57 protein-coding genes and 2 tRNA genes (1 of these 59 running past the window's edge) are annotated in these 54771 nt (G+C 71.1%); 24 read left to right on the top strand and 35 right to left on the bottom strand.

All coding sequences use genetic code 11. The features are described from left to right. Nucleotides 1-42 precede the first annotated feature (42 nt). From AB0G52_RS05480 to AB0G52_RS05465, 4 genes are all read left to right on the top strand, one after another. On the top strand, nucleotides 43-585 hold the full coding sequence (locus AB0G52_RS05480) for an MOSC domain-containing protein (protein ID WP_207921809.1): 543 nt from the start codon (nucleotides 43-45) through the stop codon (nucleotides 583-585). 104 nt (nucleotides 586-689) lie between these two features. Further along, on the top strand, nucleotides 690-1199 hold the full coding sequence (locus AB0G52_RS05475; RefSeq protein WP_132890590.1) for a SigE family RNA polymerase sigma factor: 510 nt from the start codon (nucleotides 690-692) through the stop codon (nucleotides 1197-1199). A gap of 30 nt (nucleotides 1200-1229) precedes the next feature. Further along, nucleotides 1230-2507, top strand: a complete 1278-nt coding sequence (locus AB0G52_RS05470) for a hypothetical protein (RefSeq protein ID WP_361333950.1) — start codon at nucleotides 1230-1232, stop codon at nucleotides 2505-2507. Between the two features lie 43 nt (nucleotides 2508-2550). Further along, the gene (locus tag AB0G52_RS05465; protein WP_132890588.1) at nucleotides 2551-2853 is read left to right on the top strand and encodes a hypothetical protein; all 303 of its coding nucleotides are present in this window, start codon (nucleotides 2551-2553) and stop codon (nucleotides 2851-2853) included. Between the two features lie 132 nt (nucleotides 2854-2985). Here AB0G52_RS05465 and AB0G52_RS05460 read toward each other — a convergent pair whose 3' ends face one another. Continuing rightward, nucleotides 2986-3936 (bottom strand): helix-turn-helix domain-containing protein, encoded by a 951-nt coding sequence (locus AB0G52_RS05460; protein WP_361333946.1) that lies wholly within the window; start codon nucleotides 3934-3936, stop codon nucleotides 2986-2988. A 144-nt stretch (nucleotides 3937-4080) separates the two neighbouring features. Here AB0G52_RS05460 and AB0G52_RS05455 point away from each other — a divergent pair, with 144 nt between their 5' ends. Continuing rightward, a complete protein-coding gene (locus tag AB0G52_RS05455) occupies nucleotides 4081-4557 on the top strand; it encodes a hypothetical protein (protein WP_361333943.1) in 477 nt (158 codons plus the stop codon). 21 nt (nucleotides 4558-4578) lie between these two features. Here the strand turns inward: AB0G52_RS05455 and AB0G52_RS05450 are convergent, their stop codons facing one another. From AB0G52_RS05450 to AB0G52_RS05425, 6 genes are all read right to left on the bottom strand, one after another. Next, nucleotides 4579-6054, bottom strand: coding sequence for an MFS transporter (locus tag AB0G52_RS05450; protein ID WP_361334443.1), 1476 nt, complete (start codon nucleotides 6052-6054; stop codon nucleotides 4579-4581). An 84-nt stretch (nucleotides 6055-6138) separates the two neighbouring features. Continuing rightward, on the bottom strand, nucleotides 6139-7461 hold the full coding sequence (locus AB0G52_RS05445; RefSeq protein ID WP_132890585.1) for a DUF445 domain-containing protein: 1323 nt from the start codon (nucleotides 7459-7461) through the stop codon (nucleotides 6139-6141). Between the two features lie 157 nt (nucleotides 7462-7618). Then, nucleotides 7619-8314 (bottom strand): DUF1707 domain-containing protein, encoded by a 696-nt coding sequence (locus AB0G52_RS05440; RefSeq protein WP_361333940.1) that lies wholly within the window; start codon nucleotides 8312-8314, stop codon nucleotides 7619-7621. Nucleotides 8315-8346: 32 nt separating this feature from the next. Further along, the gene (locus AB0G52_RS05435; RefSeq protein ID WP_361333938.1) at nucleotides 8347-9306 is read right to left on the bottom strand and encodes an ATP-binding cassette domain-containing protein; all 960 of its coding nucleotides are present in this window, start codon (nucleotides 9304-9306) and stop codon (nucleotides 8347-8349) included. Nucleotides 9307-9308: 2 nt separating this feature from the next. After that, nucleotides 9309-10073: an ABC transporter permease gene (locus tag AB0G52_RS05430; RefSeq protein WP_361334440.1), complete on the bottom strand. Its 765-nt coding sequence runs from the start codon at nucleotides 10071-10073 to the stop codon at nucleotides 9309-9311. Nucleotides 10074-10116: 43 nt separating this feature from the next. Next, nucleotides 10117-10917 carry an ABC-2 family transporter protein gene (locus AB0G52_RS05425; protein ID WP_132890581.1) on the bottom strand — a complete coding sequence of 267 codons (801 nt, stop codon included), beginning with the start codon at nucleotides 10915-10917 and terminating at the stop codon, nucleotides 10117-10119. 1073 nt (nucleotides 10918-11990) lie between these two features. Here AB0G52_RS05425 and AB0G52_RS05420 point away from each other — a divergent pair. After that, entirely contained in the window at nucleotides 11991-14426 is a 2436-nt protein-coding gene (locus AB0G52_RS05420; protein WP_361334437.1) for a transglycosylase domain-containing protein, read from the top strand. Nucleotides 14427-14442: 16 nt separating this feature from the next. Here AB0G52_RS05420 and AB0G52_RS05415 read toward each other — a convergent pair whose 3' ends face one another. The 3 genes from AB0G52_RS05415 to AB0G52_RS05405 form a co-directional block, all read right to left on the bottom strand. Next, on the bottom strand, nucleotides 14443-14781 hold the full coding sequence (locus tag AB0G52_RS05415; RefSeq protein ID WP_361334434.1) for an SMR family transporter: 339 nt from the start codon (nucleotides 14779-14781) through the stop codon (nucleotides 14443-14445). 96 nt (nucleotides 14782-14877) lie between these two features. Then, nucleotides 14878-15234 carry a co-chaperone GroES gene (locus tag AB0G52_RS05410; RefSeq protein ID WP_132890579.1) on the bottom strand — a complete coding sequence of 119 codons (357 nt, stop codon included), beginning with the start codon at nucleotides 15232-15234 and terminating at the stop codon, nucleotides 14878-14880. Between the two features lie 24 nt (nucleotides 15235-15258). Next, nucleotides 15259-15591, bottom strand: coding sequence for a DUF3618 domain-containing protein (locus AB0G52_RS05405; RefSeq protein WP_132890578.1), 333 nt, complete (start codon nucleotides 15589-15591; stop codon nucleotides 15259-15261). Between the two features lie 96 nt (nucleotides 15592-15687). On the opposite strand from AB0G52_RS05405, the gene bcp reads away from it, so the two are divergent. The 4 genes from bcp to AB0G52_RS05385 all read left to right on the top strand — a co-directional run bounded on the left by bcp (nucleotide 15688) and on the right by AB0G52_RS05385 (nucleotide 17707). Then, on the top strand, nucleotides 15688-16155 hold the full coding sequence (gene bcp / locus AB0G52_RS05400) for a thioredoxin-dependent thiol peroxidase (protein ID WP_132890577.1): 468 nt from the start codon (nucleotides 15688-15690) through the stop codon (nucleotides 16153-16155). A gap of 143 nt (nucleotides 16156-16298) precedes the next feature. Continuing rightward, nucleotides 16299-16961: an HNH endonuclease signature motif containing protein gene (locus AB0G52_RS05395; protein ID WP_361333933.1), complete on the top strand. Its 663-nt coding sequence runs from the start codon at nucleotides 16299-16301 to the stop codon at nucleotides 16959-16961. Further along, nucleotides 16958-17617: an HNH endonuclease gene (locus AB0G52_RS05390; RefSeq protein ID WP_361333930.1), complete on the top strand. Its 660-nt coding sequence runs from the start codon at nucleotides 16958-16960 to the stop codon at nucleotides 17615-17617. Before AB0G52_RS05395 ends, AB0G52_RS05390 begins: the two co-directional genes overlap by 4 nt. A 15-nt stretch (nucleotides 17618-17632) precedes the next feature. Next, a tRNA-Leu gene (locus AB0G52_RS05385) sits at nucleotides 17633-17707 on the top strand. A 55-nt stretch (nucleotides 17708-17762) separates the two neighbouring features. On the opposite strand, the gene rdgB is transcribed toward AB0G52_RS05385, so the two are convergent. The 4 genes from rdgB to AB0G52_RS05365 all read right to left on the bottom strand — a co-directional run bounded on the left by rdgB (nucleotide 17763) and on the right by AB0G52_RS05365 (nucleotide 19985). Continuing rightward, entirely contained in the window at nucleotides 17763-18374 is a 612-nt protein-coding gene (gene rdgB, locus AB0G52_RS05380; protein ID WP_132890574.1) for an RdgB/HAM1 family non-canonical purine NTP pyrophosphatase, read from the bottom strand. Nucleotides 18375-18407: 33 nt separating this feature from the next. Beyond that, on the bottom strand, nucleotides 18408-18809 hold the full coding sequence (locus tag AB0G52_RS05375; protein ID WP_361333928.1) for a hypothetical protein: 402 nt from the start codon (nucleotides 18807-18809) through the stop codon (nucleotides 18408-18410). Between the two features lie 129 nt (nucleotides 18810-18938). After that, the gene (rph, locus tag AB0G52_RS05370) at nucleotides 18939-19676 is read right to left on the bottom strand and encodes a ribonuclease PH (RefSeq protein ID WP_361333925.1); all 738 of its coding nucleotides are present in this window, start codon (nucleotides 19674-19676) and stop codon (nucleotides 18939-18941) included. 75 nt (nucleotides 19677-19751) lie between these two features. Further along, nucleotides 19752-19985, bottom strand: coding sequence for a PTS glucose/sucrose transporter subunit IIB (locus tag AB0G52_RS05365; protein ID WP_071383815.1), 234 nt, complete (start codon nucleotides 19983-19985; stop codon nucleotides 19752-19754). Nucleotides 19986-20174: 189 nt separating this feature from the next. Here AB0G52_RS05365 and AB0G52_RS05360 point away from each other — a divergent pair, with 189 nt between their 5' ends. Together AB0G52_RS05360 and AB0G52_RS05355 are read left to right on the top strand one after the other, a co-directional pair. Further along, nucleotides 20175-21473, top strand: coding sequence for a PTS transporter subunit EIIC (locus tag AB0G52_RS05360; protein ID WP_361333922.1), 1299 nt, complete (start codon nucleotides 20175-20177; stop codon nucleotides 21471-21473). 90 nt (nucleotides 21474-21563) lie between these two features. Next, nucleotides 21564-22814 carry a PTS transporter subunit EIIC gene (locus AB0G52_RS05355; protein ID WP_132890570.1) on the top strand — a complete coding sequence of 417 codons (1251 nt, stop codon included), beginning with the start codon at nucleotides 21564-21566 and terminating at the stop codon, nucleotides 22812-22814. Nucleotides 22815-22905: 91 nt separating this feature from the next. Here AB0G52_RS05355 and AB0G52_RS05350 read toward each other — a convergent pair whose 3' ends face one another. Then, nucleotides 22906-23658 carry an MBL fold metallo-hydrolase gene (locus AB0G52_RS05350; protein ID WP_132890569.1) on the bottom strand — a complete coding sequence of 251 codons (753 nt, stop codon included), beginning with the start codon at nucleotides 23656-23658 and terminating at the stop codon, nucleotides 22906-22908. A 238-nt stretch (nucleotides 23659-23896) separates the two neighbouring features. Between AB0G52_RS05350 and AB0G52_RS05345 the strand changes: the two genes are divergently transcribed. Next, a complete protein-coding gene (locus AB0G52_RS05345) occupies nucleotides 23897-24355 on the top strand; it encodes a type II toxin-antitoxin system PemK/MazF family toxin (protein WP_361333914.1) in 459 nt (152 codons plus the stop codon). A 3-nt stretch (nucleotides 24356-24358) separates the two neighbouring features. On the opposite strand, the gene AB0G52_RS05340 is transcribed toward AB0G52_RS05345, so the two are convergent. The 9 genes from AB0G52_RS05340 to clpS all read right to left on the bottom strand — a co-directional run bounded on the left by AB0G52_RS05340 (nucleotide 24359) and on the right by clpS (nucleotide 32256). Further along, nucleotides 24359-24913: a hypothetical protein gene (locus tag AB0G52_RS05340; protein WP_361333911.1), complete on the bottom strand. Its 555-nt coding sequence runs from the start codon at nucleotides 24911-24913 to the stop codon at nucleotides 24359-24361. Nucleotides 24914-25035: 122 nt separating this feature from the next. Then, the gene (locus tag AB0G52_RS05335) at nucleotides 25036-27102 is read right to left on the bottom strand and encodes a putative Ig domain-containing protein (protein WP_361333908.1); all 2067 of its coding nucleotides are present in this window, start codon (nucleotides 27100-27102) and stop codon (nucleotides 25036-25038) included. Nucleotides 27103-27347: 245 nt separating this feature from the next. After that, a complete protein-coding gene (locus AB0G52_RS05330; RefSeq protein ID WP_132890565.1) occupies nucleotides 27348-28298 on the bottom strand; it encodes a cysteine synthase in 951 nt (316 codons plus the stop codon). A gap of 7 nt (nucleotides 28299-28305) precedes the next feature. Further along, a complete protein-coding gene (locus AB0G52_RS05325) occupies nucleotides 28306-28584 on the bottom strand; it encodes a MoaD/ThiS family protein (protein ID WP_132890564.1) in 279 nt (92 codons plus the stop codon). An 85-nt stretch (nucleotides 28585-28669) separates the two neighbouring features. Beyond that, on the bottom strand, nucleotides 28670-28765 hold the full coding sequence (locus tag AB0G52_RS05320) for a putative leader peptide (RefSeq protein WP_360513238.1): 96 nt from the start codon (nucleotides 28763-28765) through the stop codon (nucleotides 28670-28672). A 107-nt stretch (nucleotides 28766-28872) separates the two neighbouring features. After that, nucleotides 28873-29295 (bottom strand): M67 family metallopeptidase, encoded by a 423-nt coding sequence (locus tag AB0G52_RS05315; protein ID WP_132890562.1) that lies wholly within the window; start codon nucleotides 29293-29295, stop codon nucleotides 28873-28875. Between the two features lie 133 nt (nucleotides 29296-29428). Continuing rightward, nucleotides 29429-30886 carry an amino acid permease gene (locus tag AB0G52_RS05310; RefSeq protein ID WP_361333904.1) on the bottom strand — a complete coding sequence of 486 codons (1458 nt, stop codon included), beginning with the start codon at nucleotides 30884-30886 and terminating at the stop codon, nucleotides 29429-29431. Between the two features lie 351 nt (nucleotides 30887-31237). Continuing rightward, nucleotides 31238-31843 (bottom strand): DUF2017 domain-containing protein, encoded by a 606-nt coding sequence (locus tag AB0G52_RS05305; RefSeq protein ID WP_132890560.1) that lies wholly within the window; start codon nucleotides 31841-31843, stop codon nucleotides 31238-31240. Between the two features lie 95 nt (nucleotides 31844-31938). After that, entirely contained in the window at nucleotides 31939-32256 is a 318-nt protein-coding gene (gene clpS / locus AB0G52_RS05300; protein WP_351501662.1) for an ATP-dependent Clp protease adapter ClpS, read from the bottom strand. Nucleotides 32257-32312: 56 nt separating this feature from the next. Between clpS and AB0G52_RS05295 the strand changes: the two genes are divergently transcribed. Continuing rightward, the gene (locus AB0G52_RS05295) at nucleotides 32313-33659 is read left to right on the top strand and encodes a nicotinate phosphoribosyltransferase (RefSeq protein ID WP_361333899.1); all 1347 of its coding nucleotides are present in this window, start codon (nucleotides 32313-32315) and stop codon (nucleotides 33657-33659) included. 149 nt (nucleotides 33660-33808) lie between these two features. Further along, the gene (locus AB0G52_RS05290) at nucleotides 33809-34393 is read left to right on the top strand and encodes an isochorismatase family protein (protein ID WP_132890557.1); all 585 of its coding nucleotides are present in this window, start codon (nucleotides 33809-33811) and stop codon (nucleotides 34391-34393) included. Nucleotides 34394-34532: 139 nt separating this feature from the next. Here the strand turns inward: AB0G52_RS05290 and AB0G52_RS05285 are convergent, their stop codons facing one another. Continuing rightward, nucleotides 34533-34862 carry a hypothetical protein gene (locus tag AB0G52_RS05285; protein ID WP_361333895.1) on the bottom strand — a complete coding sequence of 110 codons (330 nt, stop codon included), beginning with the start codon at nucleotides 34860-34862 and terminating at the stop codon, nucleotides 34533-34535. A 121-nt stretch (nucleotides 34863-34983) separates the two neighbouring features. Continuing rightward, nucleotides 34984-37344, bottom strand: coding sequence for an immune inhibitor A domain-containing protein (locus AB0G52_RS05280; RefSeq protein ID WP_132890555.1), 2361 nt, complete (start codon nucleotides 37342-37344; stop codon nucleotides 34984-34986). 412 nt (nucleotides 37345-37756) lie between these two features. Here AB0G52_RS05280 and AB0G52_RS05275 point away from each other — a divergent pair, with 412 nt between their 5' ends. Further along, nucleotides 37757-38050, top strand: a complete 294-nt coding sequence (locus tag AB0G52_RS05275) for a hypothetical protein (protein WP_132890554.1) — start codon at nucleotides 37757-37759, stop codon at nucleotides 38048-38050. Nucleotides 38051-38052: 2 nt separating this feature from the next. On the opposite strand, the gene AB0G52_RS05270 is transcribed toward AB0G52_RS05275, so the two are convergent. Then, on the bottom strand, nucleotides 38053-38730 hold the full coding sequence (locus AB0G52_RS05270) for an RDD family protein (RefSeq protein ID WP_361333891.1): 678 nt from the start codon (nucleotides 38728-38730) through the stop codon (nucleotides 38053-38055). A 55-nt stretch (nucleotides 38731-38785) separates the two neighbouring features. Then, nucleotides 38786-40306, bottom strand: a complete 1521-nt coding sequence (locus AB0G52_RS05265) for an RDD family protein (RefSeq protein ID WP_361333888.1) — start codon at nucleotides 40304-40306, stop codon at nucleotides 38786-38788. Between the two features lie 241 nt (nucleotides 40307-40547). Between AB0G52_RS05265 and AB0G52_RS05260 the strand changes: the two genes are divergently transcribed. Further along, entirely contained in the window at nucleotides 40548-40961 is a 414-nt protein-coding gene (locus AB0G52_RS05260; RefSeq protein ID WP_132890551.1) for an SsgA family sporulation/cell division regulator, read from the top strand. 18 nt (nucleotides 40962-40979) lie between these two features. Here the strand turns inward: AB0G52_RS05260 and AB0G52_RS05255 are convergent, their stop codons facing one another. Further along, nucleotides 40980-42386 carry an FAD-linked oxidase C-terminal domain-containing protein gene (locus AB0G52_RS05255; protein WP_132890550.1) on the bottom strand — a complete coding sequence of 469 codons (1407 nt, stop codon included), beginning with the start codon at nucleotides 42384-42386 and terminating at the stop codon, nucleotides 40980-40982. A gap of 92 nt (nucleotides 42387-42478) precedes the next feature. Between AB0G52_RS05255 and AB0G52_RS05250 the strand changes: the two genes are divergently transcribed. Then, nucleotides 42479-43972 (top strand): hypothetical protein, encoded by a 1494-nt coding sequence (locus tag AB0G52_RS05250; RefSeq protein ID WP_361333883.1) that lies wholly within the window; start codon nucleotides 42479-42481, stop codon nucleotides 43970-43972. 24 nt (nucleotides 43973-43996) lie between these two features. Here AB0G52_RS05250 and hppD read toward each other — a convergent pair whose 3' ends face one another. Continuing rightward, a complete protein-coding gene (gene hppD, locus AB0G52_RS05245) occupies nucleotides 43997-45145 on the bottom strand; it encodes a 4-hydroxyphenylpyruvate dioxygenase (RefSeq protein ID WP_132890548.1) in 1149 nt (382 codons plus the stop codon). A gap of 121 nt (nucleotides 45146-45266) precedes the next feature. On the opposite strand from hppD, the gene AB0G52_RS05240 reads away from it, so the two are divergent. The 3 genes from AB0G52_RS05240 to AB0G52_RS05230 all read left to right on the top strand — a co-directional run bounded on the left by AB0G52_RS05240 (nucleotide 45267) and on the right by AB0G52_RS05230 (nucleotide 46622). Then, nucleotides 45267-45746: an Lrp/AsnC family transcriptional regulator gene (locus AB0G52_RS05240; RefSeq protein ID WP_132890547.1), complete on the top strand. Its 480-nt coding sequence runs from the start codon at nucleotides 45267-45269 to the stop codon at nucleotides 45744-45746. Nucleotides 45747-45838: 92 nt separating this feature from the next. Further along, nucleotides 45839-46423, top strand: coding sequence for a helix-turn-helix domain-containing protein (locus AB0G52_RS05235; RefSeq protein WP_361333879.1), 585 nt, complete (start codon nucleotides 45839-45841; stop codon nucleotides 46421-46423). A 13-nt stretch (nucleotides 46424-46436) separates the two neighbouring features. Next, on the top strand, nucleotides 46437-46622 hold the full coding sequence (locus tag AB0G52_RS05230; protein ID WP_132890688.1) for a hypothetical protein: 186 nt from the start codon (nucleotides 46437-46439) through the stop codon (nucleotides 46620-46622). Nucleotides 46623-46628: 6 nt separating this feature from the next. Here AB0G52_RS05230 and AB0G52_RS05225 read toward each other — a convergent pair whose 3' ends face one another. From AB0G52_RS05225 to AB0G52_RS05210, 4 genes are all read right to left on the bottom strand, one after another. Beyond that, a complete protein-coding gene (locus AB0G52_RS05225) occupies nucleotides 46629-47417 on the bottom strand; it encodes a S16 family serine protease (RefSeq protein ID WP_361333876.1) in 789 nt (262 codons plus the stop codon). 44 nt (nucleotides 47418-47461) lie between these two features. Beyond that, nucleotides 47462-48103, bottom strand: a complete 642-nt coding sequence (locus AB0G52_RS05220) for a helix-turn-helix domain-containing protein (protein ID WP_132890544.1) — start codon at nucleotides 48101-48103, stop codon at nucleotides 47462-47464. Between the two features lie 288 nt (nucleotides 48104-48391). Further along, nucleotides 48392-50197 carry a DEAD/DEAH box helicase gene (locus AB0G52_RS05215; RefSeq protein WP_361333873.1) on the bottom strand — a complete coding sequence of 602 codons (1806 nt, stop codon included), beginning with the start codon at nucleotides 50195-50197 and terminating at the stop codon, nucleotides 48392-48394. A gap of 130 nt (nucleotides 50198-50327) precedes the next feature. Beyond that, on the bottom strand, nucleotides 50328-51755 hold the full coding sequence (locus AB0G52_RS05210) for an MFS transporter (RefSeq protein ID WP_132890542.1): 1428 nt from the start codon (nucleotides 51753-51755) through the stop codon (nucleotides 50328-50330). 182 nt (nucleotides 51756-51937) lie between these two features. Between AB0G52_RS05210 and AB0G52_RS05205 the strand changes: the two genes are divergently transcribed. After that, nucleotides 51938-52009, top strand: a tRNA-Cys gene (locus AB0G52_RS05205). A gap of 98 nt (nucleotides 52010-52107) precedes the next feature. On the opposite strand, the gene AB0G52_RS05200 is transcribed toward AB0G52_RS05205, so the two are convergent. Beyond that, nucleotides 52108-52626 (bottom strand): hypothetical protein, encoded by a 519-nt coding sequence (locus tag AB0G52_RS05200; RefSeq protein ID WP_361333870.1) that lies wholly within the window; start codon nucleotides 52624-52626, stop codon nucleotides 52108-52110. 349 nt (nucleotides 52627-52975) lie between these two features. Between AB0G52_RS05200 and AB0G52_RS05195 the strand changes: the two genes are divergently transcribed. Together AB0G52_RS05195 and AB0G52_RS05190 are read left to right on the top strand one after the other, a co-directional pair. After that, nucleotides 52976-53812: a CPBP family intramembrane glutamic endopeptidase gene (locus AB0G52_RS05195; protein ID WP_361333867.1), complete on the top strand. Its 837-nt coding sequence runs from the start codon at nucleotides 52976-52978 to the stop codon at nucleotides 53810-53812. Continuing rightward, nucleotides 53809-54771, top strand: the 5' portion of a protein-coding gene (locus tag AB0G52_RS05190; RefSeq protein ID WP_132890540.1) for a histidine kinase. Its footprint extends 207 nt past the window's final position; 963 of the gene's 1170 nt are visible here — the first part of the coding sequence; it begins with the start codon at nucleotides 53809-53811; its stop codon lies off the right edge, out of view. Before AB0G52_RS05195 ends, AB0G52_RS05190 begins: the two co-directional genes overlap by 4 nt.

The raw sequence follows: 54771 nt of genomic DNA, 5'->3' as shown, positions 1-54771 counted from the left end.
GCGATCTTCCGCCCGGCCGGGGACGTGGTTAGAGTCGGCTCCATGAACGGGGTCGTGGTCGCTGTCAGTCGTAACGAGGTCTACTCCTTCACCAAGCCGAACCGGGAGAGCATCACGCTGCTCGCCGGGCTCGGGGTGGAGGGGGACGTCCATGCCGGGGTCACGGTGAAGCACCGCTCGCGGGTGGCGCAGGACCCGGACCAGCCGAACCTGCGTCAGGTGCACCTGATCCACGAGGAGTTGTTCGCGGAGGTGGCGGGCGCCGGGTTCCGGGTGGGGGCCGGGGAGCTCGGGGAGAACATCACCACCCGGGGGCTGGATCTGCTGGGGCTGCCGACCGGGACGCTGCTGCGGATCGGGGAGCAGGCCGTGGTGGAGGTGACCGGGCTGCGCAATCCGTGCGCGCAGATCGACGGCTTCCAGCACGGGCTGCTGAAGCAGGTCGTCGGGCGGGACGGGAGCGGGCGGACCGTCCGTAAGGCCGGGGTGATGAGCGTGGTGACGGTGGGGGGTGTGGTGCGGCCCGGGGACACGATCCGGGTGGAGCTGCCGCAGGGGGCCCACCGGCCGCTGGAACGGGTCTGACACCGCTCTGAGTTTTCTGGGCGTCTCCTGAAACATTCTCCCCGGCCCACCGCATCAATGGGGTGGAGCGGTCGGCACGGCGCCGGGGACGGGGGAGCTTGCGGATGAGTCAGGGCAGCGGTGTGGAGGACTACGCCGAGTTCGCCGCGGCGCGGGCCGGGCACCTGTACCGGTCCGCCTGCCTGCTCACCGCCGGGGACACGCACCTCGCGGAGGACCTGGTCCAGGAGGCCCTCGGACGGATCTACGTCCGCTGGGGGCGCGTCTCGCGCGTCGGCAACCCCGCCGGGTACGCGCAGACGGTCCTCACCCGGACGTTCCTGGCCCACCGGCGGCGGTTCAGCAGCCGGGAGCGGGCGCGGGACGCCCTCCCGGAGCAGGCGGACGCCGGTTCCGACCCGTCCCTGCGGCTGACCCTCCTCGACGCGCTCGCCCGGCTGCCCGCCAAGGACCGGGCCGTGGTCGTCCTGCGGTACTGGGAGGACCGGTCGATACACGAGACCGCGGACGCACTCAACGTGAGTTCGGCCGCCGTCCGTACGCGGTGCGTGCGGGCCCTGGCCCGGCTGCGCGAGCTGCTCGGCGAGGACCTCGCCGAATACGCCCGCTCCTGACCTCAGACCTTGTGGAAACGGTGGTTCGTCATGCCCGTCGAACAGCGGCACAGCGCCAGCGACAGCGATCCCTTCGAGCGTGAGCTCTCCGCCGCCCTGCACCACGCCGGGGCCGGCTTCGAGACCGACCGGGCCGCGCTGGCCGCCGCCGGGACGGTCCGGGGGCGGCGGCTGCGGCAGCGGCGGCGGGCCGCCGTCCTGGGGGGCGCGGCGGGGGTCGCGCTGGTCGGGGTGGGCGGCGCGCTGGCGGTGTCCTGGGGCGGCGGGCCGTCGTCGCCCGCGCGGCCGCCCGCCGCCGCGAGCCGCACCCCCGAGGTCGCCTCTTCCGCCGCCGGTCGGGACATCACCTCGGACGACATGATCCGCACGCTGGAGAAGCTGCTCCCGAAGGGGACGTTCGCCCAGGCGCAGGGACGCGGCGTCGACAAGGACGAGCCGCTCGTGGATCCGTACGCGCAGGTCGTGTACGACGACGGGCACGGGGCCGCCGCCGTCAGCGTCGCCGTGAACCGGGTGCTGCCCGGCGGGTACGACGCCCGGCAGGCCACCCGGTGCCCCGACAAGGTCTCCATCCCCTACGACAGTTGCGTCACCAGCCATCTGCCCGACGCCTCGGTCGTCACCGTGATGAAGGGGTACGAGTATCCCGACCGGCGTGTGGACACCAAGCTGTGGACCGCGAACCTGGTCACCCCGGACGGTCACCACGTCTCCGTCAGCGAGTGGAACGCCGCCGCGGAGAAGGACGCGCCGATCAGCCGGGCGCAACCTCCGCTGTCCGTGGCCCAGTTGAAGGCGCTCGCGGCCGCCGAGGAGTGGCGGGGGGTGGTCGACGCCATCCCGCAGGACCCCCGGGGGACCCGGGAACCGCCCGCCTCCGTGGAGGGGGACGGCAAGGGGATCGCGGAGACCCTAGTCTCGCTGATGCCGAAGTCGGTGAAGGTGGTGGGGCGCGCCAAGGGGGACGACGACGGTCAGTTCACCTACGTCGTCGTCGACGACGGGCACGGCCGGAGCCTCGTCCAGATCAACGTGCAGCCGGACATGTCCGACGTCGCGAACCAGCTGTTCGGCGCCGGGTCCGAGACCCTGCCCGACGGGACCCGGGTCGCCGAGCACAAGGCGCCCGGGGAGAAGGGGGTCGCCGGGGTCGTGATGTGGACCGTCGACACCCTGCGCGAGGACGGTTTCCGGGTGGTGATCAGCGCGTTCAACGCCGACACCCAGCACAGCTCCCCGACCCGCACGACGCCGGCGCTGACCATGAAGCAGCTCCGCGCCACAGCGCTCAACCCGCGCTGGCGGTAGTCGCCGGGTTAGCCTCGGGGAATCCAGACAGAGGGAGAGAGCAATGGCCAGGGTTCCCAGTTCGGTGATCGCCGCGAGCGGGCTCGTCGGAGGGTACGGCGTCGCGCGCTGGACGAAGCAGCGGCCGCTGGGCGGGGCCGTGCTGGCCGTCGCCGGGGCCGCGGCCGCGCAGCAGTGGCGGCAGCGGGCGGGTGGGAAGGCGGCCGGGGCGCTGTCCGCCGCGTACGTCGCCGCGTTCGCCGGGTCGCACCCCCTGGCGAAGAAGGTCGGCGCCTGGCCGTCCGTCCTCGGCGTGGCGGGGGCGGTGGCCCTGGCGTCCTGGGCCGTCGCCGACCGCAGGGGCTGAGCTCCGCAGGGGCGGCCTGACGACAAGCCCGACGCCGGGGTGCCTGGCCGCCTGGCCAGAGGGGGCGGGGCGGGTCCGTCGTGCGCGGGTGCGGGTCCGTCGTGGCCGGTCGCGCAGTTCCTCGCGCCCCTTTCAGGGGCGTCGGAAGGCGCGGCGGTAGGCCTGGGGGCTGGTTCCGACGACTCTGCGGAAGCGTTCACGGAAGGCCGTCGGGGAGCCGAAGCCCGACTGGGCCGCGATGCGTTCGACGGGGTGGCCGGTGGTCTCCAGGAGGTGCTGCGCCCGGCGCACCCTGGCCCGGTGCAGCCACTGCAACGGAGTCGTGCCGGTCTGTTCGCGGAAGCGGCGGTTGAGGGTACGGGTGCTCATACCGGCCCGCGCCGCCACCTCCTCCAGGGTCAGGTCCCGGTCGCAGTTGTCCGCCAGCCAGTCCAGCAGTGGCTCCAGGGTGGCCCCCGCCGGGGCCGGCGGCTGGTCGTGGACGATGAACTGGGCCTGGCCGCCCTCCCGTTCCAGCGGCATCACCGACATCCGGGCCGCGTGCGCCGCGACCGCCGAGCCGTGGTCCCTGCGGATCAGGTGCAGGCACATGTCCATGGCCGCCGCCGCGCCCGCCGAGGTCAGGAACTGGCCGTTGTCGACGTAGAGGACGTTCGGGTCCACCTCGATCGCCGGGTGCCTCGCGGCCAGCGCGTCGGCCGCCGCCCAGTGCGTGGTCGCGCGCAGGCCGTCCAGCAGCCCGGTGGCGGCGAGGACGAACGCCCCGACGCAGACGGACGCGATCCGGGTGCCCTTGGCCGCCGCCGCGCGCAGGGCCTCGACGACCTCGGCCGGCGGGGCGGCGGCGGGGTCCGCGAGGCCCGGCACGACGACGGTGTCCGCCTCGGCCAGCGCGTCCAGCCCGTACGGCGCCCGCACCGTGAACGCGCCGCCCGCCGCGGTCACCTCGGCGGCGGGACCGCACACCCGCACCCGGTAGGCGTCCCGGCCGTCGGGCAGCCGGGCCCAGCCGAAGGTGTCGATCGGCACGGTGAAGTCGGAGGGGATGACCTGGTCCAGGACCAGCACGGCGATGGTGTGCATGGCAGGAACGTAGCCGTTCGCCGGGTTGTGGCCGCGGGAGGGGCCGCTCTCCCGGCACCGGCGTCCGTCTCCTGGCGAGAATCCGTTGAACGGTGGCAGTATCGCCGCTTCTGCGCGATCTTCCGGGCGCCTACGGTCGACGCCGTGACCAAGTTCCTCCTCGCCGTCCACGTCCTCGCGGCGATCGTCGCCATCGGTCCCGTCACCGTGGCCGCCAGCATGTTCCCGCCGGCCGCCCGGCGCGCCCTCGAGGCGCCGGACGACGTCCGGGCCGCCGAGACCCTGCTCCTGCTGCACCGGATATGCCGCGTCTACGCGCTCGTCGGCGTCGTCGTCCCCGTGTTCGGGTTCGCCACGGCGAGCAACATGCACGTGCTGGGCAGCGCCTGGCTGATCGCGTCGATCGCGCTCACGGCACTCGCGGCCCTCGTCCTCGTCGCGCTGGTGCTGCCCCGGCAGACCGCCCTGGTGGAGGGCGGGGCCGCCGAGCGGGCCGCAGCAGGGGGCGGGACCCGGCAGGCGACCGTGCGGCTCGCCATGGTCACCGGGCTGTTCAACCTCCTCTGGGCCGTGGTGACCGTACTGATGATCGTCCGGCCGGGCTCCACCACCGGCGCCTGAGAGGAGGTGAAGGCGGGCGCCTCACGCCTGTGCCTTCGCCGTCTCGCCCCCCGCGGCCGACAGTGGCGTGGCCACGTCCTCCAGGGACCTGCGCTCCGCGTTCACCGCCAGCAGTGCCGCCACCAGTCCCGCCGCGCACATCAGGCCCGCGCCGATCTGGAAGGCGAGGACCGTGTCCGACACCTTGCCCGTGCCCGTCAGGTCGGCGAACAGCAGCGGCCCGCTGATGCCGCCGGCCGCCGTGCCCAGCGCGTAGAAGAACGCGATGGACATGGCGCGGGTCTCCATCGGGAAGATCTCGGACACCGTCAGGTACGCGCTGGACGCCCCCGCCGACGCGAAGAACAGCACCACGCACCAGCAGGCCGTGAGGGTCGTCGCGGTCAGGGAGCCGCGGTCGAACAGCCAGGCGGTGCCGAACAGCAGAAGCCCGGAGAGCAGGTACGTCCCGGAGATCATCACGCGTCGGCCGAGCGTGTCGAACAGCTTGCCCAGCAGCAGCGGGCCCAGGAAGTTGCCCACCGCGATGACGACGAAGTAGTACCCCGTGTCGCCCGTCGGCACGTCGAAGAACGTCGTGAGGATCGCGCCGAACCCGAAGGTGATCGCGTTGTAGAGGAACGCCTGCCCTATGAAGAGGGAGAAACCGAGGGCGGCCCGCCGCCGGTAGTCGCGGAAGACCGTACGGGCGATCTCGCCGAAGCCGACGCTGCCGCGCTGGTGGATCTTCAGCTCGCCCTCGGGCTCGGGCAGCGGCTCGCCCTTCTCCGCCTCCACCCGGCTCTCGATGGACGAGACGATCTCCTCGGCCTCCCGTTCCCTGCCGTGGATCAGCAGCCAGCGCGGACTCTCCGGGACGTTGCGCCGTACCAGGAGGATGACCAGGCCGAGGACGACCCCGAGGGCGAACGTCAGCCGCCAGCCCACGTCCTTCGCCAGGAAGTCCGTGTTCAGCGCGACGATCGAGAGCAGCGAGCCGCCGACCGCGCCGATCCAGAAGCTGCCGTTGATGACGAGGTCCACGCGGCCGCGGTAGTAGGCGGGGATCAGTTCGTCGATCGCGGAGTTGATCGCCGCGTACTCGCCGCCGATGCCGAACCCGGTCAGGAACCGGAAGAGGAAGAACCACCACGGGGCGAAGGAGAGCGCGGTCAGCGCGGTGGCGGCCAGGTAGACCGCCAGGGTGATCATGAAGAGTTTCTTGCGGCCGAAGCGGTCGGTCATACGGCCCCAGAACAGGGCGCCGACGCAGGCGCCCGCCACGTACAGGGCCGCGGCCGTGCCCGTGACCTGGCCGGAGGAGATCGCGAGGCCGCTGCCCGGTTCGGACAGCCGGCTGGCGATGTTGCCGACGACCGTGACCTCCAGGCCGTCCAGGATCCAGACCGTGCCGAGGCCGAGGACGATCGTCCAGTGCCAGCGGGACCACGGCAGCCGGTCCAGCCGGGCCGGGATACGGGAGGTGATCGTACGTCTGCCGTGTTCGTCCACGCCCATGTCCGTAGCCGTACCCACACACGCCTCCTCGACCGGAACGGCAATACCGAAAGCCGCCCGATCGAGTGCCCCGCGGAACGCTCCCTACGCCCCGAGCGCCCGCGACACCGTGAAGATCAGCACGCCCGCCAGCGAGCCGACGACCGTGCCGTTGATGCGGATGAACTGGAGGTCGCGCCCGATGTGCGCCTCGATCTTCCGGGTGGTGTGCTCCGCGTCCCAGCCCGCCACCGTGTCGGTGATCAGGGAGGTGATCTCCTTGCGGTAGGTGGTCACCACGTGCACGGCCGCACCCTCGACCCAGCTGTCGACCTTCCCCTGGACCTTGGTCTCGGTGGCCATGCGGGCGCCCAGCGAGATCAGGGAGGCGCGCACCCGCAGCCGCAGCTCGCTGCGTTCGTCCTCGGCCGCCGAGACGATCATGGACCGTACGGCCGTCCAGGCGGACGCGATCAGGTCCTGCACCTCGCCGCGGCCCAGCACGTCGCCCTTGAGGCGTTCGATCCGGGCACGGGTGTCGGTGTCGGACTGGAGGTCGTTCGCGAAGTCCGTGAGGAAGCGGTCGAGGGCGCCGCGCGCCGGGTGGGAGGGCATGTCCCGCATCTCGGCGCAGAAGCGCAGCAGCTCCTTGTAGACGCGCTCGCCGACCCGCCGGTCCACGAACCGGGGCGTCCAGCCGGGCGCGCCGCCCTGCACGGCGTCCATCACCGAGTCGCCGTGCAGCACCAGCCAGTCGTGGGCGCGGCTGACGACCAGGTCCACGACCCGCTTGTGGCCCTGGTCCGCGACGATCCGCTCCAGCATCTTGCCGATGCCCGGGGCGATCTCCTGGGCGTCGGCACGGCGGGTGATGGCCTCGCCGACCACGGCCTGGACGTCGGAGTCCCGCATCACGGTCAGGGCGCCGCGCAGCGCCGTCGCCAGCTCGGCCGTCACCCGGTCGGCGTTCTTCGGTTCGGCCAGCCACGCGCCGAGCCGGCTGCCGATGCCGACGGAGTGCAGCCGCTGCCGTACGACGTCCTGGGAGAGGAAGTTCTCGCCGACGAACTCACCCAGCGAGACGCCGAGCTGGTCCTTCTTGTGAGGGATGATCGCGGTGTGCGGGATGGGCAGGCCGAGCGGGTGCCGGAAGATGGCGGTCACCGCGAACCAGTCGGCCAGCGCGCCGACCATGCCCGCCTCGGCCGCCGCGGCCACGTAGTCCGCCCACGGTCCGGCGCCGGCGCCCGACGCCCACTTGGCCAGCGCGTACACCAGGGCGACGAACAGCAGCAGGCCGGTCGCCGTGGTCTTCATCCGTCGTACGCCCCGCTGACGCTCCTCGTCGGCCGGCGTGAAGGCGTTCATCGACTTGTACGACGGTACGGCGGCCGTCCGGCCGTCCGTCGTCTCCGTAGGTTCCGCCATCTGCTCCACCCGTTCGCAGCCGGTCCACCCTCACGGTGATCCCGCACATATTGTCCCTTGCTGACCTACTCCCGGAACGGAACAGGAGTTCCCACCGTCTGTCCGCGAGGCTGCGGGCCGGTGGGGCCGGGCGCGCGGTTCCTCCTCCAGCCTTCGGTCAGTAGTCGTCGTCTCTGCGGTGGTGGCGGTTCGCCCGGCGTATCTCTCGTTGTTCTCGGCGTTCTTCCCTCAGGCGGCGCCGCTCCGCCTTCGTCACCTTGTGTTCCACCTCGACGCCACCCCAGAACGCCAGGCCCGTCACGATCACCCTGGGGGCGCCCGGGTCCGGCAGCGTCTCCTCCTCGTGGTGGTCGAAGCCGCCCATGATGCCGATGCCCCGCATCACCACCTCGACGCCCGGCGGCACGATCACGCTCACCCCGCCCATCACCGCGAAGCAGCTGATCTCGACCTCGCGGTCCGCGAAGTTCGCCTCGCGCAGGTCGATCTCGCCACCGCCCATGAACGCCAGGCAGGTGAAGCGCCTCGGCACCGTCCAGCGGCCCTTGCGCTGGAAGCCGGACATGACGGCCACCGCCCCCGTGGAGGTGCCCTCGCCGCCGACGAACCGGCCCGCCCAACGCCCGTCGTCCGCCGGAGGCTTGGCCAGCGACACCGCGGGAGCGCCGGTCGCCGGCAGATCCCTGGTGAGCGGTGTCAGCTCACCGTACGTACGGGCCTCATACGTCGCCTCCAGCCGCTCCTCGAACTCCGCCATGTCGAGCCGCCCCTCCGCGAGGGCGTCCCTGAGGATCTCGGCGACCCGCTCACGATCGGCGTCGGAGGCGCGCAGCTCCGGGGCTTCGTCGGTCATAGGAGCAGACTACGAGTTGACGGCGGCCGGGACTACGCGGTCGTACGCTCCGCGTAGATCGTCGCGATCACCGTCTCGATGTCCGGCTCCCGGACGGACAGGTCCACCAGCGGGTACTCCGCGGCGATCCGCGCCACCAGCGGCGCCGCCGACTCCGAGGAGGGGAACGCCAGCCACTGCCGCGGCCCCTCCACCTTCACCACCCGCGCCGAGGCGCCCGCCTCGATCGGCGGGAGCTCCCGCTCCAGGTCGACCACCAGGGTCCGTTCGCTCTCGCCCACCTCGTGCAGTCCGGCGAGCGGGCCGTCGTACATCAGCCGCCCGTGGTCGATGACCATCACGCGGGAGCACAGCTGCTCGATGTCCTGGAGGTCGTGGGTGGTGAGCAGGACCGTGGTGCCGCGTTCCGCGTTCAGCTCCCGCAGGAAGTCGCGGACCCTGGCCTTGGAGACGACGTCCAGGCCGATCGTCGGCTCGTCCAGGTAGAGGACGTCCGGGTCGTGCAGGAGCGCGGCCACGATGTCGCCGCGCATCCGCTGGCCGAGGGAGAGTTGGCGTACCGGGACGTCCAGCAGGGACTCCAGGGACAGGAGTTCGACCAGGCGGCCCAGGTTCTCGCGGTAACGGGCGTCCGGGATGCGGTACATGCGGTGCATCAGCCGGTAGGAGTCGACGAGCGGGAGGTCCCACCACAGGGTGGTGCGCTGCCCGAAGACGACGCCGATGCGATGGGCCAGCCTCGTGCGCTCGCGGGACGGGTCGATGCCGGCGACCCGGAGCCGGCCCGCGCTCGGGGTCAGGATGCCCGTCAGCATCTTGATGGTCGTCGACTTCCCGGCGCCGTTCGGCCCGATGTACCCCACCATCTCGCCCCGCTCCACCGTGAACGAGAGCGAGTCCACCGCCCGTACCTGCCGGCGCTCCCGCTTCAGGAAACCGGCCTTCTTGCGGACCTCGAAGACCTTCTCGACCCCGTCGACCTCGATGAACATCGTCAACTCCCCGTACTCCGGTACGACCTGAGACCCGCCCGCCACGCCAGCCCCGCCAGCGCGCAGCACACCACCGCCACCAGCGGCGGCGACCACACCGTCCACTCCGGCAGCCGCAGCGGGTACGGCCGCCCCAGGACGTACGCCGCCGGCACCCAGTTGACGAAGGCCAGCGGCAGCATGAACGTCACCCCGCGCACGAAGTCCTTCCCGAACACCGTCGGCGGGTACTGGAGCAGTGTCGTACCGCCGTAGGTGAACGCGTTCTGCACCTCGGCCGCGTCCTGCGCCAGGAACTGGAAGGCCGCGCCCGCCACGAACAGCGCGCAGAAGATCACCGCACCGCTGCCCAGCATCAGCGGCAGCAGGAGCAGCTTCGCCGCCGTCCAGTGGACGTCCACCGACACCGTCGCCCAGCCGAGGACCACCGCGCCCTGTGTGATCCGGCCGAGCCGGCGCAGCGCGAAGCGGTCGGCGCCCACCTGGGCGAGCACCGGGGCGGGCCGCACCAGCAGCGTGTCGAAGGAACCGTCCCGGATCCGGGAGCCCAGCACGTCCATCGAGCCGAGCACCAGGTCGGCCACCCCGAACGCGGTCGCCGACAGGCCGTACAGGAAGGCGACCTCGGGCAGCGACCAGCCGCCCAGCGAGTCGACCCGGCTGAACATCAGCAGGATCGTCGCGAAGTCCAGGCCGGTCACCAGCAGGTTCCCGGCCATCGTGAGGAGGAAGGAGGTCCGGTAGATCATCGTCGAGCGGACCCACATCCCGGCGATCAGCCGGTACGTCCGCAGCCCCTCCAGGGCACGCTCACCCACCCTGCACCACCACCCGCCGGGTCGCCGCCGACTGCACCAGCCGGCCCGCCGCCAGCAGCACCACCGCCCACCCGGCCTGGAAGGCGAACGCCTCCGGCGCGCCGGTCTCCCCCATCAGCACGTCGGCCGGCCTCTGGATCAGCGCCGCCCACGGCAGGGCCCGCGCGATCTCGCCGAGCGCGCCCGGGAACACGTTCAGGGGCAGGGTCATCCCCGAGAAGAAGACCCCCGTGATCATCATGACCTGGTTGACGCCCATGCCGTCCATCAGCCAGAACACGCTCAGCGCGGCCAGGTAGCGGATGCCGAAGCTGACGACCATCGCCAGCAGCAGCGCGACCAGGAAGGCCGCCCAGGTGCCGGCGTCCGACGGCAGTGCCGCCGGGAAGAACACCGCGCCGAACAGGAAGGGGATCACGCCCCGGCCCAGCATCTGGAAGAGCGAGCGGCCCAGGTCCGTCGCCAGCCACCACAGTTGCAGGTCCGCCGGGCGGTAGAGGTCGATCGCGATCGCGCCGGTGCGGATACGCTCCATCAGGTCTTTTTCGACACCCCCGCCCTGGACGGCGAGCGTCGCGTACAGGCACTGTCCGAGCCACACGTAGGTGACGGCCTGTGCCTGGTCGTAGCCTCCGAGGTGCGGTTTCTCGTCCCACAGCGCCAAGTACGTGTAGACGAGAATGATCCCGAAGGCCGTGTTGGTGAACACCCCTGCCGCAGTGGCCGCCCGGTACGTCGCGTACCTTCGGAAACCCCCCGCCGCGACGGCCGTGTACAACCGTCCCGCGCCCACGCCAACCGACCTCCCGGACCGCCCGACACCGAAGCGCAGGAGCCTACTGCGCCGACGACACCGCAGGCCACGCAATTTCCGTGACCGAAGTGTGCCGGAATCCGGGAACGGAACGCGCGGTGCGAGAGTCTTCATCAGGGGGCGCAGAAGCGTACGAGGTCGTACTGGAACAAACGTACGACGCGAAACAGGAGTCCGTGCAGCACATGAGCGACGAGCCGCAGCCGCAGCAGCCGAACGAGGGCGGCGGAGGCCCGACGGAGCCGCCCGCTGCGGCCAAGGGGAAGCAGACCGAGCCGGCCGAGGTGGCGAAGACCCAGCCGACCGCCCCGGCGGACCGGGCGACGGGAGCGCAGGCGTCCGCCTCGGGGGACCAGCCGGGGGCACAGACGTCCGGCACGCCCGGCGAACCGAAGCGACAGGCACGCCCTGCGGACGGCCAGGACGCGCAGGCAGCCACCGGAGGACAGCCCGGGGCACGAGCAGCCACCACGGGAACCCAGCCGAGGCCCCAGACGCCCGGCACGGGAACCCAGCCGTCGGCACAGGCGTCCGGCGCGGGAACCCAGCCGTCGGCACAGGCGTCCGGCACGGGAACCCAGCCGACGGCACAGACGTCCGGCGCGGGAACCCAGCCGACGGCACAGGCGTCCGGCGCGGGAACCCAGCCGTCGGCACAGGCGTCCGGCACGCCCGGGATGCCGAAGCGGCAGGCTCCCGCCGCCGGAGGCAACGGGGCACAAGCAGCCGCCGCCGGAGGCCAGGGGGCGCAGGCGGCCGGCGCCGCGGCACGGCAAGGGGCACAGGCACCCGGCGTCCCCAGGGCACCGAAGCGGCAGGCTCCCGCCTCCGGAGGCAACGGGGCACGAGCAGCCGCCGCCGGAGGCCAGGGCGCGCAGGCGGCCGGCGCCGGAGGCAAGGGGCCGCAGGCGCCCGGCGCCGCGGCACAGCCGGGGGCGCGGGCGTCCGGCGGCGTTCAGGACGCGCACACGCAGCAGCTCACCGCCGTGCGGAAGCCGCCGGCGCAGCGGGGCGCGCCCGCCGAGGACACGCAGACCCGGCAGCTCGCGGCGATCAGGGTGCCGAAGGCACAGGGCCCCACCCCGCCCGCGGCACCCGCGGCAACCACGGCGTCGGCGACGGAGCCGCCCGCCGCCGAGGCGGAGACGAAGGGGGGCGGGAAGAAGACGAAGCGGACCAAGCGCACCGGATGGCGCCGGATCATCCCCACCTGGCGGATGCTGCTCGGCACGTTCGTGCTCGGGGCGCTCCTGCTGATCGGCCTGTTCTTCCTCGGCTACTCGATGGTGAAGATCCCCGCGGCCAACGCGTTCGCCACCAAGCAGTCCAACGTGTACCTGTACGCCGACGGCTCCCAGCTCGCCCGCGACGGCGAGGTCAACCGGGAGAACGTCACCCTCGCCCAGGTCTCCAAGGACGCCCAGCACGCCGTGCTCGCCGCCGAGGACCGCGACTTCTACACCGAGTCCGCCGTCGACCCCAAGGCGATGCTGCGCGCCGCCTGGAACACCGCGACCGGCAAGGGCACCCAGTCCGGCTCGACGATCACCCAGCAGTACGTGAAGAACTACTACCTCGCGCAGGAGCAGACCGTCACCCGCAAGGTGAAGGAGGTCTTCGTCGCGATCAAGCTGGACCGCAGCGAGTCCAAGGACCAGATCCTGGAGGGCTACCTCAACACCAGCTACTTCGGCCGCAACGCCTACGGCATCCAGGCCGCCGCCCAGGCCTACTACGGCAAGGACGCCGCCGACCTCGACCCGGCCCGCGCCGCCTACCTCGCCGCGCTCGTCAACGCACCCAGCGAGTACGACGTCGTCGCCCACCCCGAGAACAAGGCCGCGGCCATCGCCCGCTGGAACTACGTCCTGGACGGCATGGTCAAGAAGGGCTGGCTCAGCGAGACGAAGCGGGCCGCCATGAAGTTCCCGATGCCCAAGGAGCAGACCGTCTCCACCGGCATGTCCGGGCAGCGCGGCTACGTCGTCAACGCCGTCAACGACTACCTGATCAAGAACAAGATCATCGACTCGGACTCCCTGGAGGCCGGCGGCTACCGCATCACCACCACCCTGGAGAAGGACAAGCAGAACGCCTTCGTCAAGGCGGTGAACGACAAGCTGATCTCCCAGCTGGACAAGAAGAACAACAAGGTCGACACCTACGTCCGCGCGGGCGGCGCCTCCGTCGACCCGAAGACCGGCAACGTCGTCGCCATGTACGGCGGCATCGACTACGTGAAGCAGTACACCAACGGCGCCACCCGCGGTGACTTCCAGGTCGGCTCCACCTTCAAGCCGTTCGTGTTCGCCTCCGCCGTCGACAACGGCTCCACCACCCAGTCCGGGCAGACCATCACCCCGAACACCTACTACGACGGCACCAACAAGCGCACCGTCCAGGGCTGGTCCGGCGGCGCCTACGCACCGGAGAACGAGGACGAGAAGTCGTACGGACAGATCACCGTCCGCAAGGCCACCGACCTGTCCGTGAACTCCGTGTACGCGCAGATGGCCGTCGACGTCGGCCCGTCCAAGGTCAAGCAGACCGCCGTCGACCTGGGCATCCCCGCCGACACCAAGGACCTCCAGCCGTACCCGTCCATCGCGCTCGGCACCGCCACGGCCAGCGTCCTGGACATGGCGGAGGCCTACGCCACGCTCGCCAACCACGGCAAGCACGGCACGTACACGATGGTCGCGAAGGTCACCAAGGACGGCACGCAGACCATCCAGCTGCCCAAGTCCAAGACCGTCCAGGCGGTCAGCCGCCAGGCGGCCGACACCACCACGTCCGTCCTGCAGAGCGTCGTCGACAACGGCACCGCCACCGCCGCCCAGGCCGCGGGCCGGCCCGCCGCGGGCAAGACCGGCACCGCGGAGGAGGACACCGCCGCCTGGTTCGCGGGCTACACCCCCGACCTCGCGACCGTCGTCTCCGTGATGGGCCAGGACCCGGTCACGGCCGCCCACAAGCCGCTCTACGGCGCGCTGGGCCTCGCCCGGATCAACGGCGGCGGCGTCCCCACCGAGATCTGGTCGCAGTACACCAAGAACGCCCTGAAGGGCACCGCGCCCTTCGCCTTCGACCTCGACCTCCAGGCGGGCGCCGAGACCCAGGCCCCCGCCACCCGCGGCCCGGCCACCCCGGGCACCGGCAGCCCGGCCACCCCGGGCACCGGTGGCCAGAACACCGGCGGCACCACCGGCGGGGACCAGAACACCGGGGGCACCACCGGCGGCCAGAACACCGGCGGCACCACCGACGGCGGCGCGACGGGCGGCTCCCCCACCTCCGGCACGACCGACGGCGGTACGACCACCGCCGGCACCAGCACCGGTACGACGACGGCCGGCACCGACTCCGGGACCTCCGCCGGAACCACCACCGACGGCACCAGCGCGGGCGGCACAGCCGGATCCGGGAACGCCGGGACGTCGGCGGGGAACACGGCCGGCGACAACGGCGGCGCCCTAGGATTCGGGTAGCCGCCCGCCGGACCGGTCAGTGACCGCTGGTCGCCTTGAGCCCCACCACGGCGACCAGCAGCAGACACACGAAGAAGATCCGGGCGGCGGTGGCCGGCTCCCCGAGCACCACCATCCCGAACACCGCCGCCCCCGCCGCCCCGATCCCCACCCACACGCCGTACGCGGTACCGATGGGCAGGGACCGGGCGGCGTACGACAGCAGCAGCATGCTGGCGACGATCCCGGCGCCGGTGAACAGGCTGGGCACGAGGCGGGTGAAACCGTGGGTGTACGGGGGTTTGGGGGTGTCCCCCAATAAGCGCAGCATTCCGACGGACCAGCCGACCTCCAGCAGACCGGCGACGACGCGCAGAGCCGCGCGTCTCGTCGGGCCTGCGCCCTCGAAGGTAGCAAAGGAACGACAAAGAGGCCTGGTGACCGCGGTCACCAGGCCTCTTCGGGCTCTGCATCAGAGATACAGGCCGGTCGAGTCCTCCGAGCCCTCGAACCGGTCGGCGGCCACGGCGTGCAGATCGCGCTCCCGCATCAGCACGTAGGGCACCCCCCGCACCTCGACCTCGGCACGGTCCTCCGGGTCGTACAGCACCCGGTCGCCCGGCTCCACCGTCCGCACGTTCTGACCGACCGCGACCACCTCGGCCCAGGCCAGCCGGCGCCCGACCGCCGCCGTGGCGGGGATCAGGATGCCCCCGCCGGAGCGGCGCTCGCCCTCCCCGGTGTCCTGCTTGACCAGGACCCGGTCGTGCAGCATCCGGATGGGCAGCTTGTCGTGCTGGCTGCTCTGCTCGTCTCTCTTGGCGCTCACGCCTGTGAACCTACCTGCCTCTGGTCAGCTCTTACGCCGCCGGGTGCCGCTGAGGACCAGCAGCCCGACCACGCCCACGGCGACGAGGGCGACCGGCACGACCCGCTCCAGGCGCGGCGCGCCCTCCTCGTCCACGAACTGGGCCTTCACATCGCTCACGACCCGGTTGACCTGCACATAGGCCCTCCCGAGGGTGTGATCGACGTTGGCCGCGACCTTGGCCTTCGCGTCGCCGACGATGGTCTTCGGGTGCACCCGCACCCCGATCTCGTCCAGCGTCTCGGCCAGCACCTCGCGGCGGCGCTTGATGTCCGCCTCGATCTGCGCCGGGGTTCTGGTGTCCGACGTCTCCGCCACCGTAGGCCCTCCGAACTCTGCGGTACTGCATGTTCTGGACAGTCTGTCAGTTCTCGCCCCGGCCGCCATGTCAGGACCCCCCGTTACGCTAGAGCGATGAGCGAGCGACTCCAGCCCGGGGACGTGGCCCCCGACTTCACCCTCCCCGACGCCGACGGCCACGAGGTGTCCCTCTCGGCCCACAAGGGCCGCAAGGTCATCGTCTACTTCTACCCCGCGGCCCTCACCCCAGGCTGCACCAAGCAGGCCTGCGACTTCACGGACAATCTCTCCCTCCTCGCCGACGCCGGCTACGACGTCCTCGGCATCTCCCCCGACGCCCCGGAGAAGCTCGGCAAGTTCCGCGAGAAGGAGAACCTCAAGGTCACCCTCCTCGCCGACCCCGACAAGAAGGTCCTGGACGCGTACGGCGCCTTCGGCGAGAAGAAGAACTACGGCAAGACGTACATGGGCGTCATCCGCTCCACGATCATCGTGGACGAGCAGGGCAAGGTCGAAAAGGCCCTCTACAACGTCCGCGCCACCGGCCACGTAGCCAAGATCATCAAGGATCTGGGCATCTGAGTCCCGCCTGACCCACCGCCGCCGACGGCTCGCACCGGGACACTCCCGGCGCGGGCCGTTTTCCATGCCGTGCGTGACTGTCCGATAACCGGTTCGTTACTCCGTACGGGCTGCGAACACGCGGCCGGGACGGAGGGGACTCAATGGGAGCGAGTGCGTACACCAGGGAGCGACTGGAGGAGGCGGCTCGGGGGGCGCGGACACTGTCGGAGGCGTTGGGGAGGCTGGGGGTGGATCCGGGGAGTTCGACGCGGCGGTACGTGTACGAGCGGATGAAGAAGCTGGGGGTGGACGTGTCGCACTTCGAGCGGGAGGGGGTGAAGTGGACGCGGGAGGTGCTTGAGCCGGTGGTCGCGGAGTCCACGAGCGTCAACGACGTGGTGCGCCGACTTGGGCTCGACAACGTAGGCGGCCATCAGGCCAACATCGGCCGCCGAATCAAGGCGTACGGAATCGACACCTCTCACTTCAATCCAGTTGCCCGGACAGAGCGCATGAAAGACAACCGGCGACGCCGCACAGCCGGGGAGATCCTCATCAAGGACGCATCACCGCATACTCCGAGAGTTCCGAGCTATCGCCTGAAGCGTGCAATGAGAGAGGTGGGCGTCGAAGAGAGCTGTGCCCTCTGCGGAATCGAAGCGGTCTGGCTCGGGGAGCCTCTGCCGCTGGAGGTCGACCACGTCGACGGCGACTGGCGCAACAATCGCATCGAGAACCTGCGACTGCTGTGCCCCAACTGCCACTCCACTACGGACAGCTACCGAGGACGCGGCAAGGGCCGGTTCGCGGGCGGCGCTTCATGAGCAGCGGCATGCAGTACTGCCGGGAGCAACTGGCGGAAGCCGCTCAGCAGTGCTCCGACATCGACGAAGTCATCGCGTTCTTCGGCACCAAGCCGTACGGCAATCTCCGCCGATACCTCATGAAGCGCTTCGCCGACTTCGGCATCGACGTATCCCATTTCCGCCCCTGCGGCAGGCTTCGCCGACCTAGTCCCGATGAAGTGCGCGCAGCTGTTGCCGAGTCGTCATCCATCGCGGAGGTACTACGCCGTTTGGGACGGCCGGACAACGGCACACAGCGGGCGAACGCACGGGAGTGGATCGCCGACGAACATCTGGCGACCACGCACTTCACGGGACAGGCGCATCAGCGGGGTAAGCGCGGAACGAACGCCAAGGCACCGGACGACATCCTGGTCCGGCATACCGGTCAGCACCGAATCGAGACCAAGCGCCTACGCCGCGCACTTCACGAGGTCGGCGTGCCCGAGCAGTGCGCCAGATGCGGAGTGGGCCCCGTATGGCTCGACAAACCCATGACCCTTGAGGTCGATCACATCAACGGGGACTGGGGGGACAACCGGCGGGAGAACCTGCGGTTGCTGTGCCCGAACTGCCACGCGATCACCAGCACATGGTGTCGGGGAGGACGACGAGCTCCTCGTATCGCCCAGTAGAGTAGGCGAGGCTGAGGGCCCGTACCCCAGCTGGCTAGAGGGCGCCGGTTTAGGTCCGGTGTGTCGTGGGTTCGAGTCCCACCGGGCCCACAGAACGACACGGCCTCGCACCTCAGATTCAAAGGTGCGGGGCCTTTTCGTCCGCTCAGCCCAGCAGTTCCCGCACCACCGGTACCAGTGCCCGGAACGCCTTGCCGCGGTGGCTGATCGCGTTTTTCTCTTCGGGGCTCAGTTCGGCGCAGGTTCGGGTCTCGCCCTCCGGCTGGAGGATCGGGTCGTAGCCGAAGCCGTTCGTGCCGGTGGGGGTGTGGCGGAGGGTGCCGCGGAGTTGGCCCTCGACCACGCGTTCCGTGCCGTCCGGGAGGGCCAGGGCCGCCGCGCAGGCGAAGTGGGCGCCCCGGTGTTCGTCGGCGATGTCGGAGAGCTGGGCCAGGAGCAGGTCGAGGTTGGCCTTGTCGTCGCCGTGGCGGCCGGCCCAGCGGGCGGAGAAGATGCCGGGCGCGCCGTGCAGGACGTCGACGCAGAGGCCGGAGTCGTCGGCGACGGCGGGGAGGCCGGTGGCCTGGGCGAGGGCGTGGGCCTTGAGGAGGGCGTTCTCGGCGAAGGTGACGCCCGTCTCCCGGACGTCGGGGATGTCGGGGTAGGCGTCGGCGCCCACCAGTTCGTGGGGCAGTCCCGCCTCGGCGAGGATCGAGTGCAGCTCGGTGATCTTTCCGGCGTTGCGGGTGGCGAGGATCAGGCGGGAAGTGGTGGTCATGGGTGGCAGTATCGCAAGGGCCCCGGTGGCCGGTTACGGCGTGCAGACCTTCGTGAGTTCGCCGGCGGCGTCGGTGACCGGGGTGACGTCGGGGGTGGGGTCGCCGTTCCTGATCGCCGTGCGGACGTGGTCCACGGCCTGCTGGAGGTCGTCGACGGCCTTGTTGACGTCGGTGTCGTCCGTCCTGTCGCCGATCTTCTTCAGGTTCCGCTGGATGGCGTCGAGGGAGGCGTCGGTGCGGGTGGGGTCGTCCGCGGCGTTCTCGACGGCCTGCTGGAGGCCGGTGACGCCGTCGGCGATGGAGTCGGCGGTCCGGACGCAGTCCAGGGCCGTGTCGACGGTGCCGCAGCCGGTGAGCAGGGCGACGGCGAGTGCGGTGGTCGCGGCGGCGGCGAGTGCGGTGGTGCGACGGCCTCGGCGTCGGCTGGCGGCCATGAAAGTGTTTCCCTCCCCGTTGACGGCTGGCCGGGCGCACGGTTGTTCGGACCGTGCGCCCGTAGTCATAGGGACGCGGGGTCGGCCGCCCTGGTTGCCACCGCGTTTGGGGTTCCCTTTACTGTCCGCTCACTGGTCCGCGGTGGATTCGAGGGCGGCCCGCTGGATGGCGGCGAGGTCGGTGCAGCCGGCGACGGCGAGGTCGAGCAGGGCGTTGAGTTCGTCGCGGGCGAAGGGCTCGGCCTCGGCGGTGCCCTGGACCTCGACGAAGCGGCCGTCGCCGGTGCAGACGACGTTCATGTCGGTCTCGGCCCTGACGTCCTCCTCGTAGCAGAGGTCGAGGAGCGGGACCGAGCCGACGATGCCGACGGAGACCGCGGAGACCGTGCCGGTGAGGGGCTGCCGGCCGGCCTTGACGAGCTTGCGTCCCTTCGCCCAGGTGACGGCGTCGGCCAGGGCCACGTACGCGCCGGTGATGGCGGCGGTGCGGGTGCCGCCGTCGGCCTGGAGGACGTCGCAGTCGAGGACGACGGTGTTCTCGCCGAGGGCCTTGTAGTCGATGACGGCGCGCAGGGAGCGGCCGATGAGGCGGGAGATCTCGTGGGTGCGGCCGCCGATCCTGCCCTTGACGGACTCGCGGTCGCCGCGGGTGTTGGTGGCGCGGGGCAGCATGGAGTACTCCGCGGTGACCCAGCCCTCGCCGCTGCCCTTGCGCCAGCGGGGGACGCCTTCGGTGACGGAGGCGGTGCAGAAGACCTTGGTGTCGCCGAAGGAGACGAGGACGGAGCCTTCGGCGTGCTTGCTCCAGCCGCGTTCGATGGTGACGGGGCGGAGCTGTTCGGGGGTGCGGCCGTCGATGCGTGACATGGCGACGAGCCTATCCATAGCGGCCGAAGGGGCTCCTCCCAGGCGGGAGGAGCCCCTTCGGGGTGGATCAGGGTGTCACATCATGTCCTCGATCTCGGCGGCGATCGGGTCGGCGTCGGTGCCGATGACGACCTGGATGGCGGTGCCCATCTTGACGACGCCGTGGGCGCCGGCGGCCTTCAGGGCGGCCTCGTCGACCTTGGAGGCGTCGTGCACCTCGGTGCGCAGCCGGGTGATGCAGCCCTCGATCTCGTCGATGTTGTCGATTCCGCCGAGACCGGCGACGATCTTCTCAGCCTTGCTGGCCATGTTGTTTCTCCCTGATCCGAACCGCTTTGTCGCAGTAACCCACAGTTGGCCCATCTTTGCGAGCGGTCGTGCCGTGGGTGCCGAATGATGGCGAGCACCGCGGCGGAACCGTCTGCCGACTGGTCTACACCAGCGGGCGGGCGGTCGCCAAACCCCTGCGGTGGAGCCGATGGGTCCGGAGGACGCGCCATGAGTGCCGAGAGCGCCGACAGCACGGCCGGTCCCGCGCGGGAGCGGTGGCACGTGCTGTTCCAGGGGTTGCAGAAGATGGGGCGGAGCCTGCAGTTGCCGATCGCGGTGCTGCCGGCGGCGGGCATCCTGAACCGCTTGGGGCAGCCCGACGTCTTCGGGGACCAGGGGCTTGGCTGGACGAGCGTGTCCAAGGTGATGCAGGGGGCGGGCGGGGCGCTGCTCGACGGGTCGGTCGGGCTGCCGCTGCTGTTCTGTGTCGGGGTCGCGATCGGGATGGCGAAGAAGGCGGACGGTTCGACGGCGCTGGCGGCGGTGGCGGGGTTCCTCGTCTACTACGGGGTGCTGCACCAGTTCCCGCAGTCCTGTCCGGGTGGGTCGAGCACGCTGCCGGGGATCGGGTGCCAGGTGAGCGACGGGACGGTGTCGACGTTCACGTTCCAGAACCCGGGGGTCTTCGGCGGGATCGCGCTGGGGCTGCTGACCGCCTTCTTCTGGGCCCGGTACCACCGGACGAGACTGGTGGACTGGCTGGGGTTCTTCAACGGGCGGCGGCTGGTTCCGATCATCATGTCGTTCGTGGCCATGGGGTTCGCCGCGCTGTGCCTGTGGGTCTGGCCGCCGGTCGGGAGCGGTCTGGAGAGCTTCAGCCGCTGGCTGCACGGGGTGGGGGTGTGGGGCGCGGGGGTGTTCGGGCTCGCGAACCGGGCGCTGCTGGTGGTGGGGCTGCACCAGTTCCTGAACGTGCCGCTGTGGTTCCAGTTCGGCAGTTACACCACGCCGGACGGGCGGACGGTGCACGGGGACATCAACATGTTCCTGGCGGGTGATCCGCAGGCGGGTCAGTTCACGTCGGGGTTCTTCCCGATCATGATGTTCGCGCTGCCGGCGGCCGCGCTCGCCATCACGCACTGCGCGAAGCCGCACCGGCGCAAGGAGATCGGCGGTCTGATGCTGTCGGTGGCGCTGACGTCGTTCGTCACCGGCATCACCGAGCCGCTCGAGTACTCGTTCATGTTCGTCGCGCCCCTGCTGTACGTGGCGCACGCGGTGCTGACCGGGGTGTCGATGGCGGTGACGTGGGGGCTGGGGGTGCACGACGGCTTCGGTTTCTCGGCGGGGCTGATCGACTACGTCATCAACTGGCGGCTGGCGACGAAGCCGTGGCTGATCGTGCCGATCGGGCTGTGCTTCGCGGCGGTCTACTACGTGCTCTTCCGGTTCGCGATCACACGGTTCGACCTGAGGACGCCGGGCCGGGAGCCGGAGGACGAGGTGGAGGACGTCACGAAGGCCTGAGGGGATTGACGGGTTCCTTATAACGGCCCCATCGTGTACAACAGGTCTACACCACTGAGTGGTGTAGACCATCACCGATGGAGGAAGTCTATGAGCACCGCCACCGCGCCCACGGCGGCCCCCGCGAAGAAGCGGGGATCCGGGCTGTTCCAAGGCCTGCAGAAGGTCGGCCGCAGCCTCCAGCTGCCGATCGCCGTGCTCCCGGCGGCCGGTCTGCTGCTCCGCTTCGGACAGCAGGACATCCACGACAAGCTGCACCTGCCGGACAAGGTCACGGCGGTGTTCGCCACGGCGGGTGGCGCGATCTTCGACAACCTCCCGATGCTGTTCTGCATCGGTGTCGCGATCGGTTTCGCGAAGAAGTCGGACGGCTCGACCGCGCTGGCGGCCCTGGTCGGCTTCCTGGTCTACAGCAACGTCCTGAAGGCGTTCCCGGTCACCGAGGCGAAGGTCCAGGCGGGCGCGGACATAGCCGCCACCTACAACAACCCCGGTGTGCTGGGCGGCCTGGTGATGGGCCTGCTGGGCGCGGTGGTCTGGCAGCGGTTCCACCGCACCAAGCTGGTGGACTGGCTCGGCTTCTTCAACGGCCGCCGGCTGGTCCCGATCATCATGGCCTTCGTCGGCACCCTCATGGGCGTCTTCTTCGGCCTGATCTGGGAGCCGATCGGCAACGGCATCTCCGACTTCGGCAAGTGGATCACCGGCCTCGGCGCCGTCGGTGCCGGTCTGTTCGGCCTGATCAACCGCGCGCTGATTCCGGTCGGCATGCACCAGTTCGTGAACACCGTCTCCTGGTTCCAGATCGGCGACTTCAAGAACTCCGCCGGTGTGGTCGTCCACGGCGACCTGACCCGCTTCTTCGCCGGTGACCCGACGGCCGGTCAGTTCATGTCCGGCTTCTTCCCCATCATGATGTTCGGCCTGCCGGCCGCCGCCCTGGCCATCGCGCACACCGCCCGCCCGGAGCGCCGCGCCGCCGTCATGGGCATGATGCTGTCGATGGCGCTGACCTCCTTCGTGACCGGTGTGACCGAGCCGATCGAGTTCACCTTCATGTTCATCGCGCCGCTGCTGTACGTGATCCACGCGGTGCTGACCGCCCTGTCCATGGCGATCACCTGGGCGCTCGGGGTGCACGCGGGCTTCACCTTCTCGGCCGGTGTCATCGACTACGCGCTCAACTGGAACCTCGCGACCAAGCCCTGGCTGATCATCCCGATCGGCCTGGTCTTCGGAGCGGTCTACTACTTCGTCTTCCGGTTCGCGATCGTCCGGTTCAACCTTCCCACCCCGGGCCGCGAGCCCGAGGAGGAGGTCGAGGACCTCACGAAGGCGTGAGTCCGGCGGCACCCGTCCGGCAGTACCCATGACGAAGGCCCCCGCCGCGGCGGGGGCCTTCTCGTGCACGGCCCTGAACGCCGTACGCGCGTCAGATCTCGTACGTCGCTCTCGGCGCCGCGAGTTCCACCGGGCCGTCGAAGACCTCGCGGGCGTCGGCGAGGTTGACGGCGGGGTCGGTCCACGGCGGGATGTGGGTGAGGACCAGCTTGCGGGCACCGGCACGGGCGGCGGTCTCGCCGGCCTCGCGGCCGTTGAGGTGCAGGTCCGGGATGTCCTCCTTGCCGTGCGTGAACGCGGCCTCGCACAGGAACAGGTCGGTGTCCCGGGCCAGCTCCTCCAGCGTCTCGGTGACGCCGGTGTCGCCCGAGTAGGTCAGGGACTTCCCGGCGTGCTCGACGCGGATGCCGTACGCCTCCACGGGGTGCCTGACCCGCTCGGTGTGGACGGTGAAGGGGCCGATGTCGAACGTGGACGGCTTGACCGTGTGGAAGTCGAAGACCTCGCTCATCGAGGAGGCGGTGGGGGTGTCGGCGTAGGCCGTGGTGAGCCGGTGTTCGGTGCCCTCGGGGCCGTAGACCGGGATCGGGGGGCACGGGCCGCCGTCGTGGCGGTAGTAGCGGGCCACGAAGTAGGCGCACATGTCGATGCAGTGGTCGGCGTGCAGATGGCTCAGGAAGATCGCGTCGAGGTCGTAGAGACCGCAGTGGCGCTGCAGCTCGCCCAGGGCGCCGTTGCCCATGTCGAGGAGCAGCCGGAAGCCGTCGGCCTCTACGAGGTAGCTCGAGCAGGCCGATTCCGCGGACGGGAACGACCCCGAGCAGCCGACGACGGTGAGCTTCATGAAGCAGAAACCTCCGTTGGCGGGACGCCCGGACGGACCGGGAACTGGAGTCGGGAAAGTGGGGTGGGCGGGGGTCGTGCGGTTTGTCGAGCGTAAGGCGCAAAAGGGCCGGTCGCTCCTCCGCCAGGGGCCGTTGTGTGCGAACTCACCTGTGCTGTCACCGGTTCGGCTGGACCGAGGGCGCATCAGGATTGCGTAAGGGCGCGCGTCGATTATCTCGCGCCGGTAACGTCGTCGTATGGACACGTCATGGTGGCTCGCGCTCGCGGCGGTGGTCCTGCTCGCGCTGGTCGCCACCCTCGTCGACGGCTGGGGCAGGGGGCACCGTCAGCGCGGGCACCGCACGCGCCCCCCGGGGCATCCGCGGGGCACCCGGGACAGGGCCGGACGGCCCCATCCGGGCGACATCTGGTGGGCCAACGTGCCCTACGAGGACGCTGCCGGCGCCAAGGACCGGCCGTGCCTGGTGCTGGCGGTGCACGGCAACCGGGCCACCGTCGCCAAGATCACCAGCAAGTACCACGACGAGCGCGCCGGGGTGATCCCGTTGCCGCCGGGCTCGGTCGGGGACGCCCAGGGCCGGCCGAGCTTCCTGGAGACGGACGAGCTGCGCGAGCTCGCGGTGTGGGACTTCCGGCGCCGGGTGGGCGTGGTGGACCCGGTGCTCTGGGACCAGGTGCGGCACCTGGCCGGGTGAGCCTCACCTCACCCGGACGGTGACGCGCCACCCCTGGACGGCCTTGCAGGAGACCCGGCCGGGAGCGGTGGGCTGCGCGCACAGCGGGCGGCTGGAGGTGAGCGTGACCGTGCCCGCGGCGACGGCCTGGTAGGCGGCTCCGGCGTCACCGCCGCGGAGCATGATCCCGTAGTTCACCGGCTTGAGGGCACCGGTGTCGCCGCCGACGGCGATCTTCGTCCAGGGGCGCTGCGCGGTGCCGGTCAGGGTGATCCGGAGGGTGCCGTCCTTGGCCAGGCAGTAGGTGCGGCCGCTGTCGGCGGCGGTGAGCTCGGCGGTCAGGGGCGTGCAGCCGCCGGACGAGCCGCCGGCTCCCGCGCCGGAACTCGGGGTCGTGCTCGGGGTCGCGGTCGGGCTCGGGGTGGTGCCGGCGGTGGGGGTCGCGCTGGGGCGCGCGGTCGGCGCGGGAGACACCGCGCCGCCGCCCTGGTCGCCGCCCCCGCTCCCGGAGCCGCAGCCCGCCAGCAGGAGCAGGGTCGCCGCGGCGAGCGACGCGCGGTGGAACGTCGTACGGCGCATGGGGTGTCCGCCTTTCCGTCGGGGAACGGACCCTTGGTGCCGATGTGACGTATCCCCCGGTCATACGGATCCCGCACCCGGACGGCTTCCGGGGGCGGGATCCGGTCGGTGCGCGGCGCTGGTCAGCCGGTCGTCACGGCGGTGTCGTCGACGACGAAGCTGGTCTGGAGCGAGGAGTCCTCGACACCGCTGAACTTCAGGGTGACGGTCGAGCCCGCGTAGGACCCGAGGCTGAAGGACTTCTGCACGTACCCGGAGGCCGCGTTCAGGTTGGAGTACGTGGCCAGGGTGGTCGAGCCGGCGCTGACCGTCAGCTTGTCGTACTGGGTGCTGGTGGTGGTCTCGGCGGTGTCGACGTGCAGGTAGAAGGTGAACGTGGTGTGGGTGCAGGCGGCGGGGATCGTCACCGACTGGGAGAGCGTGTCGGTGTGCGAGGAGCCGTAGCCGTCGAGCCAGGCCTTGTACGAGCCCGAGTGGGCCGCCTCACCGCTGTCGTTGGTGATGACCCCGCTGGAGGCGGTCCAGGTGGTGTTGCCCGACTCGAAGCCGGCGTTGCCCAGCAGCTGGGACGAGGTGCAGGTGCCGCCGCCGCTGGTGCTGACGGTCCAGGTGAAGGAGGCCGAACCGGAGGCTCCGGTGGAGTCGGTCGCGGTGACGGTGGTGCTGTAGGTGCCCGCGGTGGACGCCGTGCCGGAGATCAGGCCGGTGGAGCTGGAGATGGACAGGCCGGTCGGCAGGCCGGTGGCGCTGTAGGTGAGGGTGGCGCTCGCGCTGTCGGTGGCGGAGATCTGCAGGCTCACCGCGGAGCCGGTGGCGGTGGACTGGTTGCCCGGGTTGGTGACGGTCACCGTGTTGCCGCCGCTGCCGGCGGTGAAGGCGGCCGTGCCGTTCGGGGTGCCCCAGCCGGTCGGGCCGTCGTAGCCGGTCCCGGCGGTGCAGAAGTACGCCGGGGAGCAGGAGCCGTTGTTGCCGCTGGTCACGTCGTACAGGTTGCCCGTGTGGCTGTACGGGTACTTCGCCGGGTAGTCCCCGGAGCCCGGGGTGCCCGCGAGGGCGTAGACGCCCGCGATGATCGGCGAGGAGGCGCTGGTGCCGCCGTAGACGGCCCAGCCGGAGCCGCCGTAGGTGTCGTAGACCGCCACGCCGGTGGCCGGGTCGGCGACCGCGGAGACGTCGGCTTCCATGCGCTTGGAGCAGCCGGTGTCGGTCTGCCAGCTCGGCTTCGCGTCGTAGGCGGAGCAGCCGGAGCCGGTGCCCTCGGTGGAGCTGGTCTTCCAGACCGACTCGGTCCAGCCGCGGGAGTTGGACGAGGTGGACAGGGCGGTGCCGCCGACGGCGGTCACGTACTGGGAGGTCGCCGGGTACTCGGCGCCGTAGGCGGAGTCGCCCGCGGAGACGGTGATGGCGACGCCGGGGTGCTTGAAGTACGAGGTGTCCTCGCCGGTCTGCGCGGAGGACTCGGAGCCGCCCCAGCTGTTGGAGACGAACTTGGCGCCGAGCGCGACGGCCTCGTTCTCGGCGGCGCCGAGGTCGGCGTCGGTGGCGGAGTTCGCCTCGACGAGGTCGATGTTGCAGTTCGGGCAGACCGCGCTGACCATGTCGATGTCGAGCGCTTCCTCACCGGCCCAGCCGGAGTCGTTCGTCGGCAGCGAGGTCGTCGAACCGGTCTGACTGACCTGCTTGAAGCAGCCGTTGGCGACCGTGCACGCCGAAAGGCCGTACGTCGAGCGGTAAGTGGCGAGGTCCGAGGCCGCGTTGGGGTCGTTGTAGGCGTCGACCACGGCGACGGTCAGGCCGGAACCGCCCGTGGAGGGCAGGTTGTAGGCGCTGTGCAGGTTGGTCGGGCTCAGGCCGGAGGGAGCGGCGGCGAGCGCGGCGGCCAGCCGCTGCTTGATGTCGGTGCGGCGCTGCGCGAAGCAGTTGACCTCACCGGGCTTGGTGACGGTGGCGCACAGGTGCTCGGTGGGCACCTTCTGGCCGGCCTTGCCGGTGCTGTGCACGGCCTGCCGGGCGGGGTCGGTGAGGGCCTTGGCGTTCTGGGCGACCCGGGGGCTCTGGGAGGTGCCCGAGGTCGGGGCGGTCGCCTGTGCCTGCGCGGCGGGGGCCGCGACGAAACCGGAGACGGCCAGGGCGAGGGCGGGGAAGGCGAAGGCGATGAGTCTTCGCACGCTCCGTCGTGATTCACGCATGGGGTACTGCCTCCATCGGTGGGGTTACAAGGCAGGCCCGTGACGCGCGTAGCGGCGGCAGAGTGCGCGCAGTCATGAGCATGACACTTCGAACACCCTGGGATGCCGATGAGCGTGGCATGACAGGACGGGGCAGAACCTAACGGGCTTCCCCCGCGGACGGTTCCTCCGCGCGAAGATCTTTACTGCGGCGTAGGGGGCGTTGGCCCCCTCATGGGAGGGGGTTGACGCGTCCATGATGAGCACTAGGCCCAGAGCTGACCCTGGAGGGTCTCGATGGCTTCCTCGGTCGTGGCGGCGGTGTAGACGCCGGTCGACAGGTACTTCCAGCCGCCGTCGGCGACGACGAACACGATGTCCGCGCTCTCCCCGGCCTGGACGGCCTTCTTCCCGACGCCGATCGCGGCGTGCAGCGCGGCGCCGGTGGAGATGCCCGCGAAGATGCCCTCCTGCTGGAGCAGGTCCCGGGTCCGGGTCACGGCGTCCGCCGAGCCGACCGAGTAGCGGGTGGTGAGCACGGAGGCGTCGTACAGCTCGGGTACGAAGCCCTCGTCGAGGTTCCGCAGTCCGTACACGAGGTCGTCGTACCGCGGCTCCGCGGCGACGATCCGCACGTCCGGCTTGTGCTCGCGCAGGTAGCGGCCGACGCCCATCAGCGTGCCCGTCGTGCCGAGCCCGGCCACGAAGTGCGTGACGGAGGGCAGGTCGGCGAGGATCTCGGGGCCGGTCGTCGCGTAGTGCGCGCCCGCGTTGTCCGGGTTGCCGTACTGGTAGAGCATCACCCAGTCCGGGTGCTCGGCGGACAGCTCCTTGGCCACCCGCACGGCGGTGTTCGAGCCGCCGGCCGCCGGACTGGAGATGATCTCCGCACCCCACATCCCCAGCAGGTCACGGCGCTCCTGCGAGGTGTTCTCGGGCATCACGCAGACCATCCGGTAGCCCTTGAGCTTGGCGGCCATGGCGAGGGAGATGCCGGTGTTGCCGGAGGTCGGCTCCAGGATGGTGCAGCCCGGGGTGAGCCGGCCGTCCTTCTCGGCCTGCTCGATCATGTGCAGGGCCGGGCGGTCCTTGACCGAGCCGGTCGGGTTGCGGTCCTCCAGCTTGGCCCAGATCCGGACCTCGGGGGACGGCGAGAGCCGCGGCAGGCGCACCAGAGGGGTGTTGCCGACCGCGGCCAACGGGGAGTCGTAGCGCATGCCGATCTCAGGCCATGCCGCCGGCGACGGCCGGCAGGATCGTCACGGTGTCGCCGTCGGAGAGCTTGGTGTTGATGCCGTCGACGAAACGGACGTCCTCGTCGTTCAGGTACACGTTCACGAAGCGGCGCAGCTTGCCGTCGTCCACGATGCGGGCGTGGATTCCGGTGTGGCGGGTCTCGAGGTCGTTGAAGAGGTCGGCGAGGGTCTCACCGCTGCCCTCCACCGCCTTCTGGCCGTCGGTGTACTGGCGGAGGATGGTCGGGATGCGGACCTCGATGGCCATGGTCGCGGGCTCCTGTCGGAAAGTCTGGGTGGGTGGGCACGCAGCGGGGCGCCGCGGCTCACGGCCGTACGGCGGCAGGGAAACGTCAACAGATGGCGCTGTTCAGCCTGCACAGGTCGACGTGCAGCCGCGCCACGAGCATGCTGCCCGGCGCCTTCTCGCTCACGTCGTAGGAAACCATGGGGTCATCGTATCGATTCCCGGCACCGGCCCCGGAGTGTGATCCCATATTCCGGACACATTTCGGCCGAAGAGTGAGATGACCTGCTTGGGGGCGCTCGCGGCGCCTCAGTACGCCTCGACGATCGTGACCTCCTCCTCCGTCACCTCGCCGTCCACGATGCGGTACGAGCGGAACTGGAAGTCGCCGAGGCCGTCGGTGTCGGCGGTGGAGACGAGGACGTAGTGGGCGCCGGGCTCGTTCGCGTAGGAGATGTCCGTCCGGGACGGGTACGCCTCGGTCGCCGTGTGGGAGTGGTAGATCACCACCGGCTCCTCGTCGCGGTCGTCCATCTCGCGGTACAGCTTCAGCAGGTCCCCGGAGTCGAACTCGTAGAACGTGGGCGACATCGCCGCGTTCAGCATCGGGAGGAAGCGCTCGGGGCGGTCCGAACCCGCCGGTCCCGCGACGACGCCGCACGCCTCGTCGGGGTGGTCCTTGCGCGCGTGGGCGACGATCTGGTCGACGAGGGCCTGGGTGATGGTCAGCATGGTCGCCAGGATAAGCAGAAGGGCCGCCCCGTACCGATGGGTGGTACGGGGCGGCCCGGATGCCGGACATCCTGAGCGGCTGCCACGGGGAGCGCCACGAGTGCTCCCCGGGGCGGACGTCCGGAGGAGGCGGTCAGCTCACCTTCGCCGGTGACGACTGCTCGCGCCGCTCGGTGACCTCGGGGTTGCGGTTCTTCAGGACGAGCCAGCCGACGCCGAGCGCGGCGGCCCAGCCGGCCATCACGTACAGGCAGATCCGGGAGTCCGCGTCGTAGGCGATCAGACAGGTCACGAAGAGCAGGAAGGCGATGGCGATCCAGCTGCACACGGCGCCGCCCGGCGCCGGGAAGGAGGACGCCGGCAGGCGGCCCGCGTCGACCGCGCGGCGGTAGAGCACGTGGCTGATCAGGATCATCAGCCAGGTCCAGATGCCGGCCGCGGTGGCCACGGAGGTGACGTAGCCGAAGGCCTTCTCCGGGACGACGTAGTTGAGGACCACGCCGATGCCCATGAAGAGGACCGAGACGGTGACGCCGAACGCCGGGGTCTTGGAGGCGGAGAGCTTCTTGAAGACGGCGGGGGCCTCACCGCTGTCGGCCAGGTTCCGCAGCATGCGGCCGGTGGAGTACATGCCGGAGTTGCAGGAGGACAGCGCGGCGGTCAGGACGACGAAGTTGACGATGCCGGCGCCGGCCGGGATGCCGATCTTCGCGAAGGCGGCGACGAACGGGGAGACGCCCGGGGCGAACTCGGTCCACTTCACGACGCAGAGGATCACCGTGAGGGCGCCGACGTAGAAGAGGGCGATGCGCCAGGGCAGGGTGTTGATCGCCTTGGGGAGGGTCTTCTCGGGGTTCTCCGACTCACCGGCGGTGACGCCGACCAGCTCGACCGCGAGGTAGGCGAACATGACGCCCTGGAGGGTCATCAGGGAGGAGCCGACGCCCTTGGGGAAGAAGCCGTCGAACTGGTAGAGGTTCGCGACCGAGGCGGTGTCGCCCGCGGAGCTGAAGCCGAAGGTGAGGACGCCGAGGCCGATCACGATCATGCCGATCAGGGCGGTCACCTTGACCATGGAGAACCAGAACTCCAGCTCCCCGAACACCTTCACGGAGATCAGGTTCACCCCGAAGAGGACCACCAGGAACACCAGGGCCGTCACCCACTGGGGGATGGCCGGGAACCAGTAGTGGACGTAGATCGCGGCGGCCGTCAGTTCGGCCATGCCGGTGACGACCCACATCAGCCAGTACGTCCAGCCGGTGAAGTAGCCGAAGAACGGGCCGAGGAACTCCCGCGAGTACTCGGCGAAGGAGCCGGAGACCGGGCGGTAGAGCAGCAGTTCGCCGAGCGCCCGCATGATGAAGAAGATGATGCCGCCGGCGAGGGCGTACATGAGGATCAGGCTGGGCCCGGCCTTGGCGATGTTCGCGCCGGCACCCAGGAAGAGCCCGACGCCGATGGCGCCGCCGATCGCGATCATCTGGACCTGGCGGCTGCCGAGCCCGCGCTCGTACCCCTCCTCGGGGGCTTCGCCGGCCCCGGAGGCGCCGGAGCCCTTCTGCGACGTGTCGACCTGAGCGGAGGTCATGTGTGGTGTGCGCCTTTCTCCATGCCGAACCGGGCCTCTGGTCGGCCTCGGACCGGTTTCGATCCCCCCGGATTGATGGAGCGGTGCCTGACCGGCGGTTGCCGGTTCGGTGGCGCACCCGGACGACACATGGGTGGTGTTCGCCGGGCGGTCGTGAAGATTTATCACGGCCGCAACATTGATCACCGGGTTCAGCCGAAAGGGAGTGTGGCGCACACCACTGGAAGAAGCGGACAAAGTGCGGCCGAAAAGGTCATACCAGGCCGCAACGGTGACGGGATCGTTATCCGGATTTGAGCGTCCTCTGAGCGAACACGGAACCCGGATCTTCTACGACATTGGGGACGACGCTTACGGCATCAGGGTGGCGACCAGGGTCTCCTGGAGGCCGCCGAGCCACAGGTACGCCATCACCATCGGCTTGCGCGGGTCCTCGTCGGGGAGCCGGTAGAGCAGGTCGGTGTCGTCCTCGTCGGTGATGTCCAGCCGGGAGCCGATCGCGAGGCGCAGGTCGTTGAGGGCGCCGAGCCACTCCCGGGACTCCCCCGGGGCCAGCTCCAGGACCGCGCCGCCCTGCTCCGCGGGGGCGAGCGCGTCCAGGGAGCGGATCACCGCGAGGGCGCTCTCCCGCTTGCGCGCACGCAGGTCGTTCTCGGTGTAGCGGCGGAACTCGGCGGAGTGGGCCTGCTGCTCCGCGGCCTCCTCGGGGGACTCCGGGAGCCGCTCCGGGTCGCCGTAGGCGTCGGGGAAGAGCCGGCGCAGCACCGGGTCGGCGGGGGCCTCACTGGGCCCCTCGGCGAACAGTTCGGCGAGCGGGTCGTCGGGGGCGTCCTCGGCCGGTCCCGGGCCGATGAGCTCCAGGAGCTGGACGGCCAGCGACCGGATGATGGAGATCTCGACGTCGTCGAGGGCGACGGCCGCGCCGCCGCCGGGGAGCGGTTCGAAGGTTCCTGGCATGGAGAAGGTTCGCTGCTTCCGGTCCTGGTCGAGGAGTCCGGCCGCGCCCTTCGGGACTGCTCTCCGGGGCGCCGGCCGCTGGCTGCTTTCCGGCGCTACTTCCGGTCCTGCTGGAGGGTGGCCCACAGGCCGTAGCCGTGCATCGCCTGCACGTCGCGTTCCATCTCCTCACGGGTGCCGCTGGAGACGACCGCGCGGCCCTTGTGGTGGACGTCCAGCATGAGCTTGGTGGCCTTGTCCTTGGGATAGCCGAAGTACGTCTGGAAGACGTACGTCACATAGCTCATGAGGTTGACGGGGTCGTTGTGCACGAGCGTGATCCACGGGACGTCGGGCTCGGGTACGGCGAAGGTCTCCTCCGCCGACTCGGTGCGTTCGATCTCTACGGGAGCAGGTGACGTCACATGGCCCATGCTGCCACGCCGGAGAAAAATCGTCACACTGACGAAATGGGGGTACAGTCTCCGTCATGAACATTGCGGACCTGGGGCTGCCGGTGGATGTTCCGTCGACGGCGCTCTTCACCGACCAGTACGAGCTGACGATGTTGCAGGCCGCCCTCAAGGCGGGGACGGCCGAACGGCACAGCGTCTTCGAGGTCTTCACCCGGAGGCTGCCGGAAGGGCGCCGCTACGGCGTGCTGGCGGGCACCGGACGGGTCCTGGACGCGGTCGAGAACTTCCGGTTCGACGCGGACGTGCTCCGCTTCCTGGAGGAGCGCGGCATCGTCGACGGCCCGACCCTCCAGTGGCTCGCCGGCTACCGCTTCAGCGGTGACATCTGGGGCTACCCCGAGGGCGAGGTCTACTTCCCGGGCTCGCCGATCATGCGGGTGGAGGGGTCCTTCGGGGAGTGCGTGCTCCTGGAGACCGTGATCCTCTCCATCCTCAACCACGACTCGGCGATCGCGGCCGCCGCCTCCCGCATGTCCTCGGCCGCCGGGGACCGCCCGCTGATCGAGATGGGGGCCCGCCGCACCCACGAACTGGCCGCCGTCGCCGCCTCCCGCGCGGCCTACGTCGGCGGTTTCGCGACCACCTCCGACCTGGCGGCCGGCTTCCGCTACGGCATCCCCACCGTCGGCACCTCCGCGCACGCCTTCACCCTCCTGCACGACCACGAGCGGGACGCCTTCAGGGCCCAGGTCGACTCGCTCGGCCGGGGCACCACCCTGCTGGTCGACACCTACGACGTCGCCGAGGCGGTCCGGGCGGCCGTGGAGGTCGCCGGGCCCGAGCTGGGCGCCGTGCGCATCGACTCCGGCGACCTGCTGCTGGTCGCCCACCGGGTGCGCCAGCAGCTGGACGAGCTGGGCGCGGTCGACACGAAGATCGTCGTGACCTCCGACCTGGACGAGTACGCCATCGCCTCGCTGGCCGCCGCGCCGGTGGACGCCTACGGCGTGGGCACCCAGCTGGTGACCGGCTCCGGGCACCCCACCTGCTCCATGGTCTACAAGCTGGTCGCCCGCGCCGAGTCCGCCGATCCGAAGGCGCGGCTGGTGCCGGTGGCGAAGAAGTCGTCGGGCGGCAAGACCTCCGTGGGCGGGCGCAAGTGGGCGGCGCGGCGGCTGGACGCCGACGGGGTGGCGGAGGCCGAGGTCGTGGGCACCGGGGAGGTCCCGGCGGACCTGGCCGAGCGACAGCTCCTGGTCGAGCTGGTGAAGTCCGGCGACGTGGTGGCACGCGAGCCCCTGGACGCGCCCCGCGCACGCCATGCGGCGGCCAGGGCCAATCTGCCCCTCTCCGCGACCCAGCTCTCCCGGGGGGAACCGGTCATTCCGACGGAGTACGTCCAGGGGCGCTCGGGTAGCTAGGGCGAGTGCCCGCGTACGCGCCCTGCAAAGCCCTCTCCCCTACGCCCCCGTAACTCTCTACGCTCGGAGGTTCAGGCCGGACCCGCACGCCTTCATTCTGCGTCTCCCCCCTCGACACCAGCCGATACCGAATCCGAAGGGCACCCACCATGCGCCGCGCCTTGATCGTCGTCGATGTGCAGAACGACTTCTGCGAGGGGGGCAGTCTCGCCGTGGCCGGGGGTGCCGACGTGGCCGCCGCGATCACGGAGCTGATCGGTCAGGCGCCGGCCGGGTACCGCCACGTGGTGGCGACCCGCGACCACCACATCGCGCCGGGCGGCCACTTCGCCGACAACCCGGACTACGTCCGCAGCTGGCCCGCGCACTGCGTCGCCGGCACCGAGGGGGTGGGCTTCCACCCGAACTTCGCCCCCGCGGTCGCCTCCGGCGCGGTGGACGCGGTGTTCAGCAAGGGCGAGTACGCGGCGGCGTACAGCGGGTTCGAGGGGGTCGACGAGAACGGGGTCGGCCTCGCGGAGTGGTTGCGTGCCCGCAAGATCGACGAGGTGGACGTGGTGGGCATAGCGACGGACCACTGCGTGCGGGCCACCGCCCTGGACGCCGCGAAGGAGGGCTTCCGCACCCAGGTGCTGCTGGACCTCACGGCGGGGGTGGCCGAGGCGACCACCCAGCGGGCCCTGGAGGAGCTCCGCCAGGCGGGCGTGGAGCTGACCGGCAAGCCGGTGGTGTGAGCTCCGCCGGGTTTGGCGGAGCTCGGCGGCCGGTGGGTATGTGCGGGCCGGTGGGGGCTGGTCGCGCAGTTCCTCCCCCAGCCTTCGGCCGGGGGTGCCCCCAGCGCCCCTTGGGCGCTGCCACTGCCCGGCGTCGAAATCAGGCTGCTGCTGATCTTTGGAGCAGGGATCTGATCGGTCTCCAGAGTTCCAGGGGGGTGACACCGTTGTCAGGGGTCGTTCGCCATATGAGGCCGTCCGGGTGGTGGAGGACGGCCGTGATCTCGTCCGGGGTCGGCGGGGCGGCGTTGCCCCGCAGGTAGACCGCCCGCATGCCGAGGTTGCGGAGCCTGGTCAGGGCTCGGGCGCGGTTCTGGGCGTGGACCAGGACGCGGACGGCGGACGAGCCGTCCGCGGTGGTCGGACTGGGCAGGTTCAGCGCCACCACCACCGTGCCGTTCGGCAGCTTGCAGAACCCTCCTGCGGTCATGCGGTCACACCCCCGTGTGCGTCGGTGTCAATAAGAAAGTCACAGGACGCACCTAAACACGATCGGCGGCGACCCGCCAAGGGGTTGCCGCCGATACGCGCCTGACCTGCGGAAACAGAAACTACTTCACCGCGGGACCGACCTGGAGGGAGATCGTGGAGCCGTCTCGCGCCTCCTTGACGATCTTGATCTTGGTGTTGGTGTCAGTGATCTTGACACCGGCGGTCGGGTTCGACGGGTCGTAGTAGGTGCTGGCGTGGTCGTCGAAGACCGGCACCCCGCGCGACCCCTTGATCTTCGTCGCGACGTCCGCCTTGTGCAGCGTGATGCCGTCGGTCGCGTAGAGGCTGAACGGCGAGTCGTAGGCCTGGACGCGGTTGCGCATCAGCGTGCCGTCGGACCACTTCAGCGGCGCCGGGTGGGAGTCGACCGGGAGGATCAGACCGGTGCCCGGGTGACCGCCGTCGCCCGTGTGCGTGTTGTTGTCCGCCTCGGAGGTGTCCCACTTCCAGATCAACAGGCCGTTCTGGTACGGGTAGTGCTCCACCCAGTCCGGACGGGTCGTCGAGAAGCCGAAGTTGTACGGGCCGACCTTGAGGGTCTTGTCGTACGACACGTACTGGCGGTTCTCCGCGATGTAGTACTGCGCGTAGTCCTTGGTGAAGGACGCGCCGATCCGGGAGAAGCCGGCCGCGGTCCAAGCGGCGTCCGCCGACTCGGCGTTGTCGGAGAAGACGGCCGCACCGTCCGCCGTCACCGTGATCTCGTCGGCCGCGAAGCCCTTCAGGGCCACCCCGCCGTCGGTCTGGTAGCGGAAGCGGAGCTGGATCTTCTGGCCCGCGTAGGCGTCCAGCGGGTACGACAGCTTGGCGTACGCGTCGATGGAGCCGGTGAGCGCCGGCTTGTCGCTGCCGTCGCGCGGGATGGCGGCACCGTTCACCGTGCCGTCCAGGGCGGTCCAGTTGGCGCCGCCGTCGGTGGACACCTCGGCGTAGAGGTAGTCGTAGTTCGCCTCGATGTCGTACCAGCCGTCCAGCGAGAGCGTCGCGGACGACTTGCCGGTGAGGTCGACGTCACGGGTCAGCGTGTTCTTCAGGTCGTTGCCGCTGCCGCTCCACCACTGGGACGAGCCCTGGGCGGGGGTGACGACCGTGGTCGTGACCGCCTTGTCGGGCAGCGAGACCACCAGGGCCTGCTTGTTCTTCGTGTTGTACTCGGCGACGCCCAGCTTGTGGCTGGAGCGGGTGCCGGCCTTGGCCGTGTCGTAGTTCAGCCAGCCCAGCTGCAGCTTGTCCCAGGCGTTCATGTCGCCCGGCAGGTCGCCGATGGCCTCCTTGCCGGTGCCCAGCCAGGAGCCGGAGGACATCAGCGTCCAGAAACCGGTGGAGTTCTCGCCGCCGTCGGTGTCGTACTCGTCCGGCAGGCCGAGGTCGTGGCCGTACTCGTGGGCGTAGACGCCGAGGCCGCCGTTCTCCGGCTGCATCGTGTAGTCGCCGACCCAGACTCCGGTGTTGCCGACCTGGGTGCCGCCGAGCTTGTTGTCCGCCGGGCCGGTGGCGCCGGCGTCGGTGCCGAAGGCGTACCAGCGGTGCGCCCAGATCGCGTCGGTGCCCTGGGCGCCGCCGCCCGCGGACTCGTCCTCACCGGCGTGCACGATCTGGAAGTGGTCGACGTAGCCGTCCGGCTCGTTGAAGTTGCCGTCGCCGTCGTAGTCGTAGCGGTCCCACTGGTCGTACTGGGCGAGGTCCGCCTTGATCGCGGCGTCGGACTTGCCGGCCGCCTTCTGGTCGGCGACCCAGGCGTTCAGGCCGTCGCGCACCAGGTTCCAGACGCTGGAGCAGGTGGTGGAGCCGCAGGCGTTGTTGCCGTAACGGGCCTCGTTGTAGGGGACCTTGACCCAGTCGGTGACCTCACCGTCGACCGAGTAGCGGCCCGAGGACTGCTTCTCGTAGTACTTCTTCAGCGACTCGGTGTTCTTGCCGGTGCCGAAGTAGAGGTCCTGGAAGTGCTGCTGGTTGTAGTCCGCCTGCCACGCGGTGGAGTTGTCCTTGGTGCGGTCGGGCTGGGCTATCTGGTTGTGCAGCGGGCCGGCCGTGCCGTTGTACCGGGGGTCGGTCTGGTCCCCGAACTCGACCAGGATGGTGAAGATCTTGTCGGTCTTCTCCCGGCCGAGCTCGACGTACTTGCTGCCGCCCTTCTTGCCCTTCAACTGGACGACCTTGGAGCCGTCCCGGTCCTTGACCTGGGCCTTACCGGATATGACCTGGTCGAGGGCCTCCTGGCGCTGGGCCTCCTGGGTCTTGCTCAGCGGGCCGTCCAGGTCGTGCTCGTCCTGCTTCGCCGACGGGTCGTGCCGGTCGACGGTGGCGCTCTTCGCCGGGGTCGCGGCCTGCGCGACCGCGAAGGTGGCGAAACCTGCGGAGGCGGTCGCGAGCGTCACGCCGACGGCGAGTGCTCTGAACGTCCAGGGTCTGCTGGTCACTTGAGTTCCTCCCCCGCGCCGCGCGCACGGAAGGGGGACCGGGTGATGGTTGGGGCCCGTGCGCGCACGATCAACGCGTCGTTTCAAGTGACGTCATTTGACTACTGGTTTACGAGAAAAGACAGACCTTGACTCGGACACTGCAACTCCAGTATGCGGAGCTGAAGTTCGCTTTACGGACACTCCGGCCCGGAGTCGGACATGGATAACCGGCGCGCATATGCGTCCAGTGGGCGAGACCCATGCGACCATGCGCCCCCCGTGCACCGGTACCGTGGGTTAGGTCACGCTTACCGGTCGTTCCACTCGGGCACACACGCGAATAGAGTCGAATGGTGGAACGCCCGGAAGCCGGTGGAATGCCAGGCCTGCTCCCCGTCTCACCTCCACATCTCCCGAGGACACGATTGCCATGCCTCGTCCGACCCCGGCACAGCTCGTCTACGGTTCGTGCACCGTGATCTGCTCGACGCTCGCCATGCTGCTGCTGTCACAGACGAGTTCGGGCATCGCGATCGCGGTCATCGCGCTCGCCGCGCTCGGTCTGGGACTGCTGGTGGCCATGACGGTCCCGCTCCCCCGGCCGCGCACGGTCGCCCGGTCCGAGCCCGCCCCTTCCGCACCGCCCGGCGCCCGGGTCCCCGTGCACCGGGAGACCGTGGCCGCCGCCACGGCCGAGCCCGTCCGGGAGCGCACCGCCCCCTGACGTCATCGCGTACTGACGACGACCGTCTTCCCTGCCTTGTCGTGCAGTCCCTGTTTGTACGGCTTGTCGAAGTAGCTCCAGCCGCCGCAGATCACCGTCCAGACGCAGGCGCAGCAGAAGGCGAACGGCACCCAGAGCACCAGGGCGCGGATCAGCGAGGTCTGGGTGGAGGGCGTGGCGCCGTCGCTCAGGTTGGCGACCCGCATGCCCAGCCACTTCTTGCCGAGGGTCTGCCCCGACTTCGCGATCAGCAGGGTGTCGTACGCGACGAACAGGACGCAGGCGATGATCGACTGCGCGAGGGACTTGCCGACCGCGACCCGGTCGCTGTTCACCTCGTACTCGCGCACGCCGAAGACCAGGGTGATCAGCCAGACCACGATGAGCACCAGGATCATGTCGATGATGCGGGCGAGGGTGCGCCTGCCGCTGTCCGCGAGCGGGGGCATGCCGGCCAGCGGATCGGCCGGGGATCCTCCGGGACCGCCGCCACCGTAGCCGCCGCCTTCGCCGTACGGGCCGCCGCCGTAGGAGGGCGGCGGGGGGTGTGCGCCGCCGTACGGGGCGTCGTACGGCGAGCCCGCGCCCTGGCCCTCGTCCCGGTCCGGTGGGGGCGGCTTCCTGAACGGGTCTTCCGGCGGCTCTCCAGGGCCCGGGGGCGGCGGCGGTTCGGTGCTCATGGCCCGAGTGGAACGCGCGGCGGCCGGGCCCGCATCCGGCGAGCGGCCGTACGGGTCATGCCCCCGCTACGAAGGTGTGCGCCGCCTTGTCGTGCCAGCACTGGTGCCAGGGGCGGTCGAACAGGCACCAGGCGACGCCGACGATCCCGATGCCGAGCAGCCCCGGCACGGTGTACACCAGCCAGCGGCGCAGCGCGGCGCCGAAGGCCGGCGGCTCGTGGCCCTCGATGTCGCGCACCTCCAGGCCGAACAGCTTCTTGCCCAGCGTGCGGCCCCACTTGGCGGTGGGCAGCACCTCGTAGAGGAGGCCGGCGACGAGCAGGACGGCGAGCACGATGCCCAGGTACAGGCCCGTGGTGCCGTCGAGGAGCCATACCGTCTCGGTACGGCCTGACAGCCTGGCCGCGTCGATCTTGTCCTGCACGTGGTCGGCGGCCCTGGTGCCGAGCGGTACGGCGGCGACCGCGGTGACCGCGCCGACGAGCAGGCTGTCGACGAGCCGGGCGCCGAACCGCCTGCCGAGCCCGGCGGGGCGGGCCGCCGCCTGGCGTCGGGCGGCGGCCTGGAAGACGTCCTCCACCGGCGGCTTCCAGGGCGCGACCTGCTGGTCACCGGCGAGCTGGTGCACCTGCTGCGGCCACGAGGACTGCCCGCCCCCGGCACCGGCGGCCATGGGAGCCACGGGCGGGGCGGGCGCGGGCTCCGGCCCGGCGGACTGCGGGGGCACGGCGGGGGCGACGGCGGGGCCCGCGGGCGACGGCAGGGCCGCGGCGGCCCGTTCCACGGCGGCCTTCCCGGCACCGAAGCCGGGCCGCCCGGGAACGGCTCCGCCGGAGGCGCCGGGCGCGCCGACAGGCCCCTGAGCACCGAACCCGGCGGAACCACCGGCCGGACCCCGGCTCCCGAAACCGGCCGCACCCGCGGCACCGGCACCGCTCGCCGCACCTGCGCCACCCGCCACGCCCGGCCCTCCGGAACCCGGCGCACCGAACCCGGCCGTTCCGGCACCGGGTGCTCCGGCGCCGCCGGCACCGGGACCACCTGTCGCCCCGCCGCCCTGGGACCCGGTGCCCGTCCCCCGGTTCGGTGGGGTCTCGTCCCGGATCGGGCGGAAGGTCATCGTGCCGTCGTCCACGGGGGGCGGGGTGCCCGCCGGTCCGACCGTCGGCCTGCGGAAGACGAACGTGCCGCCGGAGTCGAGGTCCCCCTCGTCCGCGGGCGGGATCGTCGCCGTGCCGTCGGTGCGGGAGGACCGGCCGTCGGGCCGGGGCGGCGCGCCCGGCGCCGAGCGCGGGTCGGTGCCCCAGGCGGCCCCCTCGGCCGTCCAGCCGGAGGCCGCCGGCGGCTGCGGGTCCTCGTCGAAGAAGTGCGGGCCGGTCTCCTCGACGGAGGCGGGTGCCGCGGGCCGGGAGCCGGGCGGCGGGCTGAGCGGTTCACCGGCGGCCGGGGCCGGACGGCTGGTGCCCGGCACCCACGCGGCACCGTTCCAGTAACGGACGTAGCCGGGGATGGACGGGTCCGGGTAGTAGCCCTCGCGGGGCCGTTCGTCACCGGGTGCCGGAGTTGGGGCGCTCATGTCCGTCGTCCCGTATCTGCTCGGGGGTGGTGTGGGAGCCTCCACATCTATCAGACCCGGGTGCCCGTCACCGCCAGTCCCGCAGGACCCGCCCCTTTCCGGGCAGCCCCGTGCACCCCCTTCACCACATCGGAAGAAAATTTCCCGTAACCCGCGTAATGCTCGCGCCCCCGGCGGCTCTCCACTCGTACGGGCCCGCCACCGGTACCCGTACGACTGATCGAGAGAGGAAACGGACGCCATGCATCACACCGTCGTGGAACGCGAGCTGGAGCTGCGGCTCATCCTGTCCCCCGAGCGGAGCATCCCGGTCCCCGCCCGGCTCCGCTACCGCTGCGACGACCCCTACGCCGTCCACGTCAGCTTCCACATCACCTCGGAGTCCCCGGTCCACTGGACCTTCGCCCGCGACCTGCTGGTGGAAGGGGTGTTCCGGCCGAGCGGGCACGGGGACGTGCGGGTGTGGCCGACGAAGGCGGAGGGCCGCAGCGTCGTGCTGATGGCGCTGAGTTCACCCGACGGTGACGCCCTCCTTGAGGCGCCGACCGCCCAGGTGTCCGCCTGGCTGGAGCGGACGCTGCGTGCCGTGCCGCCGGGGACCGAGGGCGCACGGCTGGGGATCGACGACGCGCTCGACCAGCTGCTCGCCCGGTGAGGCCGCCGGCGGATGGGTTCAGAACAGCTTGCCGGGATTGAGGATGCCCAGCGGGTCGAAGACGTTCTTGACGGCCCGCTGCATCTCGACGCCCACCGGCCCGATCTCCTGGGCCAGCCACTCCTTCTTCAGGACGCCGACGCCGTGTTCGCCGGTGATGGTGCCGCCGAGTTCCAGGCCGAGGGCCATGATCTCGTCGAAGGACGCACGGGCGCGGGCGCGTTCACCGGGGTCCTGGGCGTCGAAGCAGACGGTGGGGTGGGTGTTGCCGTCACCGGCGTGCGCGACGACCCCGATGGTCAGCCCGTGCTTCTCGGCGATGCGCTCCACCCCTTCGAGCATGTCGCCGAGCCGGGAGCGGGGCACGCACACGTCGTCGATCATCGTGGTGCCCTTGACCTTCTCCAGGGCGATCAGCGAGGAGCGGCGGGCCTGGAGGAGGAGTTCGGACTCGGCGGCGTCGTCGGCCGGGACCACCTGGGTGGCGCCCGCCGCCTCGCAGAGCCTGCCGAGGGCGGCGAGGTCCGCGGCGGGGTCCGGGGTGTCGAACGCGGCGAGCAGCAGGGCCTCGGTCGACTCGGGCAGGCCCATGTGGGTGAGTTCGTTGACGGCTCGCACGGTCGTGCGGTCCATCAGTTCCAGGAGGGACGGGACGTGCCCGCCCGCCATGATCCGGCACACCGCGTCACAGGCGGCGGCCGCGGAGGAGAACTCGGCGGCCAGCACCAGCTGCTGCGGCGGCCTGGGCTTCAGCGCGAGCACGGCGCGTACGACGATGCCGAGGGAGCCCTCGGAGCCGACGAAGAGCCGGGTGAGGTCGTAGCCCGCGACGCCCTTGGCCGTCCGCCTGCCGGTGGACATCAGCCGCCCGTCGGCGAGGACGACGTCCAGACCGAGGACGTACTCGGCGGTCACCCCGTACTTCACGCAGCACAGGCCGCCCGAGGCGGTGCCGATGTTCCCGCCGATCGTGCACGTCTCCCAGCTGGAGGGGTCCGGCGGGTAGGAGAGACCGTGTTCCTCGACCGCCCGGGAGAGGTCGGCGTTGACGACGCCGGGTTCGACGACCGCGACACGGTCCACCGGCGAGATCTCCAGGATGCGGTCCATCCGGGTCAGGGACAGCGCGATGCAGCCGTCGACGGCGTTCGCGGCGCCGGACAGGCCGGTGCGGGCGCCCTGCGGGACGACCGGGACGCGCAGTTCGGTGGCGACGCGCATGACGTGCTGGACCTGTTCGACCGTGCGCGGCAGCACGACGGCGGCCGGGGTGCCGGCCGGGCAGAAGCTCGCCATGTCGTTGGCGTAGGAGGCGGTCACGTCGGGGTCGACGAGCACCGCGTCGGCCGGCAGACCCGCGAGGAGCCGGTCGGTGAGGTTGCTGGTGGCTTCGTCCCGAGGCGCTTCGATACGGCTCATGATCACAGCGTCGCACCCGGGGCCATCGGTGTGAACCCCACAGGGTCCGTCCTTGGGCCGCCCGGATGCCGTGGTCGTATTGACGCACAGTGAGCGGCATGTGCGCGCTCGAGAACCGACAGTCCGGGCCCGGTACGTCGCTGCTCGCGGAGCCCGGCCCGCCGCGCCGCCGGGGCCGGGGCCGGGTGCTGCGGCGGCTGCTGGTCGTCGCGCTGGCCTGCGGGGTGGCGGCGGGCGGGACGCTGCTGCTGTGGCCGCGCGCGCCGCACCGCGCCGCCGCACCGCACCCGGCGGCCGGCCCCCCGGCCTTCGCGGGGGCGCGGGCGGCGGCGGTGCAGGCGGCCGTCCTCGACGGCCGGCCGGCCGCCCTGCCCGACCTCACCTCGCTCATCGGCGCCCGGGAGCTGTGGGTGCGGGAGCATCCGAAGGACGCGCGGGCCTGGGCGGTGCTGGGGACCGCGTACGTGGCGAGGGCCCGGCGGACGGACGGGACCGCCGACTACCCGAAGGCCGAGCAGGCGCTGCGGACCTCGCTCCAGGTGGCCGCCAAGGGCAACACCGAGGCGCTGGGCGGGCTCGCGGCGCTGGCGAACGCGCGCCGGGACTTCGCCGAGGGCCGCCGGTACGCGGAGGAGGCGCTGAAGGCGGCGCCGAAGCGGTGGGCGACGTATCCGGTGCTGATCGACGCCTGCGACGGGCTCGGCGACTACAAGGCGGCCCGCGCCGCGCTGGACAAGCTGATGGCGCTGAAGGTGGGGGCGGCGGTGAGACCGGCCGTGATGGCGCGGGCCTCGGCGGTGTACCGGGACCGGGGCTGGCGCGAGGACGCGGTGGCCCAGGTGACGGACGCGGCGGCGGCCGCGGGGACGCCCGCCGAGCAGGCCGCGTACCTCACCCAGGCCGGGCAGCTGGCCTGGGAGCGGGGCGAACGGGAGGACGCACTGCGGCACTTCGAGGCGGCCGTACGCCTCGACGCCGACCAGTGGGCCGCGCGCGCCGGGCAGGGGCGGGCGCTGGCCGCGCTGGGCCGCACCCGGGACGCGCTGACCGCGTACCGGGAGGCCCTCGCCCACCGGGCCGCCCCGCAGGTCTCGCTGGAGCTGGCCGAGCTGTACGAGTCACTGGGGATGGCCGAACAGGCCCGCACGCAGTTCGGGCTGATGCGGGCCCAGGTGGAGAAGGAGCTGGCCGCCGGGGTCGACGACGATCTGCTGATCGGCCAGTACGAGGCGGACCACGGGGACCCCGAGGAGGGCGTGCAGCGGCTGACCGCCGAGTGGGAGCGGCAGCCCGGCATCGAGGTCGCGGACGCGCTGGGCTGGGCGCTGCACCGGGCCGGCGACGACCAGGAGGCCCTGCGGTACGCGTCGATCGCCACGGACTCGACGAAGGGCGGCGGGGTGCGCAGCGCCCTGTACGCCTTCCACCGGGGCATGATCGAACGCGACCTGGACGAGGACGCCTCGGCCCGCCGCCACCTTCAGGACGCCCTGCGCGTCAACCCGTACTTCTCCCCGGTGCAGGCCCCGGTGGCGAGATCGGCCCTGGCGGCGCTGGGCGAGGAACCTCCGGAGGAGCCGCTGCCGGGGTGACGGCTCCTCCCCGGCTGCCACCGGCTACAGGTTGCCGCGGCGGTCCTGCTCCCGCTCGATCGCCTCGAAGAGGGCCTTGAAGTTGCCCTTGCCGAAGCCCATCGAGCCGTGCCGTTCGATGATCTCGAAGAAGACCGTCGGGCGGTCCTGGACCGGCTTGGTGAAGATCTGCAGCAGGTAGCCGTCCTCGTCGCGGTCGGCGAGGATCTTCAGCTCGCGCAGAGTGTCGATCGGCACCCGGGTGTCGCCGACCCACTCGCCGAGGGTGTCGTAGTAGCTGTCCGGGGTGTCGAGGAACTCGACGCCGGCCGCGCGCATGGTCCGTACGGTCTCGACGATGTCGTTGGTGTTGAGTGCGATGTGCTGGACGCCCGCGCCGCCGTAGAACTCCAGGTACTCGTCGATCTGGGACTTCTTCTTGGCGATGGCCGGTTCGTTGATCGGGAACTTGACCTTGAGGGTTCCGTCGGCGACCACCTTGGACATCAGCGCGCTGTACTCGGTGGCGATGTCGTCGCCGACGAACTCCTTCATGTTCGAGAAGCCCATGACCCGGTGGTAGAAGTCCACCCAGTCGTTCATCCGGCCGAGTTCGACGTTGCCGACGCAGTGGTCGACGGCCTGGAAGGTGCGGCGGGCCGGGGGCTCGACGATCGGGGACGCGGCGGTGAACCCCGGGAGGTACGGGCCGTCGTAGCCGGTGCGTTCGACCAGGGTGTGGCGGGTCTCGCCGTAGGTGGCGATCGCGGCCAGCACCACCGTGCCGTGCTCGTCCTTCAGCTCGTAGGGCTCGGCCACCGAACGGGCGCCGTGCTCGATCGCGTACGCGTAGGCGCGGCGGGCGTCCGGGACCTCGATGGCGAGGTCGACCACCCCGTCGCCGTGCTGGGCGACGTGCTGGGCGAGGAAGTGGCCCCAGGGGGTGGCGGGCTTGATGACGGAGGTGAGGACGAACCTCGCCGAGCCGTTCTCCAGGACGTAGCTCGCGGTCTCGCGGCTGCCGTTCTCCGGTCCGGAGTACGCGACCAGCCGCATGCCGAAGGCGCTGGAGTAGTAGTGCGCCGCCTGCTTGGCGTTGCCCACGGCGAAGACGACCGCGTCCATTCCCCGGACCGGGAAGGGGTCGTCCTGCCGGACCGTCGTGCCGGGAGTGTGGTGTGTGGTCTGCGTCATGGTCGAAGGGTGAACCCGGCCGACAAGGTGCGCAATAGTTTGCGTTTCCGCTGGACAATATGCTCAGCGATACGACGGTTTTGGCGGACCTTCTGTACAGGGTGCTCATTCGGAGGCGGGCATGGCGATCGATCATCTGGACGGCCGGATCCTGGTGCTGCTGGCCCGGGAGCCGCGGATCGGGGTGCTGGAGATGTCGCGGCGGCTGGGGGTGGCCCGGGGGACCGTGCAGGCGCGGCTCGACCGGCTCCAGTCGAGCGGGGTGATCCAGGGGTTCGGCCCCCAGGTGGATCCGGCGGCCCTCGGCTACCCGGTCACCGCCTTCGCCACGCTCCAGATCCGGCAGGGCCAGGGACCGGACGTGCGGGCGCACCTGGCGACGGTGCCGGAGGTGCTGGAACTGCACACCACCACCGGCACCGGGGACATGCAGTGCCGGCTGGTGGCCCGCTCCAACGCCGACCTCCAACGGGTCATCGACCGGGTCGTCGGCTTCGAGGGCATCGTCCGCGCCTCGACGGCGATCGTCATGGAGAACCCGGTCCCCCTGCGGATCATCCCCCTGGTGGAACAGGCGGCGGCGGACAGCGAGGGGGGCTGAGCGGGGCGGAGGGGGCACTGGGGGCGACTTGCAAAGAAGTCGATGCAAAGGTCCTGTTGCAAAGGGTCCTTTGCATCGCTATCGTCGAGCATGTGACAGAGCCCGCGGATCGGAAACAGCGCCGCCTTGACGCCCGCTCACTGCGGGGACTCGCGCACCCGCTGCGCATGCAGTTGCTGTACGTGCTGCGGTGGCACGGACCCGCCACCGCATCCCAACTGGCCGAGCGGCTGGGCGAGTCCAGCGGATCGACCAGCTACCACCTGCGCCAGCTCGCCGCACACGGCTTCGTCGAGGACGCGCCGGAGCACGGCAAGGGCCGCGAGCGATGGTGGCAGGCGGTGGACCAGAGCCTGCGCTACGAGAGCGCGGACTTCGAGGACGCGGGTCCCGAGGTGCGCGGGCTGACGGAGGTGTACCTGCAGGAGGGCGCCGCGTACCACGCCCGCGAGCTGACCACCTGGCTCGCCACCCGCGACCAGTGGCCCCAGGCCTGGACCCGCTCCACCGACATGAGCGACATGACACTACGGCTGACGCCCGATCTCGCCCTGGAACTGATCGGCGAGATGCACGCCCTGATCGAAAGCTACCGGGACCGGATCCCCGACAAGGAGACGCCGCACTCGGAGCAAGTCCGCATCCACACGCACCTCTTCCCCATCAAGACGGACTGAGAGGCCCCCGATGCTGCACCCCGAGACGCACCTCACCCTGCACCGCGCCCGCACCGCGGAACTCCACGCCGAGGCCGAGGCCCACCGCCTCGCCGGCCGGGCCCGGCGCCCCCGCGCCCTGCGGACCCGCGTCGGTTGGACGCTGGTGGAGATAGGCCTGCGCCTGGCAACCCCGGTTCCGGCATCGGCGCCCCTCTAGGCGAAGTCAGCAGCTGGGGACCTGCGTTCCCTTCTCCAGCGCCACCAGGTCGGAGACGGCGGCCTTGAGGGTCGTCACCGGTACGAGCCTCAGCCCCTTCGGCAGCTCCGCCTTCGCCTCGCCGCACTCGTCCTTCGGCACCAGGAACACCGTCGCCCCGTCCCGCCGCGCCGCCTGCGTCTTCAACGCGACCCCGCCCACGGCCCCGACCGTGCCGTCGGCGGTGATGGTCCCCGTACCGGCGATGTTCCTCCCCCCGGTGAGGTCCCCCCCGCTCCCGTTCCCGTCGAGCTTGTCGATGACCCCGAGCGAGAACAGCAGCCCCGCGCTCGGCCCGCCCACGTCGGCCAGCTTCAGCGTCACCTTGACCTTGTCCGGGCTGAGCCCGAGGTACTTCAGGGCCGCCCGGGCCGCCGCGTCCTGCGACTGCTGCATCTGCTCCGTGTTGTGCTGCTCGATCTCCTTGACGTTGCCGCCGCTCGGGTACACCGAGTCCCGCGGCATCACCGCCCGGTCCGTCCGGAACCAGTTGCCGAGGACGTCGCCCAGCGACACCCGCGCGTCCGGCCCGGTCGCCTCGATCGTGGTCATCCGCAGCTGCCCGCTGGTGGTGCGGGTGGGCGCCCCGGCGACGGTGATCACCGGGGTGCCCTTGTTGTCGCCGAGGACGTTCGCCGTCATCCCGGGCTGGGCCACCGAGAACGGCAACGGCGCGAAGACGGCCGCGCCGAACAGGGCCACGACGGGAACCGCGCAGACGGCGACGGCCTGGAGACGCGTGAGACGTGAGAGCACGGAGTCAATCTAACGCGACGACCTGTTCAGGCCACCGCCCCGGCTCAGCGCAGCGCCTCCGCGACCTCCCGGGCCGCGTCCACCACCCGCGCCCCGACCCGTTCCGGCACCGCGTCGGCCAGCATCACGACCCCGACGCTGCCCTCGACCCCGGTGACCCCGAGCAGCGGAGCCGCGGCCCCGCTCGCCCCGGCCTCCAGCTCGCCGTGCGTCAGGGTGTAACCGGGGTCGTCGCGCGGCGAGAGCCGGGCCGCCAGGATCGCCCGCCCGGCGGCCCCCCGGTCCAGCGGATGCCGGAACCCGGCCCGGTAGGCCACGTGGTAGTCGGTCCAGCTCGGTTCGACCACCGCGACCGCGAGGGCCTCAGTCCCGTCGACCAGCGTCAGGTGCGCGGTCGCCCCGATGTCCTCGGCGAGCGAACGGAGCGCCGGCAGGGCGGCCTCCCGTACGAGCGGATGCACCTGCCGCCCGAGGCGCAGCACCCCCAGCCCGACCCGGGCGCGGCCGCCCAGGTCGCGCCGTACCAGCGCATGCTGTTCGAGCGTGGCGAGCAACCGGTACACCACGGTCCGGTTCACGCCCAGTCGGTTGGAAAGCTCGGTGACGGTCAGCCCGTGGTCCGTGTCGGCCAGCAGTTTGAGGACTCTGAGGCCCCGGTCGAGCGTCTGAGAGGTCTCCGCGGTCACGACGCCCACTCCTTCAGTGGTGAGGTCGGCAACCTCCGACGCGGGCAATGCGTCGCCGAGTCCCGTCAGCGACGCGCTTCAGAGGCCGCCGATCGGCAAGGCGGCCCGGCGGCTCCGGGCCCAGTCGCTTCACGGCTGCGCTCCGCGGCGGCGCTGCCACGGGGCGTGTGCGTAGCCGGACAGTAGCGAAGCGGGTTCGCTCAGCGGAAGTCCGCGTCCAGAATCCGGTCGGAGACCGGTACGGACTACCTCGGTATGTGCCGTTATGTACGCCGCGTGGCCGCGGTGTCACCGCATCCGGGTGGCCCACTCCTGCACCTTGGCGATCCGCTGCCGCAGCTGCCCGGCCGTGGCCTCCGCGCTCGGCGGCCCCCCGCACACCCGGCGCAGCTCCGTGTGGATCACCCCGTGGGGTTTGCCGCTCTGGTGGACGTACGCGCTGACCATCGTGTTCAGCTGCTTGCGCAGTTCCATCATCTCCTTGTGGGAGACGACGGGCCGCCGCTCCGCCGGGAGTTCGAGGAGGTCGGCCTCGGTGTCCGGCTTCTTGCGGCTGTGCGCGATCTGCCGGGCCTGCCGCTTCTGCAACAGCAGCTGCACCTGGTCGGGTTCGAGGAGTCCGGGGATGCCGAGGTAGTCCTGCTCCTCCTCGCTCCCCGGGTGGGCCTGCATGCCGAACTCGGCGCCGTCGTAGAGGACCCGGTCGAAGACTGCCTCGGACTCCAGCGCCTCGAAGGCGAACTGCTCCTGCTCGCCGGTGTCCTCGTCCTGCTCCTTGTTCGCCTCCTCCATCTCCTTCTCGGACTCGGCGTACGGGTCCTCCTCGCCCTCCTTCTTCGGCTTGTCGAGGGCGTGGTCGCGCTCGACCTCCATCTCGTTGGCGAAGGTCAGCAGGTCCGGGACGGTCGGCAGGAAGACGGAGGCCGTCTCGCCGCGCCGCCGGGACCGTACGAAACGCCCGACGGCCTGGGCGAAGAAGAGCGGCGTGGAGATGGTCGTCGCGTACACCCCGACCGCCAGCCGCGGCACGTCGACGCCCTCGGACACCATGCGCACCGCGACCATCCACCGGTCGTCGCTCACGCTGAAGTCGTCGATCCGCTTGGACGCGCCGGTGTCGTCCGAGAGGACCACGGTCGCCTTCGTCCCCGTGATCTCGCGGATCAGCTTGGCGTAGGCACGGGCCGAGTCCTGGTCGGAGGCGATGACGAGGGCGCCCGCGTCCGGAATGCCCTTGCGCACCTCGGTCAGCCGCTGGTCGGCGGCGCGCAGCACCGCCGGCATCCACTCGCCGCGCGGATCGAGCGCCGTGCGCCAGGCCTGGCTGACGGCGTCCTTGGTCATGGGCTCGCCGAGCCGGGCGGCGATCTCGTCACCGGCCTTGGTGCGCCAGCGCATGTTGCCGCTGTAGGAGAGGAAGATGACGGGGCGCACGACGTGGTCGGCGAGCGCGTTGCCGTACCCGTACGTGTAGTCGGCGGCGGAGCGCCGGATGCCGTCCTGCCCCTCCTCGTAGGTCACGAAGGGGATCGGGTTGGTGTCGGACCGGAAGGGCGTACCGGTCAGGGCCAGCCGCCGGGTGGCCGGTTCGAACGCCTCCAGGCAGGCCTCGCCCCAGGACTTGGAGTCACCGGCGTGGTGGATCTCGTCGAGGATGACGAGGGTCTTGCGCTGCTCGGAGCGGTTGCGGTGCAGCATGGGCCGCACGCCGACACCGGCGTAGGTGACGGCGACCCCGTCGTACTCGCGGCTGAGCGGTCCCGCGCTGTACTCGGGGTCGAGCTTGATCCCTATCCGCGCCGCGGCCTCCGCCCACTGCTTCTTCAGGTGCTCGGTGGGGGCGACGACCGTGACCTGCTGCACGACGTGGTGGTGCAGCAGCCAGGAGGCGAGGGTCAACGCGAACGTGGTCTTGCCGGCGCCGGGCGTGGCCACGGCGAGGAAGTCGCGCGGCTGCTCCTGGACGTACTTCTCCATGGCCGCCTGCTGCCAGGCCCGCAGTTTGCTGGCAGTACCCCAAGGCGCCCGGCCCGGGAAGGCCGGCGACAGGTGGTGGGAGCTGGAGGAGGACGGGGAAGCGGCGGTGGTAGTCACGGTCTCCGTAGTGGGGGTCGCGAGGTGTACGAGGGTCGAGTGGCTCCGTATGACAACCGGGCCACCCTACCGGCGTGCCGTGGCTGTCAACGCGCGGACGAGGCCGGGTCACCCCGGGGTGGGACCCACGTCACAGATCACGAAGCCGGGTCGTCACCCAGGTCCCGGCGAGTGCCACGGCCGCCATCGGCAGGAACACGGCGGCGAAGGCGGCGGGACGGGAACCGGAGCCCGCCGCCCCGGTCATGCTGCCGCCGCCGAGCCCGGCGAAGGCCGCACCGGTGGCGGCGAGCAGCACCACGTTGGACAGGGCGTCGGAGATCTGCAGGGCGGCGGAGTTGGCGCCGGCCTCCTCGGGGGCGGAGAGCCGGAGCATCAGGACGCTGGCCGAGGCGATCACCAGCCCCATCCCGAAACAGCCGAAGGCCCAGGCGACGGCGACGATCCACACCGGCACGGCGGGCAGGAGCACGCTGGGGGCGGTCGCGATCGCCGCGGCGACCAGCACCATGCCGAGGGTCATCAGCCGCTCCCGGTACGGCTGAAGGCGCGGCCGGGCCTGCACCCACGAGCCGATCGCCCAGGTCACCCCGCCCGCCGCCAGCGAGAACCCGGCGAGCGTGGGCGACAGCCCCCGCTGGGTGACGAGCATCAACGGCACGAAGGACTCGGCGGCCAGGAAGGAACCGGCGGCGACGCCGCGCAGCAGCACGACCGAGGGCAGCCCGCGCGCGGCACGGTACGTCCCGCGGGGCAGCAGCCCGAGCACGGCCGGCCCGAGCAGCGCGGCGCCGACGGCTCCCGGCAGCAGCGACAGCCACCTCAGGTCCTGGGCCGCGTACTGGAGGAGCCCGGCACCGAGGGAGATGCCGAGGGCCAGCCGGATCCGCCGCCGGTCGAAGGCCTCCTGGCCCCCGCCCGGCACGGGTCCGCCGGCCCGCCGCCGGATCTGCGGCAGCGCGAGCGCCACCGGGAGGACCACCAGCGCCGGGATCCCGAGGAACACCCACCGCCAGCCGAGCTGCTCGGTGACGGCGCCGGCGGCCAGCGGCCCGACGATGGACGGCACGACCCAGCCGGCGGCGAAGGCCGCCATGATCGCGGGCCGCAGCCGCTCCGGGTAGGCCCGCCCGACGACGACGTACAGCGCGACGATGACCAGGCCGCCGCCGAGCCCCTGCACGGCCCGCCCGAGGACGAACACCCCCATGCTCTGGGCGGTCCCGGCGACGACGAGCCCGGCGGCGAAGGCCCCGATCCCGGACGTCAGCGCCCCGAGCGGCCCCCTGCGGTCCGACCACTGCCCGGCCAGCACCATCCCGAACAGACTGGTCGTGAAGTACCCGGAGAAGGCGAACGCGTACGACGACACCCCGTCCAGCTCCCGGGCCGCGACCGGCATCGCGGTTCCCACGGCGGTCGCCTCGAAGGCGATCAGCAGCACGACGGAGACGATCCCGACGCTCAACGCGCGGTACGACCGTCCCAGCACGCCCTCGTCGTCGGCTCTGTCTGCTGTCTCGTGCGCGACGGTGTCGCTCGGCTCAAGGGCGGTCATGCCGACCACGGTAAGGCCCACAACCGCGCTTGACCCCTGTCGGGAGCCGTACTCCACCTCGGACCTTGGTCGTAGACCCCGTGGCCGCCGCTTTCATGAACGCCGTGTGGCAGTCGCGTTGCACCCCCGCGGATCTCCTTGCTCCCCTCCCCCACGCCGCCCTACCTTCAACACACGGACACGGCCGTGTGCCCGAGTGGCTTAGGGACTCGCCTGCAAAGCGAGGTACGTGGGTTCAATTCCCGCCACGGCCTCTGACTGCCCGACCTGGCAGAACACGAAGGGCGGCACCCCCTCCGGGGTGCCGCCCTTCTGCCCGTCCGTCCCCTGACGGTGTCCGGTTCCACCGGTGCTAGGAGCCACCACCGGTCGTGCTGCTACCGCCCGTCGTGCTGGCACCGCCCGTCGTGCCGGCACCACCGGTCGTGCCGGCACCGCCCGTCGTGCTGCCACCACCGCCCGACATGCCGCCACCACCCGACATGCCGCCACCACCCGACATGCCGCCACCACCCGACATGCCGCCACCGCCCGTCGTGGTGCCGCTGCCCGGCTTGCCACCGCCCGGCGTGCTGCCGCCCGACGTGCCGTTCGACCGGTTGCCGAAGTTGCACGTTGCGCCCGTCTGGCAGATGACCACAGGGCCCTTGTTCCGACCGTTTTTTCGGCCGTTGTTGCCACCGCTGTTTCGGCCGCTATAAGACCCGCCATTACAGTGCTTGTAATTGCATGACCGATCCGGGCTTCGCTGCTGGGCCGTCACCACTTTTTGCGCGACCGGTTGTTGCACTGAAGCGGACGCACTGTCAAGAACCCCACCCACGAGCAGGGGCGGTATTGCCAGAACGGCGACGACGAGACTCCTACGCATGAGGTGACTCCTCGCGGACATCATTCTCTAAAAGAAGGCTGAGGTTAACCCTCGCTGGCCGAGAACCGGCTCTTTTTTTCAGGGTGTACACCACTACTGGCCAACCACCAGAGGCACATGACCCACCGACGATGGCGAAACCCACGTTACTCCTCGTACGCCGTGATGCCTAACGCTAGGACCGCCCGGTGCGGTTGAGCGGTAAATAGGTTCCGCATCAACGATTTCCTTGTCCCCCGTGCGAGCTACGTGCGGGTGTCCTCCCAGTGGTGACGATTCCGGGGCGGCCGGTCCCTAGCGTCGGACAGGTCGCGGCGCTTCGGCCGCGCATGTCGGGGAGGAATTCGTCATGAGGGTGTTCTGCCAACTGCTGGCCGTCGCGGCCGTCTCGTTGGCCGGTGGGCAGGCGGCCGCGGCGGTGGACGGGAACTGGTTCCTCACTCTGGTGCTCGGCCTGCTGACGGCCGTCGCCGCGGTGTACGTCTACCGGTGGGTGGTGCGGCGCACCGAGCACCGGCCGGTCACCGAGGTGGCGCGGGACGGCGCCCGTGCGGCGTCGGGGCGCGGGGTGCTGATCGGCGTGGCGGTGTTCACCGGGGTCATCGTGAACATCGCCCTCCTCGGGGACTACACGGTGCACGGCCTGGGGTCGGTGACGGGCGCGGTGGGCCTGGTCGGGTTCATGGCCGCCGCCGCTGCCACCGAGGAACTGCTGTTCCGGGGCGTGCTGTTGCGGATCGTCGAGGAGCGCTTCGGGACGTGGATCGCGCTCACGTCGACCGGTGCGCTGTTCGGGGCGATGCATCTGCTCAACAAGGACGCCACCGTGTGGGGCGCCCTCGCCATCGCGGTCGAGGCCGGCGGCATGCTCGGCGCCGCGTACGTGGCCACCCGCTCCCTGTGGCTGCCCATCGGCCTGCACTTCGGCTGGAACTTCGCCGAGTCGGGCCTCTTCGGTACCGAGGTCTCCGGCAGCGGGGCGCAGCACGGACTGCTGGACGCCACGACCTCGGGGGCACCGCTGGTCACCGGCGGCGAGTTCGGGCCCGAGGCCAGCGTCTACGCGGTCCTGTTCGGGGTGCTGGTGACGCTCGCGTTCCTGCGGCTGGCCCGTCGGCGGGGCCGTCTGATGCCCCGTCGCCGGCAGGGCGCCCCGGCCGACGCCGTCGCTACACTGCCGCGGTGATCAGTCCTCGGCAGCTGTCCGGGTGGTGGCACCGGCTCGACGTACGGGTCCGGGATCTGCCCCTCGGTCTGCTCCTCCTGGCCGGGTCGTTCCTGCCCGCGCTGCACGGCAAGGGCACCGAGGTCGGGGAGCTGCCGACCCGCCCCTTCGACGCGTGGGCCCTCCTGGTGCTCGGCCTGGAGTCCCTGCCGCTGGCGGTGCGCCGACGGTGGCCGGCCGGCTGTCTCGCCCTGGTGTCGCTGGGCTTCGCCGTCGACCAGCTGCGCGGCTACCACGCGGTCGCGGGGACCGCCCTGCCCCTCGCGCTGATCAGCACCGGAGCCCATCTGGAAGGGCGTCGGCGGGCCGCCGCGCTCCTGTTCTCCGCGGCCTACGTGCCGTTGGCGGTCGCGCTGTACCGGCTGGGCTCGGGCGGCGAGTCGGCCACCGGGTTCGTGACCTTCTACCTGGTGCTGGTGCTCGCCTGGGGCGCCGGAGCCTGGCTGCGCGCCAACCGGCTCGCGGAGGCCGAACACCGGCTGCGGGTCGCCGAGGACACCCGCACGGCCGAACGCACCCGGATCGCCCGCGAGTTGCACGACGTGGTGACCCACCATGTGACGGCGATGGTCGTGCAGGCCGAGGCGGCACGGTATCTGACCGCCGCACCCGACCGGCTCGACGGGACCCTGGCCGCGGTCGGTGACACCGGCCGGCGGGCCATCGCCGACCTGCGGCATCTGCTCGACCTGCTCGACCCCACCCCCGGACCCGGCCGCGGCACAGGGCCCAGGACACCGCCCGCGGGCCGGCTGCTCACCCTCGTGGAACAGACGCGACGGGCCGGGCAGCCGGTGGAGTTCACCGAGGAGGGCACGCCCGGCCCGTCCGCCGGCAGTGCCGACCTGGTGGCCTACCGGGTGGTGCAGGAAGCTTTGACGAACGCCCTCAAGTACGCCCATGGCGTCCGCACGTCGGTG

The organism is Streptomyces sp. NPDC021562 (genome assembly GCF_040640875.1).
Lineage (GTDB): Bacteria > Actinomycetota > Actinomycetes > Streptomycetales > Streptomycetaceae > Streptomyces.
The sequence above is the reverse complement of the archived record's forward strand: the minus strand, read 5'-3'. Positions and strand labels throughout refer to the sequence as shown.

Coding starts and splice junctions, on each gene's coding strand:
- AB0G52_RS05295 (WP_361333899.1), top strand. CDS start 32,313: ATGAACATTGCGGACCTGGGGCTGCCGGTGGATGTTCCGTCGACGGCG.
- AB0G52_RS05480 (WP_207921809.1), top strand. CDS start 43: ATGAACGGGGTCGTGGTCGCTGTCAGTCGTAACGAGGTCTACTCCTTC.
- AB0G52_RS05250 (WP_361333883.1), top strand. CDS start 42,479: ATGTGCGCGCTCGAGAACCGACAGTCCGGGCCCGGTACGTCGCTGCTC.
- AB0G52_RS05465 (WP_132890588.1), top strand. CDS start 2,551: ATGGCCAGGGTTCCCAGTTCGGTGATCGCCGCGAGCGGGCTCGTCGGA.
- AB0G52_RS05360 (WP_361333922.1), top strand. CDS start 20,175: ATGAGTGCCGAGAGCGCCGACAGCACGGCCGGTCCCGCGCGGGAGCGG.
- AB0G52_RS05275 (WP_132890554.1), top strand. CDS start 37,757: ATGCCTCGTCCGACCCCGGCACAGCTCGTCTACGGTTCGTGCACCGTG.
- AB0G52_RS05470 (WP_361333950.1), top strand. CDS start 1,230: ATGCCCGTCGAACAGCGGCACAGCGCCAGCGACAGCGATCCCTTCGAG.
- rdgB (WP_132890574.1), bottom strand. CDS start 18,374: ATGACCACCACTTCCCGCCTGATCCTCGCCACCCGCAACGCCGGAAAG.
- hppD (WP_132890548.1), bottom strand. CDS start 45,145: ATGACGCAGACCACACACCACACTCCCGGCACGACGGTCCGGCAGGAC.
- rph (WP_361333925.1), bottom strand. CDS start 19,676: ATGTCACGCATCGACGGCCGCACCCCCGAACAGCTCCGCCCCGTCACC.
- AB0G52_RS05460 (WP_361333946.1), bottom strand. CDS start 3,936: ATGCACACCATCGCCGTGCTGGTCCTGGACCAGGTCATCCCCTCCGAC.
- AB0G52_RS05375 (WP_361333928.1), bottom strand. CDS start 18,809: ATGGCCGCCAGCCGACGCCGAGGCCGTCGCACCACCGCACTCGCCGCC.
- AB0G52_RS05335 (WP_361333908.1), bottom strand. CDS start 27,102: ATGCGTGAATCACGACGGAGCGTGCGAAGACTCATCGCCTTCGCCTTC.
- AB0G52_RS05365 (WP_071383815.1), bottom strand. CDS start 19,985: ATGGCCAGCAAGGCTGAGAAGATCGTCGCCGGTCTCGGCGGAATCGAC.
- AB0G52_RS05260 (WP_132890551.1), top strand. CDS start 40,548: ATGCATCACACCGTCGTGGAACGCGAGCTGGAGCTGCGGCTCATCCTG.
- AB0G52_RS05355 (WP_132890570.1), top strand. CDS start 21,564: ATGAGCACCGCCACCGCGCCCACGGCGGCCCCCGCGAAGAAGCGGGGA.
- AB0G52_RS05325 (WP_132890564.1), bottom strand. CDS start 28,584: ATGGCCATCGAGGTCCGCATCCCGACCATCCTCCGCCAGTACACCGAC.
- AB0G52_RS05450 (WP_361334443.1), bottom strand. CDS start 6,054: ATGGGCGTGGACGAACACGGCAGACGTACGATCACCTCCCGTATCCCG.
- AB0G52_RS05340 (WP_361333911.1), bottom strand. CDS start 24,913: ATGCGCCGTACGACGTTCCACCGCGCGTCGCTCGCCGCGGCGACCCTG.
- AB0G52_RS05440 (WP_361333940.1), bottom strand. CDS start 8,314: ATGACCGACGAAGCCCCGGAGCTGCGCGCCTCCGACGCCGATCGTGAG.
- AB0G52_RS05270 (WP_361333891.1), bottom strand. CDS start 38,730: ATGAGCACCGAACCGCCGCCGCCCCCGGGCCCTGGAGAGCCGCCGGAA.
- AB0G52_RS05330 (WP_132890565.1), bottom strand. CDS start 28,298: ATGCGCTACGACTCCCCGTTGGCCGCGGTCGGCAACACCCCTCTGGTG.
- AB0G52_RS05195 (WP_361333867.1), top strand. CDS start 52,976: ATGAGGGTGTTCTGCCAACTGCTGGCCGTCGCGGCCGTCTCGTTGGCC.
- AB0G52_RS05310 (WP_361333904.1), bottom strand. CDS start 30,886: ATGACCTCCGCTCAGGTCGACACGTCGCAGAAGGGCTCCGGCGCCTCC.
- AB0G52_RS05290 (WP_132890557.1), top strand. CDS start 33,809: ATGCGCCGCGCCTTGATCGTCGTCGATGTGCAGAACGACTTCTGCGAG.
- AB0G52_RS05345 (WP_361333914.1), top strand. CDS start 23,897: ATGGACACGTCATGGTGGCTCGCGCTCGCGGCGGTGGTCCTGCTCGCG.
- clpS (WP_351501662.1), bottom strand. CDS start 32,256: ATGGGCCATGTGACGTCACCTGCTCCCGTAGAGATCGAACGCACCGAG.
- AB0G52_RS05285 (WP_361333895.1), bottom strand. CDS start 34,862: ATGACCGCAGGAGGGTTCTGCAAGCTGCCGAACGGCACGGTGGTGGTG.
- AB0G52_RS05475 (WP_132890590.1), top strand. CDS start 690: ATGAGTCAGGGCAGCGGTGTGGAGGACTACGCCGAGTTCGCCGCGGCG.
- AB0G52_RS05390 (WP_361333930.1), top strand. CDS start 16,958: ATGAGCAGCGGCATGCAGTACTGCCGGGAGCAACTGGCGGAAGCCGCT.
- AB0G52_RS05200 (WP_361333870.1), bottom strand. CDS start 52,626: ATGCGTAGGAGTCTCGTCGTCGCCGTTCTGGCAATACCGCCCCTGCTC.
- AB0G52_RS05430 (WP_361334440.1), bottom strand. CDS start 10,073: ATGTGGGTCCGCTCGACGATGATCTACCGGACCTCCTTCCTCCTCACG.
- AB0G52_RS05395 (WP_361333933.1), top strand. CDS start 16,299: ATGGGAGCGAGTGCGTACACCAGGGAGCGACTGGAGGAGGCGGCTCGG.
- AB0G52_RS05305 (WP_132890560.1), bottom strand. CDS start 31,843: ATGCCAGGAACCTTCGAACCGCTCCCCGGCGGCGGCGCGGCCGTCGCC.
- AB0G52_RS05320 (WP_360513238.1), bottom strand. CDS start 28,765: ATGGTTTCCTACGACGTGAGCGAGAAGGCGCCGGGCAGCATGCTCGTG.
- AB0G52_RS05315 (WP_132890562.1), bottom strand. CDS start 29,295: ATGCTGACCATCACCCAGGCCCTCGTCGACCAGATCGTCGCCCACGCG.
- AB0G52_RS05350 (WP_132890569.1), bottom strand. CDS start 23,658: ATGAAGCTCACCGTCGTCGGCTGCTCGGGGTCGTTCCCGTCCGCGGAA.
- bcp (WP_132890577.1), top strand. CDS start 15,688: ATGAGCGAGCGACTCCAGCCCGGGGACGTGGCCCCCGACTTCACCCTC.
- AB0G52_RS05210 (WP_132890542.1), bottom strand. CDS start 51,755: ATGACCGCCCTTGAGCCGAGCGACACCGTCGCGCACGAGACAGCAGAC.
- AB0G52_RS05445 (WP_132890585.1), bottom strand. CDS start 7,461: ATGGCGGAACCTACGGAGACGACGGACGGCCGGACGGCCGCCGTACCG.
- AB0G52_RS05435 (WP_361333938.1), bottom strand. CDS start 9,306: ATGTTCATCGAGGTCGACGGGGTCGAGAAGGTCTTCGAGGTCCGCAAG.
- AB0G52_RS05265 (WP_361333888.1), bottom strand. CDS start 40,306: ATGAGCGCCCCAACTCCGGCACCCGGTGACGAACGGCCCCGCGAGGGC.
- AB0G52_RS05240 (WP_132890547.1), top strand. CDS start 45,267: ATGGCGATCGATCATCTGGACGGCCGGATCCTGGTGCTGCTGGCCCGG.